This window comes from Halobacillus andaensis, from assembly GCF_014636475.1.
GTDB lineage: Bacteria > Bacillota > Bacilli > Bacillales > Halobacillaceae > Halobacillus_A > Halobacillus_A andaensis.
This window is the reverse complement of sequence record NZ_BMEL01000003.1, coordinates 1-56,661: the sequence shown is the minus strand read 5'-3', so window position 1 is coordinate 56,661 and position 56,661 is coordinate 1. Positions and strand designations below refer to the sequence as shown.

Here is a 56,661-nt window from a genome sequence, read left to right as displayed (position 1 = left end):
GTGTGTATAGGACAAACTTGGGGCAGGAAATGCTAAGCTCTAAGGAGGGATTTCTAATGATGGATACGTTTGAAGCGTTGTCGTTGATGATTAATTTTAGCATGTTAATGATTGTCCTGTTGAAATTCCATGATCGTGATGAGGAGTGACAGTTAAAACTTCACTTCCTGAAGTTTTTTAATTTGGTTTTTGTGAAAGGGAGACGATGGTTCTTCACTGACTACACTAATCGTATTACCGTCTGGATCTTTAAAATCAAATTTCTTCATAAACTCGAGATCTTCAATGTCTGTCGTTTTTACATGATTGGCTTTTAGTTTTCGGTGAGCTGCTTCTATATCGTCAGTTTTTAAATTAAAGTACACATTCTTGTAACTTCCTTCAACCGTAAATTCTGTGGTGAATTCTGTGTTTTCTACTTTAATTAGAGCTATGGTCATGCTCCCTGAAGGAAAAACGTATCCTGCACCTTTACTCCACTCATCTGCTTTAATCAATCCTAAATGTTCTTCGTACCATTTTTTTGAACGTTCTAAGTCAGTTACAGGTACAAATACTCCATGGATTTGAAACATCATATCAACTCCTTTATTTTCATAATTCACCACAGACCATTCATTTCCTTTAAAATGCAGTAAGGTTTTTCACAAAAATAAGCCTCTCTAACACAGTAGAGAGGCTTTTGTATCATTTATTCATCATCCACGATCGGATAAACGCCATTTTCATCGTGTGTTTCTGTACCTGTAATCGGTGGATTGAACACACATACCATGCGCATATCAGTATTCGCACGAAGAAGGTGCTCATCGTTTTCATCTAATGCATAGATTTCGTTCGCTTTGATCGGCCATACTTTTCCGTCTTTCACTGTTTCTACTTCACCATCACCTTCGATGCAGTACACAGCTTCAAGGTGGTTTTGATACCAGATGTGAGTTTCAGTACCTGCTTTAATCGTCGTGTCATGCACGGAATAACCCATCCCGTCTTTTTTTAGCAATAGGCGGCGGGATGTCCAGTTATCACCTTTAACTTCATTTTCTGTTCCTAGTACATCTTCTAATTTAACGACTTTCATTATATGAGCCTCCAATACCTGTTGTATAATTTGTTAGGTTGATTTATGAAGTAACTAAATCGTTTTCTTTAGCAACTGACCGAACAGCTTCTTCAATAATTTCAAATCCCTTTTGCAGAGCATCCTCATCAATATTGATTGGTGGGAATAGCTTAAATACTTCATCATCTGCACCAGCTGTTTCCATGATTAATCCTTGTTCAAAAGCAAGCGCGGCTACTTTTTCAGAGAAGCCTTCGACGTTTGAAGAGATCCCTTGCATGATGCCGCGTCCTTTACGGTACCCGTCCATTTCAGGGTATTTTTTCACTAGACCTTCAAGGAAATCTGTGATTTTTTCGGCTTTTTCTTGGATGCTCTTTTCAAAGTTAGGGTCATCCCAATAGTTAAGAGCTTCTGTAGCTGTTACGAATGCCATGTTATTTCCGCGGAATGTTCCATTGTGTTCACCTGGTGCCCAAGCGTCATGTTCAGGCTTAATTAGTGTGATGGCAAATGGCAATCCGTATCCGCCAATAGACTTAGACAGGCAGACAACATCCGGCTTAATGCCAGCAGGTTCGAAACTGAAGAACGTACCTGTACGTCCTACACCAGCCTGCACATCATCAATGATGAGGAAGATTCCCCAACGCTTACAGATCGAGTCAAGCTTCTTCAACCATTCAGGGCTTGCTGTGTTTAGTCCGCCTTCTCCTTGGACAGTTTCTAGAATAACAGCAGCCGGAATTTCTACTCCACTTCCGCCATCTTCCAGATAACGTTCAAGGTAGTCTAAAGAATCTGAAGTTTGATCAATATAATTATCATATGGCATTGTCACTGTGTTATGCAATGGAATTCCTGCACCTTTACGTTTGAAGGAGTTTCCTGTAACAGAAAGGGCTCCAATCGTCATGCCATGGAATCCATTCGTGAAACTAATAACTTCAGTGCGTCCTGTTACTTTTCGGGCAAGCTTTAACGCGCTTTCTACCGTATTAGTACCCGTAGGTCCAGGGAACATTACTTTATAATCAAGGTTTCGTGGTTTTAAAATTACATCATTTAATTTAGTTAAGAAATCTTTCTTTGCAGTAGAAGCCATGTCTAAACTGTGTGTGATTCCGTCATCCGTAATATATTCAATCAGCTTTTTCTTCATGTTTGGATCGTTGTGCCCATAGTTTAAGGCTCCAGCTCCACTGAAGAAATCAAGATATTCTTTTCCATCAACGTCCCACATTTTATGGCCTTGCGCTTTCGTGAAGATTGTAGGAAAGCTGCGGCAATAAGAGCGCACCTCTGATTCTAGTTGTTCGAATACGGTTAGATCGTTTTTCATTTTCTAAAAATCCTCCTTGAATCATTCTATTGAAAAGTTCTTGGTTCTATTTGGAAAATGGTCCGATTCTGTACGTTAGTTCTTCCTCGTGTTCGTCCCCAGGGAATAATTCCTCTGCAAAGCATTCAGAGACATCACATTTGGTGTCGTGATCTCGAGCTAAGCGTTTGAATAACGCCTGGGAAGCTTTATTGGATGGAGTAACTGTGGCTTCCACGTATCGAACGTCCTGGCAACTATCTCGTTCCAGCAGACTATTTAAGAGTCGAGAGGCTACTCCTTTCCCTCGCTGAGAAGCATCTGTACCAACTTGCCAAATAAACAAAACGTCTTCCTTTTCTGGCGGAATAAAAGCTGTCACAAAACCGACAACTTGATCATTTTGCTTGGCTACGATGCATGTTTCTGCGAAAAATTCACACATCATTATATATTTGTAAGGTGAATTTTGATCGAGGGTTGAGTTGTCGACAAGCTCCCACATTGCAGAGCCATCTTCAACTGTAGGCTTTTCAAAGGATAACTTATCTTCAGCTTTAGTGATTGTTGCGGTGTTGGGATTCATGAGTAATCACCTGTTTCATTTTCGTTAATTTTAATGACATTGGCCTCCTTTAAAAAATCTCGTGACTTAACGACAGTTGACCAGACTCATCTTGGCAGGGATTATTCCCAATTGGAGATTCCCTGGTTGGGATAAATCTGGAATTGTTAACGTTTTTATAATAGGGTGATATGCGAATATTATCAAATCGGCTTATTCCCCATAAATTGGCTTTAACCGTGATAAATAGGGGTGGCACACACTAAGTGGCTACTCCTTCTACTATGCTTATGTATAGTTAAGATTTCAGAAGATTATAAGAGATTTGGAAATTAAGTGTATTTCGAAAAGTGGCTAAACCCCATATGTATCAAAGGGTTTGGAAGAATCGCGAGGGGAGCGCATTTTCAGCACATTTAAATCAAATTTTGGCAACAATCTGATTGCCAAACATGCATTTAGATTGTATTGATAGCAACAATGTAACCGTTTTACTATTAAAGTACAAGAAAAATAAAAAATATTCGAGACGAGGAGTGGTTAACGTGTCTGAACAAAACAAATCAGGCTTTAGAGCGAAAGTTCAAAAGTTCGGAAGTTTCCTAAGTGGAATGATTATGCCAAATATTGCGGCTTTTATAGCATGGGGTATTATAACAGCTTTGTTTATCCCGGATGGGTGGCTGCCAAACGCTGATCTTGCGCAAATGGTTGAACCGATCTTATATTACTTACTTCCCATTTTAATCGCATTTACCGGCGGTCGTTTGATTTACGGACTTCGCGGTGGGGTAGTCGGTGCGATTTCAACCATGGGAGTCATTGTATTCTCTGAAGATGCTCCGATGTTCTTAGGAGCTATGGTGATGGGGCCAATTGGTGGTTATGCCATCAAACAGCTCGATAAGCTGTTTGAAGGGCGGGTCCGTCAAGGATTTGAGATGCTTGTTAATAATTTTTCAGCAGGAATTCTAGGTACGATTCTTACGATCCTGTCTTACTATGTGATGGGTCCAATCATATCAGGAATAACGAGAGCACTCGCGGTTGGAGTTGAATTTTTAGTTGATGCCGGACTTCTTCCATTAGTCAACATTTTTATAGAACCGGCAAAAGTGCTTTTCTTAAATAATGCGATTAACCACGGAATTTTAAATCCAATTGGGGCGAGCCAGCAGTCTGAACTTGGGAAGTCCATCCTATTCATGCTGGAATCAAACCCTGGACCAGGATTTGGTGTGCTGCTTGCTTTTATGATTTTTGGTAAAGGGGTTTCTAAACAAACCGCTCCCGGCGCAGCTGTTATCCAATTCTTTGGCGGGATTCATGAAATTTACTTCCCATATATTCTTTCCAAGCCTGCACTGCTGCTGGCCGTTATCGGAGGAGGGGTAAGTGGTACGGCAACATTTGCCGCTTTTGGAGTCGGATTAAGCGCAACACCTTCTCCAGGAAGTATCTTCGCTTACATGGCATTAACACCTAGAACTGATTATGTAGGAGTTATTTTAGGTGTAGTGATCGCAACTGTTGTTTCCTTCCTCATTGCTTCATTTATTCTGAAACTTAGTAAGCAGGAGGAAGATGGAGATCTTACGGAAGCTACTGCAAAAATGGAAGGCATGAAGGGCAAGAAGAGCAGTGTAACTGGCAGCTTGTCCAGTGAGGAAAAGGCTGATCAAACTGAAGCGAGCGAACACCCATCCACTGATGAAGTTCCGGCGTTAACTCGTGAAAATGTGGATAAGATCATCTTTGCTTGTGATGCTGGAATGGGCTCAAGTGCAATGGGAGCTTCTTTATTGAAAAATAAATTTAAGAAAGCATCGATCGATATTAATGTAACGAATATGGCAATTAATGATCTGCCTTCTGATGTAGACGTTGTTATTACCCATAAGGATTTAACGGAACGTGCGATTCAGAAAGTGCCTAATGCTCACCATATTTCAGTGGAAAACTTCCTGAACAGCCCGAAATATGATGAATTAGTAGAAGAATTGAAGTCGAAACAATAAAAGAGCTAAAGAGTCTGGAGCAATTCAGGCTCTTTCTTTCGATACCACTATTAAGTTTTGGCAACAATAAGCGTGAAGGAAGTTTGTTTTCTTATCATTGTTTTGAAGGGATTAAAAGGCATATGATGAAAGAGAAGAAACACTTAAAAGTTAAATGGTGTCACAAAGAGAGGAGGTGGAAGCGAAATGTATATGACAGCGAGAGAGCGTAAGATTTTACAGTTGTTATTAAACGCTCAAAGTGAAATTACCGTAAAGGCAATTGCTGATGAATTGGATGTAAGCTCCCGTACAGTGCATCGTGATTTAAAAGGTGTAGAAGATCTATTATCCTCCTATAAACTAAGACTTGAAAAGAAGTCAGGAAGCGGACTTGTCCTTCATGGTGAGGTAAAGCAGAAAGACTTGCTAAGGATGGAAATTAATCAGCTTTCCACACTAGATTACACGCCTGAGGAGCGGCACGTTATGGTGTTATCTCGTTTACTTGAAGCGAGAGAGCCGATCAAACTGCTTTCATTAGCGAATGAGCTAGGGGTTACGGTAGCAACCATTAGTAACGACCTCGATAAAATTGAAGATGATCTATACGGCTTCCATCTTACTCTAATAAGAAAACGCGGGTATGGAGTAGAAATTCAAGGGGAAGAAGCTAAAATACGCGAAGCCATTGGATTTTTGATTATGCGCCACATGGATGAGTTAGATTTATTAAACATTTTAAGAGAAAATATCGGAAACTCTTCTACCTCCACGGTCGACACGGTTTCCGATCAATTACTAGGACTTGTTGATAAAGAAAAGCTTTCAGTCATTGAACGCAGTGTTGAAGGGATTCGCTCTTCTTTAGCCTATGATCTAGCAGATAGTGCTTATTTAGGATTGGTCATTCACTTGGCTCTTGCCATCGAGCGTATTCAAAAAGGTGAGATGATCGAGATGGCTGAAGAGTATCTAGAAGAACTGCGGCAAACCCAAGAGTTTGAGATGGCCAGCCAGCTAATAAGAAAGCTTGAAGAAACATTTGAACTGAACCTGCCTGAAGCGGAAACAGGGTATATTACAATGCATCTAATGGGGGCTAAAGCTCGCTACAATCAAGATTCCTTCTTAGAAGCGACAAGTTTAAGCGTAGCTTTTAAAGCGAAACAATTAATTGAATTTGTTTCGAAGGAAGTCGGTGTGAACTTACATGACTCCCCTTATTTATTAAATGATTTAGTCGTTCACCTTAAACCCAGCGTTTACCGTCTTCAACAGAAAATGGATATTCAAAATCCTCTAAAGAAGCAAATTGAAGAGGACTATGAAGAATTATTTCAAATTGTTGAAAACGCGGTTCGTCATGTTTTTCCAGAGTTTCACTTTCCAAAGGAAGAAACGGCTTTTCTTGTGATGCATTTCGCTTCTGCTTTATTAAATGATGAGGAAGTGAAGGGTCTTCGAGCCCTTGTCGTTTGTTCAAGCGGTATAGGTACAGCTAAAATTTTAGCTGCCAAACTGAGCCAGCAGTTTAAAGAAATCGAGGAAGTCGAACATGAATCACTTTTTGAGTTAAAGAACATCGATCCTTCAGCGTTTGATCTCGTCGTTTCGACTGTAGGGTTAGTTGATTTTAAAGACTATATCCATGTGAATCCTATGCTTCCGTCCGCCGATGTTCATAAAATTGAACACGCCATACGACGGAAAAAAGTGACCAAGCAAACAAAGCAAGTGAAGAAAGAAGCGGTACAACAGGACGAAACAATGAAAAGTATTCAGAATTCCGTCTTGTCCGTACAGCGCTATGCAACAGCCGTTCATCAATTGTTAGGTTCATTATCTGTCTATCAAGTGAAAGGAGAAGAGGCTGCGGAAATTCTACAAACTGCTTGTCACGTATTAGAGGAAGCAGATGTGATTGAAAGTGCGGATGCTGTGCTGCAAGCATTGACGGATCGCGAAAAAGTCGGAGGTTTGGGGATTCCTGATACGAAGCTTGCTTTGTATCATGCACGAGCCAAGGAAGTGAAGCAGCCTTCCTTTACCGTGCATGTCATAGATGAGCCTATTTCGATCAAAGGAATGGATGGAACAGAAGTTGATGCTTCGACCATTCTTCTCATGCTGGCTCCCCAAGAGATAAACAAAGAGTCCCTCGAAGTGTTAAGTTTTCTAAGTTCCTTAATTGTAGATGATCCAAAAGGAATTGAGACGCTGCAATCTCAAGAAGAGGATAAGATCATGCACTATCTGTCAAATCAGCTTCACCAGTTTTTTAAAAAAGAATTACTTTAAAAGAGGAGAATGATGTATGTCTGAAAATATTTTAACAACCAACAATATCGAACTAAACGTAGGATTAAGCAACAAAGAGGAAGCGATTCGTTTTACTGGGAAAATCCTGCAAGACCAAGGATATGTCTCTTCTGACTATATTGATGAAATGTTAAAGCGGGAAGAATTAACATCTACGTTTATGGGTAATCAAGTTGCTATTCCTCATGGAACGGAGGATGCAAAAAAATCTGTAAAAGAAACTGGCATTTCAATTGTTACAGTACCTGATGGGGTAGATTTTGGGGACGGAAATATTGTGAAACTTTTGATCGGGATTGCTGGTAAAGGGGACGACCATTTAGAAGTACTTTCCCAAATCGCCATTGTGTGCTCCGAAGAAGAGAATATTGATAAGATTCTAGCTGCAGATACGAAAGAGGACGTTCTAGCTATTTTTAATGAGGTGAGCTAAATGAAAGCTATTCATTTTGGAGCTGGCAATATTGGACGAGGATTTATTGGGATGCTATTGGATCAATCTGGGTATGAAACAATCTTTGTTGATGTAAATGATCAAGTGATTGAAGCTTTAAATCGTGAAAAATCGTATGACGTTCGTTTAGCCGGTGCTGATCAAGTGGTAAACGTAAAAAACGTATCGGGTATAAACAGTAAGTATGATGAAGACGATATCATCAAGCTGATCACCGAAGCAGATTTAATTACAACAGCGGTTGGGGCAAATATTCTCCCCATCGTAGCCCCAGTGATCTCAAAAGGGCTGCAGAGACGTTTAGAAACGAATAAGACACCGTTAAATATAATCGCTTGTGAAAATATGATTGGCGGCAGCTCTGAACTAATGGAACATGTGTATAAACATTTACGTCAGGGAGAACAAAGGGATTGCGATCGACTATACGGCTTTCCAAATGCGGCAGTCGATCGAATCGTACCTGATCAAAAGCATGAGAATCCTTTAACCGTTGAAGTAGAGCCTTTTTATGAATGGGTTGTAGAAACAAAAGACATTAAAGGTGAGCAGCCAAATGTAACAGGAATCACTTATGTAGAAGATCTTACCCCCTATATCGAACGTAAGCTGTTCACTGTGAATACAGGGCATGCAGCAGCGGCTTATTTAGGGCGCCAGCACGGCCTGGAAACGATAAAAGAAGCGATGGACGATGAAACAGTCGTCGAGAAAGTTCGCGGCACGTTATCGGAAACGGGTGCAGTATTAATTGAAAAATATCAATTCAAACGTGAGGATCACGAGGCCTACACGAATAAAATTATTGAACGCTTTAAAAATCCAAGTATTTCAGATGAAGTCACCCGTGTTGGGAGAGGACCGAAACGTAAGCTGGGACCTAAGGATCGTTTAATTCGTCCATCTGTAGAATATGTAGACCTGATTCAAAAAGAACCTGTCTATTTGTCAGGCGTCATTGCAGCGGCTCTTCAGTTTAACGATCCAAACGATGAGGAATCACGTGAACTTCAGCAGTCTATCAAAGATAAAGGCGAAATCCCTACGCTGCTTCAAGTGTCTGAATTGCCTGAGAATCATCCCGTCGTAAAGCTTGTAGAACAACACTTTAATCATTAAATAAGGAAGCAAGGTATACATAACCAGCGTATACCTTGCTTTTTTTGTTTAGGTTTTATAGGGTGGAAAATCACCTCGGTTGTCATCTGTGAAGTCTCTTCCTATACTTGTCTCCTTCATTATTTATCGTAAACTATCAACACTGAAATTTACCAAAGGTAAAAGATTAAGAGCGAGCAGGAAAACAGCCTAACTTTAAAGAATTGTAGAGTGTAGGTAATTATTTAGGGTATTAGAATATAAATGAATGAGCAAGGTGGAATAGAGCATGACAAAAATTGCAGTAATATCTGATATTCATGGAAATAAAAGCGCATTAGACGCCGTTATAAAAGATATACATCAGAGAGGGATCAAGAGAATCTTTTGCCTGGGAGATTTGATTGGTAAAGGGCCGCAGGGATCAGAATGCATCCAGGTCATTCGTGAAAACTGTGAGAAGGTTGTACGTGGCAATTGGGATGTATTTATACAAAATCCAGCTGAAAATGACTTTATTCGATGGTTTCAAGACCGCCTCACGAAAAACGATTATGATTATTTAGAATCTCTGCCGTTTCATATTGATTTAGAATTAAACGGCCAGCTGCTCAGGTTCTTCCATGCTTCCCCTAGAAGCGAGTTTGAGAGAATTCTTCCTTTCCATTCTATAGAAAAACGCCTCACGATGTTTGAAAACAGTGACCACACGGGAGTGACCCAACCTCCTGATATTGTATTTTACGGGGATGTCCATACTACTTTTTTACATACGTATGAGTGTGGGATCTTATGTAACACAGGAAGTGTGGGCAATTCGTTAGATTTAACCTCTGCTTCTTATGCCATAATCGATGGCTCGTATAACACGAATGCGATTCAATTTATTCGAGTGGACTATGACCGTGAAGCCGAATTAGAGTTATCCCGAAAAGTAGATCTTCCTGCGTATAATAAGTATCGGGATGAACTTCTTCACGCTAAATATCGAAATGCTTAAGTCAACTCCATTTGCCACTAGGAAAGGGGAACTAGAATGAAGTTTGCTATTAATTATTCTCCTGAAGCTCAACAATTAATCGATCAATCAATGATCAATATAGACTTGTTTAAATGTCCGGATTTCGATAAAGGGTTGGTTCAGCAAGCCGAGAAAAGCAGACCCGCCTATGTCCATTTTGATTTAAATGCAGGTCAAGGTAATATGGATTCGATCGATTGGCATCAAGTGGAAGAGTTTCTTAATCAAACCCCTACACCATTTGTAAACTTGCATTTAGTCGCTTACTCTAAAGATTTCCCTTCTATTAGGAGTGACAGCCTTAAGGAAAAAGATATAGAACAAGTGAAAAATCTGGTCATAAAGGATATCCAACAGGTGGTCGAACGATTTGGGGCGGAGCGGGTTATTCTTGAAAATGTAGTCTACCGTGATAAGAACAGTGATATGCTGCAAGCGATCGTAACCCCAGAAGTGATTTGTGATATTGTCTATGAAACAAAGTGCGGGCTGTTATTAGATATTGCTCATGCGCAAATGACGTGCTATTACTCCGGGGAGGATGTGTATACCTATATCAGCCGCTTCCCTGTTGATCGGTTAAAAGAATTGCATATTACAGGCATACAGAAGAAAGATGGGAAATACAAAGATAGTATGCCGATGACTGAAGCCGATTGGAAGCTGGCTGAATGGACCTTAATGAACATAAAACAAGGGGCATGGAGCGAGCCTTGGATCGCTTCTTTTGAATACGGTGGAGTAGGCCCCATTTTCGAATGGCGGACAGATAAAGAAGTAATGAGAGTCCAGGTGCCGAGATTATACAGTTTAGTTGTTAAGTAATCTTAATTCAATGTAATGATAGTGTTACAGTATGTAATTTTTGGTTTTAACTGTAAACTACTGGGTATCTTACCTGTGAAACTACTTTTTAGGAGGATGCCTTATTAATAAGTGGTGGTTAAAAGGTGTTGCCGCGTTGTTTGCTATGACATTATTGGTCGCCTGCGGAGATGAGGAGCCTGTAGAGGAAGATGAGATGGAGGATATGGAAGAAAACGAAGACGATGGTATGGAAGATGACGGATCAGAAGAAGAGAATATGGAAGACGATGAAATGGACGAAGATGATGACATGAATGAAGATGAAGAAGATTCCGATGAAGATGGGTAATTGGAGAGTATAAGTAAAGCACGAGAAAACGATGGTGATCGTTCTCTCGTGCTATTTTTGTGCATTATTTTTGCCGGGCATCCCATTCTTCATCAGTGGGTGGAGAAGTTCTTCTTACAAATATTGATAATATTAATGCGATAAAGGTTAACGCAGTGACCACCATAAATGCAAAGTTCACCCCGAAAATTTCCGGTGTTTCGGTTGTCTGCTGCTGTTCAGCGGTCATAGCTGTTGTGGTCATCACCGTTACAAGAATCGCAGTACCGACCGATGCTGCAATCTGTCGCATCGTATTATTCATCGCTGCTCCGTGAGGGATAAGTTTAGGAGGCAGTTCATTTAGTCCAGCAGTTGTTACAGGCATCATCACCATAGAAAGTCCGAACATCCGAATGGCGTAGGCAATCATAAGGTAAGATAATGAAGTTTCTGTATCAAGCAATCCTAGAGCAAGAGACGAGCCCGTCATTATCGTAAGACCAACGATGGCAAGTGAGCGGGCACCGATCCGGTCAAAAATCCTTCCTGTAATAGGCGACATCAACCCGGAAATGAGCGCTCCCGGTAATAAGACTAAGCCCGATTCTAAGGCCGTAAAGTTTCTCATGTTTTGCATGTATAATGGAATTAATGTTTCAGCTCCGATTAATCCCATAAAGCTGACCATACCAATGATCGTTGTAATCGTAAATGTCCGTAGTTTAAATACACGAAACTCAAGCATCGGGTGGTGCATACGCAGCTGACGAAGAATAAAGATGAATAGGATGATTGTCCCTGCAGCTAAAGTGCCAATTGTAATCGGACTGTCCCAGCCATTATTTCCGGCGCTCGTAAATCCATATAACAATCCACCAAACCCAAAGGAAGATAAAATAATAGAAATAGGATCGACTTTAGGGTTTTTAAGTTCGGTAACATTTCTTAGGATTTTATACGCGATGACGATCATTATAATGGTTAGCGGGAATATGAACCAAAATAGATAGCGCCATGAGTAATTTGCGGTAACCCAGCCTGATAGTGTTGGGCCAATCGCAGGCGCAAAAGAAATGACAAGCCCAATGTAACCCATGGCGGCTCCTCTCTTTTCAACAGGGAAAATGAGAAGGAAGACGGTTTGCATTAAGGGCAGCATCACACCGGCCCCAGCCGATTGGATAATTCGTCCAGTTAATAGTACAGGGAAATTAGTGGCAAGCCCTCCGACTATTGTACCTGCAGCAAAGACTCCCATTGCCGTCATAAAGAGCTGCCTTGTCGTGAATTTTTCAATTAAGAATGCGCTGATTGGAATCATAATCCCATTAACAAGCATAAAGACAGTGGTTAACCACTGGCCTGTGTTAGCTGTTATATTCATTTCCTCCATAATAGGAGGGATTGCCGTAATCATAAGTGTCTGGTTTAAAATGGTAATAAATGAACCAGAAATTAATAAAGCAGCAATTAATACTTTGCTGTAATTTTGTGCCATAGCTAGTCCTCCTCTATGTAAAACGGAAATCTATAAGACTCTCATTATTTAGTGACCTAATGAAAAATTATACTCCTAGAATTTGTGTGTGACAAATATGATGATTATCTTTTTATAGATTAGGAAGGACTTACAGAGTCAACGTCGAATGGGGAGGAAGAAGAACAGAAGGAGGGAGTTACTTCATGGAATATAAAGGTTCATCCGTTTATGATCAGAATGAATTTTTTACTACATATTTAAAACGAAGAAACCGGAAAGAGAGTCCTAATCATTCAATAGAAGAACCCGTCTTCAATGAACTGCTTGGTAAGGTGATAGGTAAGAACATACTAGATTTGGGGTGTGGTGATGGACGATTTGGACAGGAATTAGTAAATAGAGGCTGTGCCTGGTACTTGGGGGTTGATGATTCAGCTAATATGATGAAAGTTGCCAAAGCTAATCTAGAGGGCGTTAACGGAGATGTAATACGTTCGTCTTTAGAGGATTGGGAATATCGGGAGGAAGCCTTTGATCTCGTGATCTCCCGGTTAGTTTTTCATTATATAAAAGACCTTCAAAACGTACTCCATAAAATCCAACGAACTCTTCGGGCGGGTGGAAGGCTCGTATTCTCTGTTCAACACCCTGTCCTTACATCTTCCATGAAAAGTGCGGGTAAGGAGGGGAAACGTTCCGATTGGATTGTTGACGATTATTTTAAAACGGGCAAGCGCACAGAACCTTGGATTCAGCACCACGTCGTTAAGTATCATCGCACGTTTGAGGATTATTTTTACCTTCTTCAGCAAACAGGGTTTCGTGTGACCGATGTGAGAGAGGGAAAACCAAGCAGTCACCTTTTAGAGGAAGCGGAATATGAACGACGCACGAGAATTCCTTTATTTCTAATGTTCGCATGCGAAAAGCGAGGGAGTTAAAAGGACTACAGAAGCAGCTGGTACCGTTGTGTGGGGAGTATAAAAGGAGAACGTAGGAAAAACGTAGGAGTTACCCAGAGGTAAAGAATGGAGTGAATCTATGGAAGAAACAGTTAAAAGAGAAGTGTACGAGCAAACAGGAGTGGAGTTAGGAAAGATGGATTTGTATGATATATACTCTGAGCCTGATAAGGATAAAATAGTTTCTAATGGCGATCAGGCGCTTTTGTACAAGTTCTTTTTATAAGTAAAGAGTTCAGAGGTGAAGTAGTAGAGTGTAAGGATGAATCAATTGCGACACAATTTTTTTAAAACCCATCTTTCCAATCATATTTTCCATGAACTAAAAATGATAGGCGACTTCCTTTCCAACCGTGGATTTCCCATTATAGGTTAACGAGCGGCTAATAGTTTAGGCTGTTGACTAATCTTTCGTAAGATGTACAGTTGTTCCTGCTTCGATAACATCCTCCAGTTGCTTACTTTAATTTTCACTTAAATCTCCTCCATGGATAGATTTAATTGCTATATATTAGCTTATACCGTCTTTTCACACTTTTTAAACAACAAAAATTTCTACAATGTTCGCATGAGAATAGGAATACCACATCATTCATCACTTCGCAGCGAAACTAAGAACACGATATCCAGGTGCGCCAATCTAGAACCATTAATAGAAGTAGAAGAGGTAAATGATAATAATGAAGAGAGCTTTAAAAGCTGAACGCCTCGCAAGAGAAAAACTCCTTGCATACTTTCAAGGGAGTCAGCATGAGAAAGGATGAGCAGCTATTTCAAAATTATTAATAATCAATGGCCATGAATATTATGATCATTCCAGAGGTGAACTCAATCACACGTTATTTCATTTTCTATGTGAACATTTTAAACGTCGCCACGAGGTTAAAAAAACGATTATCCAAAATGGATATGAAAAGAAAGAAGAGCAAGAGAAGGTGAAGTGGGCAGACATCGTGATCTATCAAACGCCAATCTACTGTTATAGTGTGCCTGCTTTATTTAAGAAGTACTTTGATGAAGTCCATGAATATGGTGTATTTTTTGAAGGCAACAAAGCGCAGTATGGAACAGGTGGTTTGCTTCATGGGAAAAAGTATATGTTTTCTACAACGTGGAATGCTCCAGCTGAAGCGTTTGAGGATCGGACGCAATTTTTTGAAGGTAGAAGTGTAGAGGACACGTTATTTCCATTGCATCTTGTCCATAAATACGTGGGAATGAAACCGATTAAAACATTCGCTTGCTTTAACGTGAAAAAAGAACCTTCGATCCATAGGTATCTAGACGATTTAGAAAAACATTTGGAAGATTATATTGAAAATGCATAATATCTGCACATTTACTGGGGAAGCATAAAGTAGGGTTTAACCTATCCCGAAGTCGGAAAATAGGTTTATACAACTACTTTTATTTAGGAGGATGATTATGTCTCACTTAAAGTATCAATCGGCTATTGAAAAATTACATGAATGTATGGAAGCGTGTAACCATTGCTATGACGCTTGTTTACAAGAAGATGATGTGAAGATGATGGCTGAATGTATCCGTACAGATCGCGAATGTGCCGATATCTGCAGTTTTCTAGAACAAGCGTTAACGAGAGGAACTCCTTTTGTGTCTGAATTAGCTGAAGCATGTGCAAAGATTTGTGAAGCGTGCGGAAATGAATGTAAGAAGCATGATCATGATCATTGCCAGAAGTGTGCGGAAGCTTGCTACGCATGTGCAGAAGAATGCAAGAAGCTCGTCGCATAAAATACAGGTATTTAAAAAGAAGCGAATTCAATTCGCTTCTTTTTTATTTTGCTTAATTTAGGAAGGGAACACTTACTCGTGCACCACTCAAGGAACCAAAACTCTTATAAAAAAATTCTAAGTAAACCGTTGACTTCTAAAAATATCTATGTATAATTATAAACAATTAGTAATAAACATACAGAAACGAACACGAAAAAAAGATTCTATGATGAAGAGAGTAAATGTATAAAGAATGACAGCGAATCAGGGGTGGTGGAAGCCTGATATTCGAAATACGTTGAAACGCACTTCTGAGAAGTTCTGGTGAATGAGTAGTAGTCAGAGCCGGGAGCACCCGTTATCAGCATACGAGTTGGTCTATTTTTCATAGACAATTAGAGTGGTACCGCGGATGTTACGAAGTCCGTCTCTTATGCAAGAAGAGGCGGACTTTTTTGATGGAAAATATACGGAAATATATAAGGAGGCATTTACTATGGCAAAACCAAAAGTAGTATTAGCATATTCAGGCGGATTGGACACATCGATTTCAGTGAAGTGGATTCAAGAGAAATACGGGTACGATGTTATTGCTCTTGGACTTGATGTGGGCGAAGGGAAGGATCTTGAAGCCATTCGTCAAAAAGCGCTTGATGTTGGGGCTATTAAGGCGATCATGGTAGATGCAAAGGAAATGTTGGCCAATGACTATCTGATGCCAGCCCTTAAAGCAAACGCGCTTTATGAAGGGAAATATCCATTATCTTCAGCGCTGTCTCGTCCTTTAATTTCTAAACTTCTAGTTGATGTGGCAGAGCAAGAAGGTGCAGTAGCTGTAGCTCATGGCTGTACAGGTAAAGGGAATGATCAGGTAAGATTCGAAGTATCCATTCAAGCGTTAAATCCTGACTTGGAAGTGATTGCTCCGGTAAGAGAATGGGGTATGACACGTGATGAGCAAATTAAGTATGCAGAAGAAAAAGGGATTCCGATTCCTGTTAATCTAGAAAATCCATTCTCTATTGATGCGAACATCTGGGGACGTGCCTGCGAAGCAGGTGTGCTTGAAGATCCTTGGATGGAAGCACCTGAAGCAGCATACGCTTGGACGAATCCAATTGAGAAAACACCTGATACTCCAGATACGATTGAAATCGAGTTCGATCAAGGCATTCCTGTCGCGCTGGATGGGCAGCCGATGGATCTTGTACCGCTTATTGAGAAGCTAAACGACTTAGGCGGTATGCATGGAGTTGGACGTATCGATCATACAGAAAACCGTCTCGTTGGAATTAAATCCAGAGAAGTTTATGAAAATCCAGCAGCCATGATTTTAATCAATGCGCATAAAGAGCTTGAGTTTATTACGTTAACAAGAGAAGTTTCTCAATATAAAGTAAACGTTGAACAGCAGATGTCCAAAATGATTTACGACGGTCTATGGTATTCCCCACTTCAGCCGGCGCTTCAAGCGTTTGTAGAAGAAACACAGCAAGTAGTTACAGGAACGGTTAAAGTGAAGCTATTTAAAGGCCATTACAATGTAGTTGGTAAGAAATCTCCAGTTAGTCTTTATAACGAAGAGCTTTCCACTTATTCAAAAGATGATGCATTTGATCACGATGCAGCTGTTGGATTCATTAAACTATGGGGACTGCCGACAAAAGTGAATGCAGATGTGCATAAAGCAAAAGAAATTAAAGCAAAGAAAGTGCCGGTGAGTGTGAATGAGTAAGCTTTGGGGCGGAAGATTTACGAAACCGACGGATAAGCTGGTCGAAGAGTATACCTCTTCGATCGGCTTTGACGTTAAACTAGCATTACAAGATATTCAAGGCAGCAAAGCGCACGTAGAAATGCTGGGAAAGTGCAGCATCATTTCTGAGGATGAAGCGGCTCAGATAAAAGAAGGGCTGCAGACGATTGAGAAAAAAATCGAGAATGATGATGTGGAATTTTCTGTAGAAGATGAAGACATTCACATGAATATTGAAAAACTGCTTATTGAGGAGATTGGCCCTGTGGGAGGTAAGCTCCATACAGGAAGAAGCCGTAATGATCAAGTAGCTACAGATATGCACTTATATTTAAAAGAGAAAACGAAGCAGCTTATCGGATTAGTGGAAGCTGTTCAGAAATCGTTGGCCGATCAAGCAGAACAGCACGTCGATACCATTATTCCTGGGTATACGCACTTGCAGCGTGCCCAGCCTGTTTCATTTGCTCATCACTTGTTAGCGTATTTCTGGATGTTTGAGCGTGACAAAGAACGTCTTCAAGATAGCATGAAACGAATTGATTGGTCTCCACTTGGGGCTGCAGCGCTTGCGGGGACGCCTTACCCGGTCGATCGAAAGATGACAGCTGAGGCGCTCGGATTTGAGAACGTTTATCCAAACTCTTTAGACGCCGTCAGCGATCGTGATTTTATTCTCGAATTCTTGTCGATCTCATCCATTTTAATCACCCATATTTCCAGACTTTCTGAGGAGTTAATTCTTTGGAGCAGCCAGGAGTTTAATTTTGTTGAATTAGATGATGCATTTTGTACAGGATCCAGCATCATGCCTCAAAAGAAAAACCCTGATGTGCCGGAACTTCTTCGTGGGAAGACAGGTCGGATTTATGGCAATTTAATGGGATTACTTACGTTGCTTAAAGGTCTTCCGCTTGCCTATAACAAGGATATGCAGGAGGACAAGGAAGGCATGTTTGACACGGTAGAAACCTTAGATGGGGCGCTTTCTTTATTGGCTCCTATGCTGGCTTCTATGGAAGTAAAGGGAGCGAATATGCGTCAGGCGGTCAATGAGGATTACTCTAACGCTACAGACATCGCTGATTATTTAGCGGTTAAAGGGCTGCCGTTCCGTGAAGCTCATTCAGTCATCGGTCAGGTTGTACTGTATGCAATTGAGCAAGGCAAGTATTTACTTGATTTAAAGCTTGAAGAATATCAGCAGTTCTCCGAGTTGTTTGAAAAAGACATTTATGAAAAATTAGCGCCGGATCATGTCGTAGCTGCTCGTGCAAGTGAGGGCGGAACTGGGTTTGAACAGGTGAAGGAACAACTTGCACTTGCTAAGAAGCATATCAATTAATTGGAAAACCTCTTTCGTTTGAAAGAGGTTTTCAGGCTTTTGAAAAAGCTTAGACGGTTTAATCTCAGTTTATAGGATGGTTCCTTCCTATTGGTATAGAGAAAAGGAACAGGAAAAAGCGCCGCTTTCCGAGGAAGCTGAGGCCGTGCCCACGGAAAGCGGAGCATTTTGACGGAGCGAAGGTAAAAAAACTTTCCCTAACATAAATAATCCGAACTGATTTTAATAGAATCATTCGGGTTATTTTATGCTTTATTCAATTTTGTCCCGGTCTCTTTTTCGTCTAATCAGATAGTTAGCTTTTCTAAAGTTATAGTTCATGTTATTTGGGGAATAGTGTAAGTAATGAATCGAATCTCATGGATAAAGGAGAGGATTAGACCGATGACAAAGCATATTGAGGCTTTTTTCAAAACGGAAAATGATGCAGAAAGTGCAAAGGCTGAACTGCAGAAGCTTTCTATATCGAATCAATTTGTGGAGCCGATCCCGGAGGAATCTCGTTTAACAGGAATTGTTCCGGTGCTAAACCAAGGTACAACAGCCGGAGTAGCTGGTTTTAGAGATTTTATTAAACCTAACAAAAGCACGTCTGAAGATGATACGCCGCCGGATACAGGTCATTTGACGCATTTGCTTCATTTTGATGTAGATAAAGATGATTATAATGATGCGCTGGCTATTTTAAAAACGCATGACGGCCATATGGATAAGGATAAAATATAAGATGAGAAAAGCGATGCTCACAAATGAAATGGTGTGCATCGCTTTATTTGTTGATATAGTAAAGTTCTCCCTCAAACTGAGAGGATCGCCCCTTCCGATCCTACATATACATACTCGCTAAAAAGATCCCGAGCGTTTTTTGATAAATCTCATCAAACTGAGTAATCGGCAAAGGGTTGATTCCCTGGCCAAGCTCCACCGTGAACCCCGGCTCTCGAAAGTCTTGTATAAACCAGTCTTTATAGCCAGCGAAGCTATCGACATAACGAATAGGTTCGTAGCCGCTTACTCTTGAAAACTCATTCACAATTTCACGGGCTCTTGGTGGTTCAAGGTTTTCAAATCCCCAGTAAATGACTTCTCCTTGAGTGTGGAAGGCGAGCATCTTTTCAAAATTTAATTCTCCAGCTAATTCGGCCATGGCGACGCTTTCTGGTTCCGTTAGGGGTGCATATCCTGGAAAATCTCTAGGAGCTGGTTGTTTAGGTTTACGCTCTGCTTCAATTTCCCACTTGGCTGGGAATTGGTTGTTTAAGTCTACACCGCGTATGTTCGCTTTCCATCCGCTAAAATCAGTACTTCCTCCATTGATTTTCAAAGCTTCTTCCCCGAAGGAGCCGTCTGGTGGTCCGTTTAAGACAAGGTCCACACCGTCAGGGTCCACCATTGGCACGATCGATAAAGTGACTTGATCGTAGAAAGGGAACATGATTCGTCCGCGTATCGTCTCATTATTCGTAAGTGCTAATAAATAGGTGTTTATGAATTCCATGATCACTGATGTAGTAATCCATTCATAGGCATGAAAGGCACCGTTCCAATGTACGACTTTTTCCCCATTGCCAATTTGAACTTCAATTAATTCTTTGCCCATCACGCTGTTTCCAATCGTTCGCCTTCTCATAAATGGGTAAAGCTGTCCTAATGCTTCTAAATCACCAGCCAGTATTTGAGAATCATAGTTTTGACGGGGGTTGATTATGGCAGTGGTGACGCGTTTAGGAATATTAACCGTCTGCCCAATTTGCAAAGCGTTTGGGTTTACGCCGGGATTAACTAAAAATAAACCATCAATGGAGATGCGGTTTCTTGTTGCAATTTTATAAAAAGAATCTCCTTGCAAAATGGTGTAACGCTGCAGTCGATAGCCGGGAATTTGAATGGTTTGTCCGATGGATAACATCGATGGATTAATGGTTGGGTTGGAATTAATAATAAGAGGCAGAGGGACATTAAAGGTGTTGGAATAAGACCATAAGGAGTCGCCTCCCCTTACTTGTACGTCCATTGACGACCAACCTCCTCATCATAGGGTTTATCTATACTATATGGGCTTTTGAAAATAAAAATGTTCATTAATTGGTGATTCGCGGTACAATAAGAGGATGGATGTATATTAGGAAAGTAGTGAATAAAATGAAAAACTTTAAAGATATAGGAATAGAAGAGCAGTTACGAGTGAAGTTGAAACACCAGGGGCTGACAGTTCCTACTCCGGTTCAGGAGCAGGCTGTTCCTCTTTTACTTGATGGAAAAGATGTAGTCGCTAAAGCACAAACAGGGACGGGGAAAACACTTGCTTTTCTTTTGCCTCTTTTACAAAAAATAGATCCAAGTATTCCAGAGGTGCAGGGGTTAATCGTCACACCAACACGTGAGTTAGCTTTGCAAATTACGAATGAAGTTGAAAAGCTTCGCCCAGAAGAAGCGGGTGTGCTGGCTGTATATGGTGGACAGGATGTGGCTAAGCAAGCGAAGAGATTAAAAGGACGTACTCATATCGTAGTGGCAACTCCTGGAAGGTTGCTGGATCATTTACGGAGAGAGACGATTTCACTTGCAGCCGTCGAATATGTCGTTTTGGATGAAGCCGATCAAATGCTTGAAGCTGGGTTTCTGCCTGATGTGACGGAAATCTTTGCTGAAACACCTCCAAAAAGACAGACGAGTGCATTTTCTGCAACGATTTCATCTCAAGTAAAAAGCTTAGCGAATAAGTTTATGAAGAACCCGGAGAAGATTTCGGTTCAAGCTGAAAAAGTAACGCTAGATGAAATCAAGCAGCTTGTCTATGAGACGACAGACCGCGCCAAGCAGGATACTTTAATTCAAATTATGAACGAGCATCGACCGTTTTTAGCCGTGATCTTCTGCCGGACCAAACGAAGAGCGATCAAACTGCACGGAGCATTGAAATCTCACGGTTTTGAAGTGGATGAACTGCACGGGGATTTATCGCAGGCAAAACGTGAAAAAGTCATGCAGTCATTTCGTGATGCAAAGATTCAATATTTGGTAGCTACGGATGTAGCGGCTCGCGGTTTAGATGTTGAAGGTGTCACCCACGTGTTTAACTATGACATTCCTCAGGACGCAGAAAGTTATATCCATCGAATTGGCCGTACGGGACGCGCGGGTGGAAAAGGTCTCGCCATTACGTTTGCTGCTCCAAAGGATAAGCAAGCACTGCGATCGATTGAAAAAGGAATTGGAGAGAAACTGCATCGCCGTACGTTGGCTGGTCTTGCTCCTCGTAAAAAGGAAAAGGACAAAGAAGATGAGCAGCGAAAAAGAAGACGTAGAAAGTAAAAGGCAGAAGCGATATGCTCGCTTCTTTTTTTTGCATTAGAAATGATGAACATTGAGCAGAGAAGTGAAATATGATAAATTAAAGATATAATTCCGAGTTTAATTATAGGAATTATAAGCAATAGGGGATGAGTAGAATGGGTGTTGAGTTTGTCGACCTTTTTAACCAATGGGCGAGCTCTTATGATGAGACAGTTTCTGGCAGTGATCCAGAATACAAGGAAGTTTTTGAAGGTTACGATACGATGCTGCAAGAATTAGCCGATCTTTCTATTTCTCCTGTTCTTGAATTTGGAGTAGGAACTGCTAATTTAACACAGAAAATGATTGCGCAACATAAAGTTGTGGTAGGGATAGAGCCTTCAGAGGAGATGAGAAGAATTGCGAATGTGAAATGTCCGGAAGCTGCCGTATATGCAGGCGATTTTATTCATTTTCCGACATTACAGATGCCTATTCGTTCAATTGTAAGTTCCTTTGCTTTTCATCATCTAAACGAACAAGAGAAAAGGTTAGCCTTAAAAGAATATTATGATAAACTTGAATCAAATGGAGAAGTCATTTTTATAGATACGCTGTTTAAGAATGAAGATTACAAACAGCAATTAATTAACGAAGCGGAACAAAAGGGTTTTATGAACTTAGCTCAAGACTTGAGAGAGGAGTATTATCCGTACTTGGATGACCTTGAACAAATGTTTTTGCAGCTAGGGTTTGAAGTATCTTTTAAACCATTAAACAAATTTGCTTGGTTGATCCAGGCGAGAAAAGGAGAATGATGTATGCCACAAATGAACGTTGAAAGCTTTAACTTGGACCATACGAAAGTAAAAGCACCTTATGTCCGATTAGTAGGGGTGACAGAAGGCGAGCACGGAGACAAAATTTATAAATATGATATCCGAGTAAAGCAGCCGAATAAGGAGCATATGGAAATGCCATCTCTTCACTCGCTTGAGCACCTAATGGCGGAAAAGAGTCGTAATCACCATGACCGCATTATCGATATTGGACCAATGGGTTGTCAAACCGGCTTTTACTTGGCTATTTTAAATGATGACAGCTATGAGAATGTTTTAGAAGTTCTAGAAAACACACTTCAGGACGTACTAGAGGCGGACGAAGTTCCAGCTTGCAACGAAGTTCAATGCGGTTTTGCTGCCAGCCATAGTTTAGAAGGGGCAAAAGAGCTTGCGCGAGAATTGCTTAAGAAGCGTGATGAATGGACGGAAGTCTTTTAACTTTAGAAGGTGAGGAAAACCGATGGGTTACGTTACGAACGTGCAATCACTTGTCGGCCATACGCCGATGATTGAGTTGACTCATTCTGCGATTCCAAATCAGGCGAGAATATTTGCGAAGCTCGAATTTATGAACCCAGGCGGCAGTGTGAAAGACCGTCTGGGTTTAAAACTGATTGAAGACGCTTTGAATCGCGGTCATTTAAAGCCAGGAAGTACGATTGTTGAACCGACCGCAGGCAATACAGGGATAGGTCTTGCTCTTGCGGCGATCGGAAAAGGGTTTAAAGTGGTGTTCGTTATTCCGAAAAAATTCAGTAAAGAGAAGCAAACATTGATGAAAGCTCTCGGAGCACGTATCGTTCATACACCTACAGCTGAAGGAATGCTTGGAGCTATTAAAAAAGCCAAGGAGCTATGTGATGAAATTCCTGATGCTTTCAGTCCTCAGCAGTTTCATAATATGGCGAATCCAAATACGTATTACGAAACGCTTGCCCCTGAAATCTACCGTGACTTAGACGGTGAAATCGATATATTCGTCGCCGGGGCAGGAACCGGCGGCACATTTATGGGCACGGCGCGCTATTTAAAAGAACAGGATGCCTCGATTAAGACGGTGATCGTTGAACCTGAAGGATCGATTTTAAATGGAGGAGAGTCTGGTCCTCATCGAACCGAAGGGATTGGTATGGAATTTCTACCTCCCTATATGGAAAAAAGTTTTTTTGACGGTATTCATACGGTTACGGATGAAAGAGCCTTTCAACGGGTAAAGGAGCTCGCTTTAAACGAAGGCCTGCTCGTAGCCAGTTCATCCGGTGCAGCGTTTGAAGCCTCATTACGAGAAGCGGAAAAGGCTGAGCCGGGGGCGCGAATTGTAACTATCTTTCCAGATAGCAGTGAACGTTATTTAAGCCAAGGGATTTATGAGGAGTGAAAGCAATGAGGAAAAAAACACAATTGATTCATGGCGGGATCACAGGTGATGAGAAGACAGGAGCTGTTTCGGTACCCATTTATCAAGTGAGTACGTATAAGCAAGATGGAGTGGGTCAGCACAAAGGCTATGAATATTCCCGTACAGGAAACCCTACACGTTTTGCGCTTGAGCAGTTGATTAAAGATCTTGAAGGAGGGCATGCAGGCTTTGCCTTTGGTTCAGGGATGGCCGCAATTACGGCAGTTCTAATGACATTCAATCAAGGGGATCACATTATTTTTACAGATGATGTCTACGGCGGGACCTACCGGCTAGTTTCAAAAGTGGTTCATCGTTTTGGATTAGAAGCTAGCTTCGTCGACACCAGTGAGGTTGAAAACATTGAAGCTGCATTAACAGAGAAGACAAAGGCCATCTATGTGGAAACACCGACTAATCCGCTTTTGAAAATAACCGATATGAAAAAAGTATCGGACTTGGCGAAGGACAAAGGTGTAACGTTTATTGTGGATAATACGTTCAGTACCCCATATTGGCAAAACCCAATAGACTTTGGGGCCGATATCGTTCTTCACAGTGCCACCAAATATTTAGGTGGTCATAGTGACGTCGTGGCCGGGCTTGTCGTTGTAAATTCAGAAGCATTAGCAGAAGAAGTTCATTTCGTGTTGAACTCGTCAGGCGGCATTCTCGGTCCACATGATTCTTGGCTATTAATGCGAGGCATTAAGACGTTAGGAGTCCGTATGGAAGAGATCGAGAATAATACCCGTGAATTTGTTGAATTTCTACAATCCCTTCCTGAAATCACAAACATCTACTATCCTGGCTTACAAGATCATAAAGGGCGTGAGGTTCACGAGCGTCAAGCGAGCGGCAGCGGAGGAATGATTTCATTTGATGTGGGAAGCGGGGAAAGAGCCGACCAAGTGCTGCGAAACGTGAAGTATTTTACGTTAGCTGAAAGCTTAGGTGCAGTGGAAAGTTTGATTTCTGTCCCAGCTATGATGACACACGCGTCAATTCCTGCAGATCGTCGTGCGGAGCTTGGCATTACGGATGGACTGGTTCGAGTCTCGATCGGTCTAGAAGATATTGAAGATTTAAAAGAAGATTTCCTGCAAGCGTTAAGAAAATAGAGATGCAAAAAACGGTCTTAAGTGAGGCCACTGAAAAACTGAAGGTCCATGGAAGGTAGAATGTAAAAAAGCGGCCTGTGTGGAAATTAAATTTCACACAGGCCGCTTTTCTTCTAGCTTTTTAGAGATTTTGCGTCTTTTATTCCTTCATTTCAATCTTATATCGTTCTTTAGCCTTTTACTTTGGAACGGGTATACATCACTTCTTGACCTGACCCCGTTTTACGACAGACACAACGTATAGATGGTTTTTAAGAGGAGATATTTGCACATACGAATGGGTTTTTTAGATGGATCTCTGTTGATGCCACGATGAGCGTTCAGTGGTGACGCCTGGTCGATTAAAACCGGTCACGTCCTGTAGCCAACGTCGACACTAACACGTCCGGTGCGTCGCGGGAACAGCGCGAGCCGAAGATCCACTTGGTCAAGTGAACTTCTCGACAAAGTTAGCTGAGGCCGTGCCCGTGGCAAGCATCCACCGACAAGCGATTCGTGAGGCTCTTTAAGATTAGATAGACTCTTTCAGTGGTCTTTCATAAGTGACCGTCATTTATTTGGAAGACGATTCCTGCTGACATGAGGAAAGCGTGGGTCGTTCGATCGTTGACATCTATTCATGAATACAACGATTCACCTTAGCCACACTATAGGTAAGTTGGTTAACAGGAGGAATGACAATGGATTACGCTCATTTTAAAGCTCAACTAGAGGAAAGAAAACGAGAAATTGAGCAAAAAATGATGGATAACAACCATTACGGATTAGATCGAGGATTTGCGAGTGACATGGCATCTGGAGAGTTATCTCAATATGATAACCACCCTGCTGATTCAGGGACAGAGCTTTATGAAAGAGAAAAAGACATGGCGTTAATGGACCATGCAGAGCAGGAGCTTGAGGAGATTAATGCAGCTTTAAAAAGAATAGAACAGGGAACGTATGGAGTTTGTGAAGTATCAGGTGAAAGAATTCCAGAGGAAAGACTCGAAGCTTTACCTACAGCAAAAACGAAAAAAGAGTATGCTTCTCCTCAAAACGTACCTGATGACCGAAGTATAGAAGAAGAAGTTTTGCGGGAGATTGATCAAGAGGATAACCGAGATCCAAATGCGTATCAGCAAGTAGCTTCTTTTAATGAAAATAGTATGACGTACGAGGACTCTTCTGTTCAAGAGGAAGATGAAGGTTCAGGGTACACGGAGGAGTTCGAACCGTTTGTTTCTACAGATATTCATGGATATACAGGGGAAGAGAATGTCCATTTTGAGAGAAATGTTCATTACGAAAAATATAAAGACGAACATGATGAATGGGAAGAATAAGGAAAGTCTGTTGGGGATTCCAACAGACTTTTTTTAATAACCTACTTCAACAGAGGCGTTCACAATATACATTTGATCATTTGAATCGTTCTTTTCTTCTAAAACGATGCCGCTAGTCGTCATCATTCCGCCTTCGAGTTTTTCTACGGTTACTTCACCATAAGGGATAGCTTGTTTTACTTCTTCCTCATCCAGTTTATCAAGATCGGCAGGAAGAGCGAGTTTTACTTTTACTTTCATGTTATTTAAATCTTGATCGGGAAGGGCTTCGCGTATGCCCGGCATCGAGTTAGAATTAATTGCATTTTGGACGGCACGCAGGGAAGCGTGTGTAACATTCTGGCCATGTACATCAATTCCCATTCCTGTTTGTATGAACATTAACTTTTCCATAAATGTAAAGACCTCCTATAGGGTGTTTGTAAAACCATACCCGTATGATCGAAATGTTAAAAGTCATGTTGGTTGTATTTATCTTGGTGAAGAAATATAGTTAACTTACAAAAAGTAAGTTGTAGGAGATGAGTTTATTTGAATTACTCTACTTTAGAATCACCTTTTATTAAACAGGTGATTATCCGAGTGACGCAGTTGGCTGTTGCTAAACACTTTTATACAGAGGTTCTTGGGCTAGAGTTGATCACCGAATCGAAAGCTGAACTTCAGTTAGGAGTCGATGATAATGTTCTTTTGATCGTACGGTCAGGTGCTGATTTTAAAAAACAGCGTGGAAAAGCCGGACTTTATCATTTTGCTTTATTAGTTCCGACAAGAGAAGACTTGGGCGGCGTTCTCCAGCATTTATTAAAAATGAAAGCCCCTATTCAAGGAGCGGCTGACCACATTTTTAGTGAAGCCATTTACTTACAAGACCCTGATGGCAATGGGGTTGAGATCTATTGTGATCGGCCGAAAGATCAGTGGAAAGTCAAAGAGGATGGATCGTTGCCGCTTGCTTCAGATCCTTTAGATGCGGAAGGTTTATTGCAGGTGGCGAATCAATGGGAGGGGATGCCCATACAGACCGTGATGGGCCACATTCATTTGCATGTGGCGAGCATTCGAGACTCTCTGCATTTTTATCATAAGCTATTGGGATTTCAAATTAAGATACAAATGAGAGAGCAAGCCTTGTTTTTAGCTTCCAATGAATATCATCACCATATTGGGTTAAATACGTGGGCAGGTGAGGGAGTTCCTCCGAATCCGGAGAATGCGGCAGGTCTTGTCTCGTTTGTTCTTCAAGTTGAAGAGGAGCGGGAATTGAGTTGTATTGAAAAGCAGCTGCAAGCAGATGACTATCAATACGAGAGGTCTAATCGACAATTATTCGTAAAAGACCCATCTGGAAATCTAATTTTTATAAATGCGTAAAAAGCGATCTCTATGAAGAGACCGCTTTTTCTTATAATGAAGCAGGTTGTTCCACTGGTTCAAAAATATGCATCATCCACTTACCGATGTCTTCAAAACCGAGGCGTTTATAAATGGAACCAGCATCTGGGTTATCGTAAAAAAGACAAAGCATTTTTCCTTCATCTAAAAGATCCTGACAAAGCTTCTTCATACAGGCGCTGGCATAGCCTTTTCGCTTGAAATTAGGATGTGTACAAACTCCTACGACCATGGCAGACATGGAATTTTCAGCTGTAGTGGACGCACTGGATACCATGTGCTGCTCTTCTTCGATGTAATAAATTCGAGCTGACTTCCCTTCGATCCCTTTAATTATACTGCTTTCACGGCTATTGTCTTGTTCGAATTCAGGAATTTGATCCTGAAGTTCAATGATTCGTGGGACATCATCCACTGTAGCTAGATGAACATTTGAGGTATTTAGGTTCAACTCAAGCTTTTCTTTGTGATCACATTTTGCGTAGAAAAGGGAGCGTGTTTTCTTCGGTGTATGTTCGATGTAAGGAAGAATTTGTGCCGTAATGGATTGAAGGCCTGATAATTGCATAAATTCAGGGTCCTTATTAATGATGGCCGCAAATCCTTTAGCGTTAAAAGGCTGGCTGGCATATGCGATGTAGTTATTATGATATTTCAGTAAAATAGCGTGAAGCTGCTGATGTTTGTTAAATTCTCCCCATAGCATTTGAAAATCTTGTTCATAACCAAAATTTTCGATGTCGCCAATAATAAATAAATTTTCAGCTGGCTTTTCAGCTAGTAATTGCTGACAGGCTGAATCATCTTTCTCTGTAAGTTTTCGAATCATACCCTTTCCCCCTTTTGTTAGAAATTGTATTAAGTTTACCAAAAAGAATGAAGATTTCAATAACTTTTAGAAATTTTTTCAAGGTCGATAAGTTTTTATAAAAGTGGTCACACTAAAAAGAAGTGAACAAAAAGGGGGATTATGATGAGAAAGCTGCTGCTATTACTAATGGCTATGATGGTTTTTGCCTTACCAGTTAAGGCAGAAAGTGTCTATAGCATTCAGCATAAAGATCATATCAGGCAGGATTATGAAATCCATATCGATTTTCCAAACTTTGATGGGCTCGTAAATAAAAAGCTGGAAGAGGAAGTAAACAAAGGAATTAAAGAAGAAATAGATGCAACGATGAAGCAAGTTAAAAGGGCAGGTGAGAATTCTACAGGATTTCCAGTTTTGTATTATGGAGAGTCCTCAGTAATTGAGGAAAAAGAGATGATTTCTGTAATTTTAACGTCAAACATTACGAGAGGGGATTATTACGAATCATCGGTAAGTTCCATTAATTTTGAAAATGAAAAAGACGGAATATTTTTGAAACTGGAGGATGTGGCTCATATCGATAAGCTGAACCAAGAAGTTCAAAAGAAATTTTCGAGTGATCCAGAAACGTTTAATATTCAATCCTTTCAAGGAGTAAGAAAAGACACAGCCTACTATATTAAAGATGAAAAATTAACATTAGTTTTTAATAAACACGAAGTCGCTGCTGGTGTCTTTGGAACACCGGAAATCAGCATTCCATATCACTTAGTCAAGAAAGAGAAACCGCAGCATAAAAAGAGTGTTCCTGTCCCTAAGACAGTGTGAAAAAAGGAAGCATAGATTCTATGCTTCCAACACTTCTTCCTCTGAAGTTTGTTCTCCATAATAATGAAACATATATTGTTCTTTCGAAATCATATAAAGATCGTATACTTCCTCGTGGCGATTAATCCACTGAAACACATCTGGGTAAAGCTCATTGGCATTCACAACGTAAGGAATTTTCAAAGCTGCTTTTAAAGACCTGACGTTGGCGCGTCGTATTTTCATGAAAATTCCTTCGATATCTAATTGAAAAAACAGTTCCTTAAAAAAAGCCTCTTTCGCTATTTGATTGTATCCTTTACCGAAATAAGGTTTTCCTATCCATGTGGCAAGAAACCCTCTATTTTCCTGAATATCAAATAAGTTGATGGTGCCGATTGGCTGTCCCCACTCATCAAGGATCGTCCGGGATATTAACTCACCGCGTTCTTCAGCTTCGATCGTCTGTTTGGTGATGAAATAATATTCATCGCTCGTATCCGCTTTATGGCGCACGTACGGGAAAACTTCAGGGTCAATCATCAAATCAAACAGAGCTGGCACGTCGTGTAAGTCACGCTTTTTCAGCATAAAAAATCCCTCCTTATGGGTAGAGGAGGGTAGTCTGAACGCAGGGAAAATACAGTTCAGCCGGTTCAAACCACCCTCGAATTTTTATCAATTGCTCACAAAAATTCGGGGTGGGAATCGAACCCACTAGAACCAGCACATGCTGGTGGCGCACCATTTGCCTTCCCTTTGTCTTCGTTCATTACTATATATTATAGTAAGAATATTTTAATCGATTTTTCTGTAAAAAGGAATAGGCGCTGCGCAAATTTTTTTTGTTAAATTTTACTGTAATTATGCATCTTTTTGATCCACTACTTCTGTATATACAACCAATCTTTCTTGATGGGTTTCAGCTTCACGATCATACAAACCTGTACAAGTAATTAAGTTCAGAGAAGGAGCATCAGATGAACCAAAAATTTGATTAATCGGTGCTTCATCTGTTGGGTAAGCGACCACTTCTTTTACTTCAAACGTAAGAGTGGAATCTTCTCCATGAATCAGTATTTCATCTCCGGCTTTTAATTGATCTAAATCAAAAAAGACGGCCGGCCCTTTATAACTATCAACGTGCCCAGCAAGTACAGCGTTTCCTTTATCCCCCGGCTTTGTTCCAGGTTCAAACCAGCCTACGTCTTTGTCATTATCAGGCACTTCCATTCCTCCGTTTTCCGTTAACCCCTCTTTTGTAATAGGTGCAGAAACTTGAATCGATGGAATCTCTATTTTGGAAGGTGTAATTCCATTATAGGGAGGCTTCCTTTCGGTTTGAGAAATGGAAGTGGTTTCTATCGTATCCTGACCAGGTTCATCTTCCGCTTTCGTTTGAGATGATTCTGAAGTAGAGAGAACCCTGGTCCCCTCGGAAGGTTCTTCATGCATAAATTGAAAGCTGATGAAGAAGACGAGAAGACCCAAGGTAAGTGATCCTATGAGTTGTTTCATTTTTATGCTTCTTGACGTTTACGGAATAAGATGAAACCTGCACCCATAGCAATAGCTCCTAAGATACTTGCATAAAGTACTGCATTTGTAGCAGATTCAGAAGCTCCCCCAAATCCAGTAGCTGGCATTTCACTAGGCATTTCTTGATTATCCTGCAATAGAAGAATTTCTGGAGAATCAGCAGTACCTACAGCAAATGCGCTATAAACGTTTCCTTCTTCAACTTCAGTACCAGAAAGGTCAATTAATTGATCTCCCTCTTGCGTACGTACTTCTAAATCGTATGTTCCTGCTTCTACATCTTCATAATCAGTAGCAGATGGAAATTCTGCACCAGAGAAAATGGCATCTCCTTCAATTTCACCTACATCTACAGCTGGACCATCAGGGATAAGGTGGCCGACACGAAGTTTTGCCATACCTTCTTCAGCCTCCATTGTATCTTCGAATGCTTCTAATTGGAGACTGTCTACCGTATTAACAGCTGCTACTGTGTAAGCTTGTCCACCTTCCACGCTCACGTCAGTTGATAGAACAGGATCTTCCTCTTCCATGGTTCCTTCAGCATAAATGTCAACTGTATGGTCACCAGCTGGCAATTCCAAATAGTCTGTGGCATCTTTGAATGCAGCACCTTCAACAACAGCTTCATCATTTACATAAACATCAACTGCAGGAGCATCAGGTGAAGCGTGCAGCACACGAACCTTTGCCATATCAACGTGATTATCCGCCAAAGCAACTGGAGCAAACATTCCTAAAACGAGAGCAACTACACCTAACATTGAAAATAATTTCGCCATGTCTCCACTCCTTTAAAATTTTTAATGTATTTATATAAATTGCTGAAGAAGATCTTCAAGCAATAAATATCGTTATACAAGTTGTTTAAATATTGTGTAAGTTTTGTATAACTATAATATACACGAATTTTAAAAAGAGGAAACCTTTTTAGCACATTGAATGTGCTGGTATTATTTTCAAGCAAAATAAAATGAGGGTTCGACGATTGTCAAAGCCTCATTTAAGTTACTGTGTATATACAATTTCTCCATCAATCATCGTCCATAGCGGGGTAGACATGAATTCAAAGGGATGCCCGTTCCATAAAACAAGATCGGCATCTTTACCTTTCTCAATAGAGCCAACTCTGTCATCAACCCCTAAATTTTTAGCCGGGGTGATGGTGATCCCTCGTAAAGCATCTTCTATAGGGAACCCTTCACGAGTCGCAAGCGCTGCACAAATGTTTAAGTATTGTATAGGTGTGTAAGGGTGATCGGTCATGACGGAAACTTGGACACCGTGCTCATGCAAAACTTTATAAGTCTGCCACGTTTTATTCCGAAGTTCAATCTTAGACATGCGGGTTAAGGTAGGACCAACTGAAACTTGCAGCCCGCGGCCCGCAAGCTTGTCGGCAATCAAGTGGCCTTCTGTACAATGCTCAATTCTTAAATCTAAGTCAAATTCCTCTGAGAAACGTAAGGCCGTTACGATATCATCCGCACGATGCGCATGAATACGTACGGGGATTTCTTTATTTAAAGCTTTCAATATAGGCTGAATGCGCAGCTCTGTTGGATCACATTTTGGAGCTTGATAAAATGTTTCTCTTAACGTTCCCATAATCCCAAGCCTGGTAATGGATGCATTTTTGGAGGGAGAGTGAACGCGTTTTGGGTTTTCGCCAAGGGCCATTTTCAACCCTGCCGTCTCTTTAATCACCATATCGTTAATCGAATGACCAATCGTTTTTAACACAGCCGTCGTTCCCCCGATGATATTTGCGCTCCCTGGCATGATATGTGCTGTAGTCACCCCTGCTTTTCTTGCATGGAAAAAGGCCGGGTCAAAAGGGTGAGCTCCATCAATAGCTCTTAGGTGAGGGGTAGTCGCTTCAATGGTTTCGTTGGCATCACTTCCAGCCCAACCGGTTCCTTCGTCATATAACCCTAAATGCGTATGGACGTCGATAAAGCCAGGGTAGAGGTGATATCCTTTCCCGTCGATCACTTCAGCTTCCTCAGGGATAGGCAGATCTTGACCAAAATCTTGAATCTTCCCGTCCATAATGTGTACGCACCCATGGTTTAAAGATGGAGCAGTGATAGGGTGGATATTGACGTTTTTAATGAAAGTCTGCATCGGCAGTCCCCCTCTAATCTTCTTTTCTTTATTATACTTCGAAAAACGAAAACTAGAGCATAAAAAGAACGGAAGATACTTCTTCCGTCCGCTCAAAGAGAAATAGCTACTTTTTCAAGGTCACTGAAAAAATCCTTTGTTGAATCTCACGAATCGCTTTTCGGTGGATGATTGCCGTGGGCCCGGGCTCAGCTAACTTGGTCAAGAAGTTCACTTGACCAAGTGGATCTTCGGCTCGCGCTTCCCGCGACGCACCGGACGTGTTAGTGTCGGTGTTGGCCACAAGACGTGGCCGGTTTTAATCGACCAGGCGTCACCACCGATCGCTCAACGTGTCATCAACAGAGATCAATCTGCAATCCCAAACGAATGTTCAAATATCTTCTCCTTAAAACCATCTATACGTTGTCCATCGTGGGTCTCACGCCCGAGGTTAAACCCACGCTTGGCGATCTCGGCTCACTCGTTCTTCCGCAGGAGTGAAAGGGTCTTCGCTCCTTGTAAGTCCTTTAAGTCAGAAAAATCCATTCATCGGCGAATGGGATGCCTTTTTCTAGGATCATACCTTATTCGTATCTCCCACGGGAGTCTCGTCGTTTACTAAAACCCTTTTACAAAAAAGAACACTTGAAAAAATTACGGACAATTCAAAATACGATGATTTCGAAAGCCTATTCATTATAAAAAGGAACTGAAAAGCGACTCTTTCCAGTTCCTTTTACCTGTCAATAAAGATGGAGAGTGTACTCCCGTATTTACATCTGTTCAAGCTTTTTCGACCGTCTGAAAGTAGAAGGATCTTCGGTTCTAATTAATCGACTAGTATAGAATGTAAAGCAGGTTTAAGCTCAGGGTACTTAAACGCATATCCGTGCTCGGTGGCTTTTTTAGGGACTACAGATTGGCCGTCTAAGAGCAGCGTACTCATGTCTCCGAGCGCCGCTTTTAATGCAAACGCTGGCGCTGGAATCCAATGAGGTCGATTGAGCACGTCACCTAGAGTTTGTCCAAAATCTTTATTACGCATAGGATGAGGAGCGGTACCATTAATTGGTCCGCTAATCTCTTTTTCGTGAATAGCAAACGTAATTAGTCCAACAACATCATCCACATGAATCCAGGACATCCACTGTTCTCCTGAACCCAAGTTACCGCCGATCATTAATCGATAAGGAATAATCATTTTAGGCAAGGCTCCTTCTTCACCTAAAATGATACCAAAGCGGACATAAGCAGTGCGGACTCCAAGCTCAGCAGCTTTGGCGGCGCGTTTCTCCCATTCCACAACAACATTGGCTAAGAAGTCATTCCCAGGCTGCGTGGTTTCTTCAGTAAACGTTTTGGTTTTCGATCTTCCGTAAAACCCTACCGCAGAGGCATTTACAAGAACCTGCGGTTTTGTTTCAGCTTTTTCGATGATCTCAAGTACGCCTTCAGTGGCATCGATTCGACTGTTCATAATGGAACGTTTCTTGTCCTCGGTCCAGCGTCCGCTGTTTAGTGACTCGCCTGCAAGATTAACGATAGCATCAATAGCAGGGAGTTCTTTCCAAGGGGTGTACTCATCCTTTAGCCATCCTACATATGTGATTTGATTGGTGTCATGATGTTTATCGGGGTTTCTCGTTAATATGTAGACGTCGTGACCTTCTTTAATAAGCGCGTTTGTCAGCTTCTGGCCAACAAAGCCAGTACCTCCGGTAACAACGATATTCATGAAAGATGCCTCCTTCGCAAATGATACGATTCTTAGACGTGACCGAATGATAGCAAGCCGTGCTACAATAGTGGAAAAGGGGTGTTAATATGGCGAAAATCACTCGGATCACGACTCAGAAAAAGAGTAAGAATCGGTACAACATCTATCTGGATCGAGGTCAAGGGGAGGCCTACGGTTTCAGCGTAGATGAAGACATCTTAATTAAGTACAGGCTCCAGAAGTCTATGGAGCTTGAAGAGTCTACCATCGAAGCTTTAATCCAGAAAGATACCATACATAAGGTATATACCCAAACCATTAACTATTTAAGCTATAGAATGCGCTCAGAAAAAGAAATTCGTGATTATTTAGTAAAAAAAGAAGTAGACGAAGAGCATATTAATGAAATCATTCGACGCCTTTATCAAGAAAAGCTGTTAGATGATCTAGAATTTGCCAAAGCTTTGGTAAGAACTCGGATTACCACTTCTAGTAAGGGACCAATAATGTTGAAAAAAGAGTTAATTGAAAAAGGGGTGGATGCCTCATTAGCCGATGAGGCAGTACAGGAGTTTCCTTTTGACCGGCAAGTGGAGAAGGCTGTGAAACTGGCAGAAAAGAAATTAAAAAGTGATCGAAAAAAATCTCAGCGTCAACAAATTCAAAATGTGCAGCAGCATCTCATGCAAAAAGGGTTTACTAGCGATGTCGTTAAAGAATCGTTAACGCGGCTGCCGGAAGAAGAGGAAGAGCAGGAATGGGAAGCTGTTGTTTTCCAGGGGGAAAAATTGCTTCGTAAATACGAGCGAAAATCTGAAGGGTATGAATTAAAGCAAAAAATAAAGTCAGGTCTCTATCGAAAAGGTTTTTCTTTTGAATTAATTGACCGCTTTATTGATGAAAATGTCATAGAAAAGTAAATGTTCATAAAACAGCTGAGATGTTCGTATTTTGTCTGAAATGTTCATAAAATACTCATAATGTTCATATTCTTGCCGGAATGTGCATAAGTTTGCCAAAATGTTCATAAAAGCAAAAGAGTGCCTCTACAACCATAGGGGCACTCTTTCTTAATATAATTCTTTCGTTTTTAAATCTTCAATGGCTTCGTAGACATGATCAACTACGTACTCGGCCTTTTTCTGCACATCAGGGTGGGCGTTAGACATCGCATAACTATGAGGGGTAACCTCAAACATTGGCAAGTCGTTAAAAGAATCGCCGATGCATGCTATTTCGTTTGGGTTTATACCAATCGTATCAAGAAGCGCCTTAATCCCGTTTCCTTTATTAATCATTTGGGGCATAATATCTACACAAGACTCATGTGAAATAAAACTATCTAATTCTGTACCGAATTGATCACGCACACGACTTGAAGCTAAAATAACGTCATCTTCTTTACCGTGCAGAGTAATTTTAGCAGGGGAGATATGCTCTCCAAAGTGACTAATTAAATTTGGCTCAATGATCACATCTTGAAAAAGCTGCTCTGAAATCAAATCCACCCATTTATTATGCTCTGACGTATAGATTTTATCTTTAGTAGAGACAGTTTTCACCATCGGCTCATTTTTAATAAAATTCATGACTTCTTTCGCTTTATCAATATCAAATGATTTAGAATAGATAGGCTCACTATTCGAATCATAAACAAAAGCACCATTCTGGCTGATTCGGTGGCCTGTTACTCCAACTTTAGTAAGAACTTGGGCGATGTCGTGATCCATTCGACCAGAGGCTACAGCGAGATCAACGCCCGTTTCGGTTAACTTTTTTAATGCTTCTATATCTTGAGGCTTAATATAGTGATTCATTCCTAGCAATGTTCCATCCAGGTCACTAATAAATAATTTAATCATTTGACATGCTCCTTTCGGCTCTTTCCATTCACAGTCACGCTAATGATTTTACACGGAACGTCAAACATAGACAAAAGAAATACTTTAATTTTCCTAAGACGAAGGTTGTCAAATTTGAAAGTGGATTATACGATAGAATATACTGAGACATTGAAAACGTTTTTTTGTCAGATAATGTGGGGGAGCAAATATGGACGAACAAATTACCATCGATAAAGTGCTAAATAATAATGTGGTCATCGCTAAGCATCCGTCCTATCAAGAAGTTGTACTTATTGGTAAAGGTATAGGATTTAGCAAAAAAAGAGGGGACTTCATTTCGTTTAATAAAGCGGATAAAACATTTTTATTAAAAAATGAAAATGAAAAACAGCAATATGTAAATTTGATCCCTCATATTGAAGAAGGATTTATCGACTTCATGAATGACCTTTTGTTCCATATTGAAAATCGAATGGGACAGGAATTAAATGAACATATTCACGTGGCATTAACCGATCACCTTGCATTCGCTCTTAAGAGAACACAAAAAAATTTGCAGTTTACCAATCCTTTTTTACCAGAGATTGAATCCCTCTATCCAAAAGAGTATCAAATTGCACTGGAAGTCGTGACGATGGTTTATGACAAATTAGGCGTGCAATTTCCTGAAGGAGAAGTAGGTTTTATTGCGCTGCATATTCATAGTGCAGTAACAGATAAAACGCTTCGGGAAATAAACAGACATAACCAGCTCATTACGAACCTCGTGGAAATTGTAGAGGAGACGATGCACGTTACAATTGATAAGCACAGCGTCGATTATCATCGTCTTGTTCAGCATTTGCACCGGGCGATTGATCGAGTGTACCAGGATGAAAGCATTGGAGATGAAATTCGTCTCGCTAATATGTTGAAAGATGAATATCCAGTGTGCTATAATTTAGCTTGGAAGTTAATTAAAGTGATGCAAAAACAGCTAAATAAACCAGTTGATGAATCTGAAGCGATCTATCTGACGATTCACTTACAGCGGCTAACCAAAAAATCTTAACGTTACGTGTTACTGATACGATCAGGCATGAGTATCGAAGGATCAAATGGTTACGATATAAGGGAGAAGTGTACCCTTTTCGTAATGATTGAACCTTTGTACTCATGCCTTTTTTGTTGTCAGAATCATGACGATGAGCCGGTTATTTCGTTAGTCCACCACCTTCGAGGGGCAGCTTTTCGTGACATGTGCTGATCCACCTGTATATGTTAACCAGCCCCTCTGCACTTTTCGTAATCATGAAACCGTTTTATTTTTCTGACAATTGCTGTTTTTGTACTCACACCACTAAAAAATAGGGAGGAAATACTTATGTTTAAAAATGCTTTTGGTACTTTGCAAAAAGTTGGTAAAGCATTAATGACACCTGTTGCTTTGCTTCCGGCTGCTGGTATTTTGCTTGCATTTGGTACTAGCTTTGCACAGGAAGATTTCACAGACAAAGTGCCATTCTTCACAACGCCATGGGTTCAAACATTACTTGAAGTTATGGCCGAAGCGGGGGGAGTTGTCTTTGATAACTTGCCGCTGCTCTTTGCGGTAGGTGTTGCGATTGGGCTAGCAAAAGGTGACGGGGTTGCCGGACTAGCTGCGATTATTGGTTACTTAATTATGAATGTGGTTATGGGGGTACTTGGAAATGTCGATAGTGACATGACCTCAGACCCTGCCTATGCTGAAGTATTAGGGATACCCACCCTTCAAACCGGGGTATTTGGCGGGATTATCGTCGGTATAATGGCAGCCGCCTTGTATAATCGATACTTTAATATAGAATTACCTCAGTTCTTAGGATTCTTTGCGGGTAAACGTTTTGTCCCGATTATTACAGCATTTTCTGCGATTTTCTTAGGTATGATTATGCTTGTTGTTTGGCCATTTGCACAAAATGGTTTAAATGCTCTATCTCACTTAATGCTTGAGGGGAACCAAACGATTTCAGCGTTCTTCTTTGGAGTTATTGAACGTTCATTGATTCCATTTGGACTTCACCATATTTTCTATTCTCCGTTCTGGTTTGAGTTTGGGTCTTACGAAAATGAGGCAGGCCAACTCATCCGTGGAGACCAAACGATTTTCTTTGAACAGCTAAGAGATGGTGTTGAGTTTACGGCCGGAACATTTATGGTTGGTAAATTCCCATTCATGATGTTTGGCTTGCCAGCTGCAGCTTTAGCAATTTATCATACAGCTAAACCTGAACGTAAAAAAGTAGTAGGGGGGATTATGGCTTCTGCAGCCTTAACTTCATTCCTTACTGGTATTACAGAGCCAATCGAATTCTCATTCTTATTCGTGGCGCCATTACTATTTGGTATTCACGCGATTTTCGCTGGTTTCTCATTTATGATTATGGAAATTTTGAATGTGAAAATAGGGCAAACCTTCTCAGGTGGTCTAATTGACTTTATTCTCTTTGGTATTATGCCGAACCGTACCGACTGGTGGTGGGTCATCATCATAGGTCTCATCTTCTCTGTCATTTACTACTTTGGTTTCCGTTGGGCGATCCTTAAGTTCAACCTTGCTACACCAGGGCGTGAAGATGAAGGAGCAGACGTGGATGGAGAGACTGGAGAAGCTGATGATTTACCGTTTGAAATTCTAGAAGCAATGGGCGGAGAGAAGAATATTAGCTATCTTGACGCTTGTATTACTCGTCTAAGAGTTTCTGTGCACGATAAAGAAAACGTGAACAAGAACCGTCTGAAACAACTTGGGGCTTCTGGAGTTATGGAAGTAGGAAATAACATTCAAGCTATTTATGGTCCAGTTTCAGATACGCTTCGCGGACAAATGCAAGACATTATCGATGGTAAAACTCCTCGTAAACGAAAAGAAGATGTTAAAGAAAGTTCAAAAGAAGCAGGTGCTGTTGCGCCCGTTTCAGATGCAGACTTAGAATTTGTAAGCCCGATAAAGGGTAAAGTATTACCAATTACAGAAGTACCTGACCAAGTGTTTTCTGGTAAAATGATGGGGGATGGCTTTGCAATTGAACCGATTGATGGTAAAATTGTCTCGCCTATTAATGGTAAAGTACTCAATGTGTTCCCTACCAAGCATGCGATTGGCCTGCAAGCCGAAAATGGTATGGAAATTCTGATTCACATCGGAATCGATACTGTGAAGCTTAAAGGTGAAGGGTTTACTTCTAAAGTGGAAGAAGGAGCAGAAGTGAAGCAAGGACAAACTTTAATGGAAGTTGACCTTGATTATGTAAGTAAAAATGCTACTTCTATCATTACTCCAATCGTCTTTACAAACCTTGAAGAAGGTCAGCAAGTCGAAGTAACGGCAGCTGGAGAAGTGGATCATAATACAGAGTATATTATTACCATCACAAAATAAAAGGAGAGATTTATCATGGCAGAACAAACGATGACAATCACAGCGGCAGACGGTGTACACGCACGTCCAGCCACAGCACTAGTACAAGTAGCAGGACAATATGAGTCTGACGTAAACATCGAGTATAAAGGCAAATCTGTAAACATGAAATCCATCATGGGCGTTATGTCACTAGGCATTCCTAATGGTGCTGAAATCAAATTTACGGCTGAAGGTTCTGATGAAGATCAAGCAGTTGAAGCACTTGTTCAGAAAACAAAAGAAGAAGGATTAGGCGAATAATTCTTCCAAAGCAAAAAGGAGCAGACCACATGTGGTCTGCTCCTTTATTTAGGTTGCCCATAAATAGTGTGAGACCAAGGACTTTAGCGATCTACAAAGATTTCAGGGCGCCCATCATCTTCATCACATATCTTCTTCGCAACTCCTTCAGGGCCTTTTAGGTTTTCCGGCTGGCTCACATGATCACTCTCGTCCCAGAAAGGGGTGTTCATTCCTCCCATATAAACCGCAGTTGCTTTCATTGGCTCACTTTCCCATTCTTTGTGCAGGCTTTCTGTAAAGCCGCGAACAGCAAATTTTGAAGCACAATAAACGGTTTCGTTCGTTTTTCCGCGTAGTCCTGCTGTTGAAATTATATTTAACACGCGCCCATTTGAGCGTTTAAGAAATGGCATGGCCGCTTGCGTCATTAGAATGGTTCCTTTGACGTTGGTGTTCATCATCTGATCGATGTCTTCAGAATTGTAGGAAGACAAATTGCCAAAAATACCTAAGCCTGCATTATTGATTAATACATCGATGTGATCCAGCTGCTTAAACGCTTCTTGAACTGAAGACGGCTCTGTAACGTCACAGATAAGAACTTCAGCCTCTCCACCACGTTCTTTTATTTCCTTTTGGACGAGCAGGAGCTTCCTTTCTGTTCTTCCTGTTAAAACAACGTTGTAATCGTTTTGAGCGTATTGTAATGCTAAAGCTCGCCCTAATCCAGTACCTGCTCCACTAATTAATGCTTTTCTCATGTGATATCCTCCCCATTGGTAGTATTTATATTGTGACAAAAGACTGCTAAAATGAAAACAGGAACGACATGAATCGGTAACAAAAAGGGGATAAGAAAATGGAAAAAAGATATAGCGAATATAGTTATGAAGAATTAAGAAATGAAGTAGCTCAGTTAACCGAGAAGGCTAGGAAAGCAGAGCAGATGGGGATTGTTAATGAATACGCGGTTTATGAACGAAAAATTATTATGGCGAAAGCCTATATGATGGATCCAAGTGAATTCGAACGTAACACCTCTTACCAAATTGAAGGGGATCCGGCTCACACGTTTCACATTGACTACATGAACGGTGTCTTCGCTTGGGGACACCGCATCAATTTAACTGGAAGCATAGCAAGTGACAAAGAAGAAGCTTTGCCAATTTCCATGCTTGGCAAGAAGGTCCGTAATTAAAAAGCGCAGTCAATGAAGTGACTGCGCAAAAAGATTATGATCTTTTTCTTGCCTGAGTTTCTGTTATTTGATCCGATTGAGTTTGTTCGGTTTCACCGTTTACGCGGTGGTTTAAATGCTTCGCTCCTCGATGAAGGGACTTTTGGGTTTTATTTCTCTTTCCCATTTTAGTATTTACCTCCTTGATTCACGTCGCGTTCTCTTGAGTGCATGGCACGTTCTTGGGGTTTAGAATTAATCGTGCCATTTGGACGTAATGCTAAATACTCGCTTTGATCGTCGGGGGAGTGTGTCATTTTTCTGTTAGGAAAGTCTTTTGCTTTATTTCGCATCAGTCATCCTCCTAGACGCCACTGTGATGTGGCTCTACTAGTTTGTGCAGAAAAGATGCGTTTATGTGATAAAATGGTGTGTAAACTTTTCCATGAAAGGAGGCAGCATAATGGAAGAGGTTCACCAGCAATTAGCTGAACGGCTTTATGAAAAGAATGGTCGTTTAACAATAGATGAAGCACGTACGTGGGTAGAATTGCTGTGGGAAGATTTTGAATCTACACGGGCAAAAGCCGGTTACGATTATAAAGGAAAACAGGTGACAGAACAGATTGTCATTCAATGGATTGAAAATTACGGTCCAAAGCTCCACGATTTTATCGCGACCAATCCCAAATATAAAGAAATGCTAAAAAAGAAGGGGTATGAACATTAAATGAATCCAGGCTGCCAAAGCCTGGATTCATTTATTTTGTTTCTGTAGCTACTGTTAATTTGTCCTGGAGTTTTTCTTCTGTAAAGACCCAGCCGGTATAAGAGTTTAAAATCTTTAAGTTGTCGCCATGCTCGTCATCAATTTGAACGAGTGCCACAAATGGATATCGTCCCTTTGAGCGATATCTTAAATCGATAAAACGGACTTCCGTATATTCATCGTAATAACGTATATCGTAACGGTATACGGGTGAAAAAGATAAAAAAGCTTTGATGTTAGGATCTGTTAAAGCTTTTTGAACGATAGGATCTTCATAATCGATTTCCTTGTAAACAAACTCATCATAAATGGTAATATGCCCATCCTCAGCATGACCTACATAGTAATTTGTCTTTGTCTCAATGGCAATCCGCCATACGCTTTGACGAATCGTAGGCGAAGTGGCAATTTGCACAATGTCGTCAAAATGGTCGTAAACGAGTTTAACGAGTTCACGTTTGTCGAAATATCGTTTAACATAATATAAGGCAATGACAAAGTAAATAATGAGCCACATATAAGCAGGGTCTGCTCCTAAATTCCAAGCGACAATTCCCGCTAAATGCATGGTGAAAATGTAAGGGTCAAATGTATTAATGAATCCATAAGCTACCCACCTTTTAGTGAATGGCCTGTAAGCTTGAGTTCCATAGGCATTAAATACATCAACAAAAACATGTAAAATAACGGCTAGAAAGGTCCAAAGCCAAAGGTGTAAAAAGTTCACTTCTGGAGTGAATAAATAGATGAGGGAAGCAAGTCCAATTCCCCATAGGATAACGGCAGGAATGGAATGCGTAATTCCTCGATGGTGGCGGATGTACACGGCATTGTTTTTAAGTTTTAAAATGGTATCCGAATCGGGTGCTTGTGAGCCGATCAAAGTTCCGACAATCACTGCGTTTGCCAGTGTGGGGTCGGATTGAACGACTGGGTCAAGCGTAGCTAATCCGCCAAGAGCTACACCCATGACCACATGAGTGCCAGTATCCATGAATGCTTCCTCCTTTGGCCGACAACAATAAACATAGTGCGAAATAAAGGATGATAAACGAATGAAACAGCAAGAAAGAGTATCTTATATTTTAGAAAAATTTAATGCAGAAGCCTTTCGTGCTCATTTAATTGATTGGTTTAAAAAAGAACAGCGAATCTTGCCTTGGAGAGAAAACCAAGACCCTTATCGCGTATGGGTATCAGAAATTATGCTCCAACAAACACGTGTTGATACAGTAATCCCTTATTTTAATCATTTTATGGAACAGTTTCCAACCCCTGAAGCTTTAGCAAGTGCACCGGAGCAAGACGTACTAAAAGCATGGGAGGGCTTAGGTTACTATTCCCGAGCGCGTAACTTACAAAACGCTGTTCGGGAGGTTGTTGAGCATTATGAAGGAAAGGTTCCTGATAATAAAGAACAACTGGGAGATTTAAAAGGTGTGGGTCCTTATACGAAGGGAGCTATCTTAAGTATTGCCTATGATCAGGCTGAACCGGCTGTAGATGGAAATGTGATGAGAGTATTATCACGTATCTTGTTAGTTGAAGAAGATATCGCAAAAGCAAGCACAAAAACGTTGTTTGAGTCTCTCGTTCGTGAATTAATTTCTAAAGAAGATCCCTCTGCCTTTAACCAAGGGTTAATGGAACTTGGTGCGATTATTTGCACACCGAAATCTCCATCGTGTATGTTATGTCCTGTCCAAGATGAATGTCGAGCTTTCAGCGAAGGTAAAGAAGGAGAACTTCCCATAAAATCGAAAAAAAAGAAACAGAAGAAACAACCTTTTGTGGCGTTATTTATTGAAAATGAGAAAGGGGAAGTGCTCGTTGAACAACGTCCATCAAATGGATTATTAGCTTCTCTATGGCAATATCCAATGGTCCCTATTTCTGAAATTGCCGAAAGTGACATACCAGATTGGTTTCGGGGAGAGTATGGAATAACGATTGATATCGACTCCACAATCGATCATGTCCATCATGTATTTTCTCATTTGATCTGGGATATGAGCGTAAAGAGAGCCCAGGTAAGGAAGGGTACATTAGATCGGGAAAATGCTCGATTTGTTAGTAAAGAACAGATTCAAAAGTACCCGTTTCCCGTATCTCACCAAAAGATTCACAAGCATTTATCATTCAATTAATCAAAAGTAGGCTTAGAGCTGCTTTCCCACGAAGCTTCGCGTTGTTTCAAACCTCCGCGGAGCTTAATTTCTTCGTTAATTTCTCGTAATAAAGTGACACCCTCTTGATTTAAGTAAGGAGCAGTTTGTGATAGAGCATAATGAAAATAGCCAAGCTCCCGGTCCTGCCAATTTTTTTTGGATTCCATACTAAGTTCCGACATATCTCGACCTACATACATCATAATCTCTCCTTTCCCTTAGTATTATAGGGTTTGTGAAGATTTTTATGCATGAAAAAAGCCTCGAATTTTAAGAAATATAACACTTGTAACGGAACTGTAACGGAACTGTAACGAAACATGCTGAACCTTGTCACATCAACAGTTTTCATAGATTAATAGGCGTTTTCCAATGTTTAACTGTGTAGACAAGACATAGAAAAATATGAATAATAGGTAACAGAGCAAAACAAGCAATACAGAACGTAGCCTATTCGAACTACTCAAACTATTAAACTTTGAATTTAAATAAAATTAATTATATAAAAGAGAGGGTAAATACGATGAACAAAAAACGTCTTGCAACAACTGTTTTTGGAACGATTGTCGGTGCGTCGCTTTTTGGTGGCACAGTAATGGCGGATGAATCACACGAGGTAAAATCTGGAGATTCTTTGTGGAAATTAAGTAACAAATATAACACGAGTGTTTCAGACCTGAAATCTTGGAACAACTTAAACGGTGATCTCATCCGTGTTGGTCAAAGTTTAGTCGTTGATAAGGATAGCTCTTCAAATAGTTCTTCCAATAGTTCAAGTGAAAGCAGTACATACAAAATCAAGAGTGGAGATACTCTTTCTAAGATTGCTTCTAAGCATGGTGTGTCTGTCAGCAACCTAATGGATTGGAACAACTTAAGCTCATCTTTAATCTATTCAGGTAAAGAGTTGAAAATTAATGGATCAAGTGCTTCAAGCTCAAGCTCTAGTTCTTCCAGCAGCTCAAGCTCTTCCAGCTCCAGTGCGACAACTTATACGGTGAAATCTGGAGATACGTTGTCTAAAATCGGGAGCAAGCACGGAGTGAGCGTATCTAACCTGCAAAGCTGGAACGATATTTCTGGCCACCTTATCTATGTAGGTCAAAAGCTTGATCTTAAGAAGACATCAGACAGCTCCAGTTCTTCAAGCTCATCTAGCTCAAGCTCTTCCAGCAGCTCTGAGAAAGAAGAAGTTAAAGGAACTTCTACAACTTCAAACACTGGATTAGTAAGTGAAGCTAAGAAGCATATTGGTACTCCTTACACTTGGGGTGGAACTTCCCCGTCTGGATTTGACTGCAGTGGTTTCTTACAATACGTTTTCAGTAAAACAGGTAAAGACCTTCCTCGTACAGTTGCTTCCATGTATGCAGACAGCCGTATGACTTCAGTAAGCAAGTCTAACCTTCAGGTAGGCGACCTTGTCTTCTTTGAAACATACAAGCCTGGCGCTTCTCATGCTGGTATCTATGTAGGGGACAACCAGTTTATCCACTCTGGATCTTCTCGTGGGGTAGAAATTAGTTCGCTATCTAATTCTTACTGGAACCCACGCTACATTGGCGCAAAACGCCTACAATAGTAAAGTAATTAAAAACAAGGCGCTCTCTTTACGGGGAGCGTCTTTTATATATACTATTCACGCATTTTCCTTCATTTAAACCGGAAATTTGCCCATATATTCAAAAAGTTTCTTTTGAAAAAATAATGAATTTAGATGAATGTTTTTTGAAAACCTGCGCAGAATAATTTTGCGGAGGTGATACTGATGGCTAAGCAACCGAAACAAGGTAAAACTGCAGCTGGTACAGATATGAACAAAGTAAGACAACAAAACCAACAAGCTGCTCAGCAAAACGCTCAGCAAAACGCTCAACAAGCTGCTAAAGGTCAGAACCAATATGGTACTGAATTTGGCGCAGAACAAACTGACGCACAGCAAGTACGTCAACAAAACCAAAAGTCTCAAGCTAAGAAAAAGTAACGCTTGATACTTGTCTGTACAGGCTCGCAATTTAGCCTGAATCAAACTCCCAGAGGCCGTCCAAATTTGGACGGCTTCTTACATATATAAATACTATTGTTTTCATTCGGAGACATAACTCGTTATAATGGGTAAAGGTGACTAGCGGGATAATTGAGGGAAGGGGAGATGATTATGCCCGGCCCGGACTCTGGAGTTCAAACGGAAATACAAAGTTATAAACATAATGGTAAACTGCACCGCGTATGGGAGAGTACAACGGTACTTAAAGGAACAAAAAATGTAATTATTGGTGCGAATGATCGTACACGTGTTCAAGAAAGTGACGGGCGAACGTGGATCACTCGTGAACCGGCTATTTGTTACTTCCATTCGAAACACTGGTTTAATGTGATTGGAATGCTTCGAACAGATGGCGTATATTATTATTGTAATATTAGCTCTCCGTTTATTTATGAAGATGGAATTATTAAATACATTGATTATGATCTTGATATTAAAGTGTTTCCTGACATGACATTTAAATTGTTGGACGAAGATGAATACGAATTGCACAAAAGACAGATGAATTATCCACACGTTTTAGATCGTATCCTATACAACAATATAGATGTGCTTATTCGCTGGATCCGGCAGCGTAAGGGACCTTTTTCTCCAGAATTTATTGATCAATGGTATGAACGATACTTAACGTATCGGTGAATAGTGATGCGCACTGTCTAAGCGGTGCGCTTGCTTATGTTTATAGTGAAAGGCAGGTGGTATGATTGGGAAGCATTAAGCGTTATTTATCATTTGTTAAACCGTACAAAGGGAAAATCATTCTTACTGTTTTAATTGGCGTATTGAAATTTTCTATTCCTTTATTAATGCCCTTAATTATTAAATATGTTATTGACGATATCATTAATTCAGAGTCTTTAGCTCAATCAGAAAAAATTGATCAGCTGCTTCTCTTAATGGGAGGCGCCTTTTTTGTTTTTATGATCATGCGGCCTCCCGTTGAATATGCGAGGCAATACCTGGCTCAATGGATTGGAAGTAAAGTGTTATATGATATTCGTGACAAGTTGTTTGATCATATTCAAAGGCTGAGTCTCGGTTTTTATTCTCGTACGAAAACAGGCGAAATCATTTCAAGAGTGATCCATGACGTAGAGCAGACGAAAACGTTTGTCATTACAGGATTGATGAACATTTGGCTCGATATGTTTACGATTGTTATTGCCATTATAATTATGCTGACCATGGATCCATGGCTTACACTCGTAGCAGTGGCTCTGTTTCCGTTTTATGGGTTTGCTGTGAAGTACTTCTACGCTCGTCTTAGAAAATTAACTCGAGATCGTTCTCAAGCCCTGGCGGAAGTACAAGGGCATTTGCATGAACGTGTGCAAGGTGTACCTGTAACACGCAGTTTCGCTCTTGAAAATTATGAGCAAAACCAGTTTGATACAAGAAACTCTAACTTCTTAAATAAAGCATTGAAGCACACAAACTGGAATGCGTATACGTATTCCATTACGAACACGATCACTGATTTGGCTCCTTTGCTTGTCATTGCGTTTGCCGGCTATCAAGTCATTAATGGTTCGATGACCGTAGGTACGATGGTTGCCTTTACTGGTTATATGGATCGGGTTTACAACCCGCTTCGCCGCTTAGTGAACTCATCTACCGTGCTGACACAGTCCATCGCATCAATGGATCGTGTGTTTGAATTTATGGATGAACGCTATGACATTGTTGATCGAAAGAATGCTAAACCCCTTGAAAACGTACATGGTGATGTATCGTTAAAAAATGTTTCTTTTAGCTATGGAGAAAACGACCCTACTGTATTAAAGAATGTAAACCTGGAAGTAGAAAAAGGAGAAACCATTGCTTTTGTTGGAATGAGCGGGGGAGGAAAATCTACCTTAATAAGTTTAATTCCTCGTTTTTACGATGTGACAAGTGGTCAGATATTAATTGATGGTAAAGACATTCGTGATGTCCAAGCTCGAACGTTGCGCGATAAGATTGGAATGGTTCTTCAAGATAATATCTTATTTAGTGACTCGATTAAAATGAACATCCAAATGGGGAACCCGGATGCTACAGATGAACAAGTTATAGAAGCGGCAAAGGCTGCGAATGCACATGGCTTCATTATGGAGCTTCCAGACGGTTACGACACCTTAGTTGGAGAAAGAGGTGTCAAACTGTCAGGAGGCCAGAAGCAGCGCGTGGCTATTGCGCGAGTATTTTTGAAAAATCCTCCATTGCTCATATTAGATGAAGCAACGTCCGCATTGGATTTAGAAAGTGAAAACTTAATTCAAAATGCTCTGGAGCGATTAGCTTCCGATCGGACAACGTTCATTGTAGCTCACCGTTTGGCTACGATTACGCACGCGAGTCGTATTGTTCATATTGAAAATGGAGAAATTGTGGAGGTTGGTTCCCACGAAGAATTAATCAGACGTAAAGGACATTATTATGACCTTTACCAGGTGCAGCAGCTAGATGACAATCAAACAGAATATATGGGAACGTAAAAAAAGGAGACCACATCGGGTCTCCTCAGCTTATGGAAAACTCTGGTTTTCCATAAGCTTTTTTTCTTGCTGTCAGGAGCGAAGGACGCTTCCCTTTCCGCGCACGAGCGCCCAAGCTTCCTCGTAAAACCCACACTCGGCGATCTCGGCTCACTCGTTCTTCCGCAGGAGTGGAAGGGTCCTAAGGGTACCAGGTACCGAAAAGCTGTAAAAGAGCGAAGTGCCAAGTGTGAATTTCGGTACCTGGTACCCGGTGCCCCGGAAAGCGAAGTATTTTGACGGAGCGATGGTGTAATTTCGATTTAATATAAATAATCCGAACTGATTTCAATAGAATCGTTCGGATTATTTTAAGCTTTATTCAGTTTTGTCCCAGCCTCGTCTAAAGGATATCTCACCGGGTCTCCTTTTTATTTATCAGTCGTTTGAAGGTAATTATTTGGATTATACTTTTGATAACTCTTCAACAGTCGCTTAAGTTTTTCGAGCTGGTAGTAGTATTCCATCAGCTGAGAAGCGAGTGGAAGAAAGACAAGCTTATCCGGATGATGGTTGCTATCTTCATATTCTTTCATCAAACGTTCCACAAGCATCGGAATGTTTGGTTCTTCTATTTGACGCAGCGATTTTCTATGCGTTTCTCGTATGCGACCTTTTAAACTTAGAAGCAGCTTTTCGTGGGCATTAATTAATTTATCCAATTCTCCGACGAGGGCATCTTGGAATTCATCAGGAATTTGTTCAATCTTACTATCTAATCGATAAAAGGCTTTTAATACATCAAATGATTTTTTCGTCGTGGTGATGAGCTGCCTGAACAAGACAAGCTTTCGCCCTTTTGAAAAACGTGAGCCTTTAAAATACGTACGTTCTTCCGAATAGAGAAGGTAAGTATGGTCAGTCCAGCGAATATTGTCTTGAATCCGTGTAATCTCATATTTTAAAGCTGGCTCATCAGATAGTTGGCGTGTCATGACGCGCAGCCACTGTAAAATTTCATTCGTTGCCGTATCAATTTTTGTAAAGAGCCTCGTTTCGTACTTCGGAGGCACAAAGATTAAATTAACAAGAAAAGCTGCTAATATCCCTAAGATCAGAGACGCAAAACGTGAGGCTGCGAAATAAATGAAGGTTTGGTCTGTTGAATCCATAAGGGCGATAACAGCTACTGCTGCTAAAGAAATCGTATTTTCATTCATTTTCAAGTTCATCGTTAATCCAATGACGACGATAATCGCGAAGGCAACGATGAAAGGATCGTTTCCTAGAGTGAAAACCGCAATAATCGCTACGACTGCACCTATTATATTGGCTTGAATTTGTTCAACGATCGATTGGTATGACCTGTAAATCGATGGCTGAATAGAGAAGATCGCTGCAATAGCGGCGAGTAACGGGCTGATAAATCCTAACAGGCTGGCTATATATAAAGCGACAGCAACAGCGAGTCCTGTTTTCATCATGCGAGCTCCAAGCTTCATGTTATTCATCCTTATCTGTAAAATTATTACTCATTCATTATATCCGATAGGTACTGCTGAAATATAGAATGTTATGTGAACACTACCCTTATCATAACGGCTCTAACCAGATTAGAAAAGCGCACACCCTTAATAGGATGTACGCTTATTGTAAGCTGAAATTAGAGATGTTCAGCCATTTTTTTAAATGTTCGATCGACCGCTTCTATGGTTTGTTGAATATCTTCTTCTTTATGGGCGGTCGTTAAAAACCATGCTTCATATTTTGACGGTGCTAAATTAATGCCTTCCTCAAGCATTAATTTAAAAAATTGAGCGAATTGCTCTCCGTTTGTATTTTCTGCTTGTTCGTAGTTTTCTACTTTTTCATTAGTGAAATAGACAGTGAGCGCCCCTTTTAATCGGTTCACCGTTAGTTCGATGTCATGAGTTTCTGCTTTTTCTAAAATGCCCTGTTCAAGCATAGCTCCTAAACGATCCATTTCTTCATAAACTCCATCTTGTTTTAGCACCTCTAGACAAGCAATGCCTGCTGACATCGAAGCGGGATTGCCAGCCATCGTTCCTGCTTGGTAAGCAGGACCCAGCGGAGCCACTTGTTCCATAATATCAGCACGACCACCATAGGCTCCAATCGGAAGACCGCCGCCAATGATTTTACCCAGCGCTGTCATGTCAGGTTCAATGTCTAACAACTGTTGAGCACTTCCGTACGTAAAGCGAAAAGCTGTAATGACTTCATCATATATAACAAGAGCTCCAGCGTCGTGTGTTAGATCATTAACTTGCTGAAGAAATCCTGGTTTAGGCTCTACAATGCCGAAATTCCCAACGATCGGTTCAACAAGAACTCCGGCTATTTCGTCCCCGAACTTTTCAAGAGCTTGCTTAAACGGTTCAATATCGTTAAAAGGGACGGTAATCACGTCTTGTGCAATAGAAGCAGGTACGCCTGCAGAGTCAGGTGTTCCTAAGGTAGAAGGTCCTGAACCGGCTGCGACGAGCACAAGGTCAGAGTGGCCATGGTAACATCCAGCAAATTTTATAATTTTATTTCTCCCTGTATAAGCGCGTGCGACTCGAATCGTCGTCATTACTGCTTCTGTCCCTGAATTGACGAATCGTACCTTATCAAGAGAAGGGATCACATCTTTCAGCATTTTAGCAAAACGATTTTCTAGAGAAGTTGGTGTTCCGTACAGTACCCCGTTTTGAGCAGCTTCAATAATGGCGTGCGTAATATGTGGGTGGGCGTGACCTGTGATAATTGGACCATATGCTCCTAAGTAATCAATGTATTTCTGTCCATCTACATCATAGAAATAAGCGCCTTCCCCGCGGTCCATGTATACCGGAGTTCCGCCGCCTACCCCTTTGTAGGCACGTGAAGGAGAATTGACGCCTCCGACGATGTGTTTCTGTGCTTCTTCATATAATAATTCAGATTGTGTAAAGTTCATTTATATCCCTCCAAAAAACATTCATCCTATATTCTAACACGATTTGTTTAAGCAGAAGACCAGCGAGCATTCATAATAAAGAAAGGACTCGCATATCTAGTGAGTAAGCCTGTCTACTTTTAAAAAGGATCGTGGCCTTATGATGACGATATTTATTGCAATGGTATGCTTTTTGCTCATAATAGGGAGCATCAGGCAATTGTTTACTTCATTAGAAATTGAACATCATATGTTTTCCTTTCATATTTTTATTACCCTTGTTCTTTTATACACCGTAATTATGATTGGCTTTGGGTTGATTTATGCTTCCTTATCCGTACAAGGGGTAGAGGTATTTATGAGAACAGTGCACCATGATCCACCATCGTGGGGGCATGAAATTTCAAGAGGTATTTATTTTAGCGGGGTCACTTTATTTACAGTGGGGTATGGTGATTTAATGCCTATTGGTGTTGGTCGCTGGATCGCCCTTATAGAAGCCATGATTGGTTATACTATTCCTGCAGCTTTAGTCGCAAAAGTCTGGCAAACCTCAAAAAGAGATAGCTGAGATTGGAAGTTTATCTGCAGATACGATACTCTTAAAGGAGAAATGATTTAGGAGGGATTTAAGTATGACAGTAGAAGTAGGACAACAAGCGCCAGATTTTGAACTAACGGCCCACACAGGTGAAAAGGTTAAATTATCCGATTATAAAGGTCAAAACGTAGTTCTATACTTTTATCCGAAAGACATGACCCCTGGATGTACAACAGAAGCGTGTGATTTCCGCGATCACCATGAAAGCTTTGCTGACTTAGATGCCGTTGTACTTGGCGTAAGTCCAGATCCAATTGAAAGCCATAAGAAGTTTATTGATAAGCACGATCTTCCGTTCTTGTTATTAGCTGATGAAGATCACAAAGTGGCTGAAGAGTATGGTGTGTGGAAGCTGAAGAAAAACTTTGGCAAAGAATATTACGGCATTGAACGATCTACGTTTATAATCGATAAAGAAGGAAAGCTTGCCGAAGATTATCGTAAAGTAAAAGTAGATGGACACGTTGAATCAGCGTTACAATTTATCCGCGAAAAACTAGCGTAATTTTAAAACCGTGATAGGCAGACTATCACGGTTTCATTTTTATTATAAAGGGTAATGAAGTTTAACTCCTTTACCTATAAGTTGCGATGATCTATATTTACATATAAGAATAGAAGAAAATAGGATAGGAGGGGTACAATGCTTATATTGTCAGCCATCAAACGTGTACCTGATGATATTAGAGAACACTTTGAACAAACATTCGGTGAAGTAGAATTTCTTTTCTGTCATGGAATTGAAGAGGCGGAAGAACATTTACCTAAAGCGGATGTATTTGTTACATACGGGGAAGATTTAAACAAGGAGAGAATCCGAGCCGCAAAGCAGTTGAAGTGGATCATGGTCCTATCTGCAGGGATGGATCGCATGCCTTTTAATGAAATTGATAAGCAAGATATTCTTGTGACAAATGTAAGAGGCATTCATGCTAAACCTATGGCTGAGTATGCTTTATCAATGATACTTCAAGTCGCCCGTAACGCTAAAATGCTCACTCAAAGGGAACGGGATCACAAGTGGGATCGCCGTGTTCCGATGAAAGAAATTAATAATCGTACAATGGTGTTGCTGGGAACAGGGGCTATTGCTCAAGAAACAGCGAGACTTGCCCGAGCTTTTCAAATGAAGACGATCGGTGTTTCACGGTCTGGAAAATCAACGGAGTGTTTTGACGAAACGTACAAAGTAGAGGAAATGGATCAAGCGCTTGAAGCGGCTGATTATCTCGTTGCCGTCTTACCTAGTACGTCAGGGACACGGTACTTGTTGAAAAGAGAACACTTTACGAAAATGCCTTCTCATTCCGTTTTTCTTAATATGGGAAGAGGAGACCTTGTGAAAAGTGAGGATATCCTTGATGCAGTGCGCTCAGGAGATGTGGCCCACGCGGTCTTGGATGTGTTTGAAGAGGAGCCGCTGCCAGAAGATCATGTGTTTTGGGATGAAGAAAACATTACAATCACACCGCATCTTTCCGGAATATCACCACATTACGTTCCGAGAGGATTTGATTTATTTGAACGTAATTTAAAAGCATACTTAAAGGACGATAAGCTGGAAAACGTAATCGATCCTAAACGGGGGTATTAATCATGCGTATCTATACAAGATCAGGTGATAAAGGGGAAACATCGCTAATTTACGGTACACGAGTAGCCAAAAATGACTTGCGTGTAGAAGCTTATGGTACTTGTGATGAAGCAAACTCTTCTATAGGGGTGGCATTAAGTCACTTAAGTAGAGAAGATTGGGATGGGAAAGAATCATTTATAGCGGCCATGCATAAAATTCAAACGATCCTTTTTCATGTCGGGGCTGAATTAGCCACGCCGAAAGGGAAGGAAGTAAAATGGAAGTTGAAAAACGAACATATAGAAGAACTAGAAAAGCAAATTGATCAATGGGATGAAGAATTAGCCCCATTGAAGAACTTTATTCTGCCTTCAGGGCATGAGTCTTCTGCAGCTTTTCATATGGCGCGAACAATTGTGAGAAGAGCTGAGCGAACGGCGGTTGGACTAGAAGAAGAAGTAAACAATCCACTTGTCATCACCTATTTAAACCGTTTATCTGATTTATTGTTTGTAGCGGCACGATACGTAAACCATCGTTTAGGCGGGAAGGAAGTCCCTTTACACCCTGATGTTTGATGGATCATAGAATAGCTATTAACTTAGTTTGACAATAGATTAACAAGCAGGTTAAACTAATTATAAGGATTCTAATTTAATAATATTCTAAATCAAGAATCAGTTTATGAAAGCGAGGTGCATGACGGTGTCAGATCATCGACTTCAAGAAGCCATAGATACGTTAAAAGATTCTGGGGTACGAATAACACCACAACGTCATGCGGTGCTTGAATACCTACTGAATTCTATGACTCACCCTACAGCTGATGAAATATACAAAGCATTAGAGAGCAAATTTCCTAACATGAGCGTAGCCACGGTTTATAACAACCTTCGCGTGTTTAGAGAAATCGGCCTCGTCAGAGAACTAACTTATGGAGATTCATCTAGCCGTTTCGATTGCAATACTTCTGATCATTATCACGCAATTTGTGAATCATGCGGCAAGATCGTTGATTTTCACTATCCTAGTTTAAATGAAGTGGAATCATTAGCTGAACAGGTGACTGGATTTACTGTAAGTCATCATCGCATGGAAGTGTATGGAACTTGTTCGGAATGCAAAGCTAAAGCTGCCCATTAAATGATGGGGATGGAATAAACAAAGTAAAAGGACCTGCTGATCCCAGCAGGTCCTTTTTTTATTATGTCCGTTGATCGGCTTCTTGCTTTTGGTAGCGTTTTGAATTATATTTCTCATCAAACTCTTTACCTTCTAATGACTTATCCATTGTTAAGGGCTGTTTACAATGCATGCACGCATCGACACGACCGAGCATTTTTGTCGGTTTTTCACAGCTAGGACACACAATTTGGATGGTTTTTGTAGAAAGCATTCCGATCCAAAAATAAACAACGGTACTTAATCCAATAAAGCCCATTCCCATAATCATGAATATAGCCATCGCCCAGGCCGTTTCTTTAAAAAGAAGACCTATGTACATGACGCCAAACCCAATAAAAATCAGCCAAAAAGCAAACGAACGAATTTTGTTAATTTTACTCGTATATTTTAACGCCAACTGATTTCCCTCCTAGTAAGCTTACAACCGTAGTATAGCATTTTTTATGAGAAAAATATATTTATGGACAGGAATTTGCTATTCTATATCGAATAACATAATGTACCGAATTACGATATGGGGGAACTTTAATGGAAGATCTATTACGGCCCATTTACCAAGAAAGAGCCAGCCAAGTGAATACTCTTGGCATTTTAATTTTAGAAAAGAAAAAACCGATCAGCCCAGTCACTGATAATTTTGATGTCATTTTGTTTATCATTGTGCGAGAAGCAAAGGAACCTTGGTATGTGAAGCATTATGATTTTGAGGGAAAAACAGCAGCAATGCATATTGTAGATGAACAATTATTGCAGCACTGGATCGACACCAGTTCTTATCGACGTTCAGTGGAATGGGTGATTAATGGATCCATAATATTTGAAAGAAATGATTACATTAGCGAACTTAAAGAAAAGCTTCGCTCATTTCCATCAGGTACGAGGGACTTGAAAAAGGCTATTGAATTTGCGAAATTGATTCGCAGTTACAGTGAATCAAAAGATTTATATGAAAATGGCCATCATCTAGATGCTTATAGTCGGATGGTTCATTCCTTACATTACTTAGCAAGACTTGCGATTATTGAAAAAGGTTTTCACCCTGAAGTCACTGTATGGAATCAAGTAAAGAAAATTGAACCAGAAATCTATAAGTATTATGAAGAATTGATCATGAGTAAAGAATCAACTGAAAAGAGGGTGCAGCTCATGACCTTAGCGGTAGAGCATGCCGTTAGTATACGAGCAAAAACAAGTGCCAAGCATCTCCTGGATTTAATGAACCAAAGGGAAGAACCCTGGTCATTTGGAGAATTAAAAGTGCATCCGGAAATTAAAGAATATGCGCTGGACCTTTCTTCTATGATCGAGTATTTAGTAGAAAAAGAACTAGTAGAGATTGTGTTGCAGGATACGAAGGGAATAAACATCTATCACCGAATGTATAAAGCTTCTAGAAATGAGGAAAACTAATCTATTAAATGAAGGCCCTTTCTTTGTTATGATAAAAGAAAGGGTTTTTTATTAAAAAACATATTGACGCTGTCTTTAAAAGCGTGGTATATTATTAAACGTCGCAACAAGAGGTCGCGACATCGCAAGAAAACAAATTAAATATCATGAAAAAGTTATTGACTTCAACTTAAACACATGATATATTGATTAAGTCGCTGTTTTGAGGCGGCGAACGAAT

At 40.6% G+C, this 56,661-nt stretch carries 62 protein-coding genes and 1 other annotated feature; of the genes, 40 read left to right on the top strand and 22 right to left on the bottom strand.

Annotated features, from left to right (window positions below; genetic code table 11):
• Positions 1-56 precede the first annotated feature (56 nt).
• Complete coding sequence (locus IEV27_RS19870; RefSeq protein WP_229735233.1) at positions 57-149, top strand: putative holin-like toxin; 93 nt, start codon at positions 57-59, stop codon at positions 147-149.
• Between the two features lie 3 nt (positions 150-152).
• Here IEV27_RS19870 and IEV27_RS11575 read toward each other — a convergent pair whose 3' ends face one another.
• The 4 genes from IEV27_RS11575 to ectA form a co-directional block, all read right to left on the bottom strand.
• A complete protein-coding gene (locus IEV27_RS11575) occupies positions 153-575 on the bottom strand; it encodes a VOC family protein (protein ID WP_188377660.1) in 423 nt (140 codons plus the stop codon).
• A gap of 116 nt (positions 576-691) precedes the next feature.
• Positions 692-1,081: an ectoine synthase gene (locus tag IEV27_RS11570; protein WP_188377659.1), complete on the bottom strand. Its 390-nt coding sequence runs from the start codon at positions 1,079-1,081 to the stop codon at positions 692-694.
• A 43-nt stretch (positions 1,082-1,124) separates the two neighbouring features.
• Positions 1,125-2,405, bottom strand: coding sequence for a diaminobutyrate--2-oxoglutarate transaminase (gene ectB / locus IEV27_RS11565; RefSeq protein WP_188377658.1), 1,281 nt, complete (start codon positions 2,403-2,405; stop codon positions 1,125-1,127).
• Positions 2,406-2,451: 46 nt separating this feature from the next.
• Positions 2,452-2,970: a diaminobutyrate acetyltransferase gene (gene ectA / locus IEV27_RS11560; protein ID WP_188377657.1), complete on the bottom strand. Its 519-nt coding sequence runs from the start codon at positions 2,968-2,970 to the stop codon at positions 2,452-2,454.
• Positions 2,971-3,560: 590 nt separating this feature from the next.
• On the opposite strand from ectA, the gene IEV27_RS11555 reads away from it, so the two are divergent.
• The 7 genes from IEV27_RS11555 to IEV27_RS11525 all read left to right on the top strand — a co-directional run bounded on the left by IEV27_RS11555 (position 3,561) and on the right by IEV27_RS11525 (position 10,997).
• The gene (locus tag IEV27_RS11555; RefSeq protein WP_229735363.1) at positions 3,561-4,967 is read left to right on the top strand and encodes a PTS mannitol transporter subunit IIBC; all 1,407 of its coding nucleotides are present in this window, start codon (positions 3,561-3,563) and stop codon (positions 4,965-4,967) included.
• A 186-nt stretch (positions 4,968-5,153) separates the two neighbouring features.
• Positions 5,154-7,247, top strand: a complete 2,094-nt coding sequence (locus tag IEV27_RS11550; protein ID WP_188377655.1) for a BglG family transcription antiterminator — start codon at positions 5,154-5,156, stop codon at positions 7,245-7,247.
• Positions 7,248-7,263: 16 nt separating this feature from the next.
• On the top strand, positions 7,264-7,701 hold the full coding sequence (locus IEV27_RS11545; protein WP_188377654.1) for a PTS mannitol transporter subunit IIA: 438 nt from the start codon (positions 7,264-7,266) through the stop codon (positions 7,699-7,701).
• On the top strand, positions 7,702-8,841 hold the full coding sequence (locus IEV27_RS11540; protein ID WP_188377653.1) for a mannitol-1-phosphate 5-dehydrogenase: 1,140 nt from the start codon (positions 7,702-7,704) through the stop codon (positions 8,839-8,841).
• 268 nt (positions 8,842-9,109) lie between these two features.
• Positions 9,110-9,820 (top strand): metallophosphoesterase family protein, encoded by a 711-nt coding sequence (locus IEV27_RS11535; protein ID WP_188377652.1) that lies wholly within the window; start codon positions 9,110-9,112, stop codon positions 9,818-9,820.
• A gap of 36 nt (positions 9,821-9,856) precedes the next feature.
• Positions 9,857-10,666, top strand: a complete 810-nt coding sequence (locus tag IEV27_RS11530; protein WP_188377651.1) for a multinuclear nonheme iron-dependent oxidase — start codon at positions 9,857-9,859, stop codon at positions 10,664-10,666.
• A 136-nt stretch (positions 10,667-10,802) separates the two neighbouring features.
• Positions 10,803-10,997: a hypothetical protein gene (locus IEV27_RS11525; protein ID WP_188377650.1), complete on the top strand. Its 195-nt coding sequence runs from the start codon at positions 10,803-10,805 to the stop codon at positions 10,995-10,997.
• Positions 10,998-11,061: 64 nt separating this feature from the next.
• Here the strand turns inward: IEV27_RS11525 and IEV27_RS11520 are convergent, their stop codons facing one another.
• Positions 11,062-12,477, bottom strand: coding sequence for an MDR family MFS transporter (locus IEV27_RS11520; RefSeq protein WP_188377649.1), 1,416 nt, complete (start codon positions 12,475-12,477; stop codon positions 11,062-11,064).
• A gap of 185 nt (positions 12,478-12,662) precedes the next feature.
• Here IEV27_RS11520 and IEV27_RS11515 point away from each other — a divergent pair, with 185 nt between their 5' ends.
• From IEV27_RS11515 to IEV27_RS11485, 7 genes are all read left to right on the top strand, one after another.
• Entirely contained in the window at positions 12,663-13,400 is a 738-nt protein-coding gene (locus tag IEV27_RS11515) for a class I SAM-dependent methyltransferase (RefSeq protein WP_188377648.1), read from the top strand.
• 100 nt (positions 13,401-13,500) lie between these two features.
• Positions 13,501-13,647 carry an NUDIX hydrolase gene (locus IEV27_RS11510; protein WP_188377647.1) on the top strand — a complete coding sequence of 49 codons (147 nt, stop codon included), beginning with the start codon at positions 13,501-13,503 and terminating at the stop codon, positions 13,645-13,647.
• Between the two features lie 544 nt (positions 13,648-14,191).
• Complete coding sequence (locus IEV27_RS11505; protein ID WP_188378242.1) at positions 14,192-14,749, top strand: NAD(P)H-dependent oxidoreductase; 558 nt, start codon at positions 14,192-14,194, stop codon at positions 14,747-14,749.
• A gap of 97 nt (positions 14,750-14,846) precedes the next feature.
• A complete protein-coding gene (locus IEV27_RS11500) occupies positions 14,847-15,176 on the top strand; it encodes a four-helix bundle copper-binding protein (RefSeq protein ID WP_188377646.1) in 330 nt (109 codons plus the stop codon).
• A gap of 199 nt (positions 15,177-15,375) precedes the next feature.
• Positions 15,376-15,593 (top strand) — a binding site (T-box leader).
• A 61-nt stretch (positions 15,594-15,654) separates the two neighbouring features.
• Positions 15,655-16,893 (top strand): argininosuccinate synthase, encoded by a 1,239-nt coding sequence (locus tag IEV27_RS11495; protein WP_188377645.1) that lies wholly within the window; start codon positions 15,655-15,657, stop codon positions 16,891-16,893.
• Positions 16,886-18,259 carry an argininosuccinate lyase gene (gene argH, locus IEV27_RS11490; protein WP_188377644.1) on the top strand — a complete coding sequence of 458 codons (1,374 nt, stop codon included), beginning with the start codon at positions 16,886-16,888 and terminating at the stop codon, positions 18,257-18,259. Before IEV27_RS11495 ends, argH begins: the two co-directional genes overlap by 8 nt.
• A 384-nt stretch (positions 18,260-18,643) precedes the next feature.
• Positions 18,644-18,985: a hypothetical protein gene (locus IEV27_RS11485; RefSeq protein WP_188377643.1), complete on the top strand. Its 342-nt coding sequence runs from the start codon at positions 18,644-18,646 to the stop codon at positions 18,983-18,985.
• A 100-nt stretch (positions 18,986-19,085) separates the two neighbouring features.
• Here IEV27_RS11485 and IEV27_RS11480 read toward each other — a convergent pair whose 3' ends face one another.
• Positions 19,086-20,273, bottom strand: a complete 1,188-nt coding sequence (locus IEV27_RS11480) for a M14 family metallopeptidase (RefSeq protein ID WP_188377642.1) — start codon at positions 20,271-20,273, stop codon at positions 19,086-19,088.
• A 128-nt stretch (positions 20,274-20,401) separates the two neighbouring features.
• Between IEV27_RS11480 and IEV27_RS11475 the strand changes: the two genes are divergently transcribed.
• The 6 genes from IEV27_RS11475 to IEV27_RS11450 all read left to right on the top strand — a co-directional run bounded on the left by IEV27_RS11475 (position 20,402) and on the right by IEV27_RS11450 (position 26,222).
• Positions 20,402-21,574, top strand: a complete 1,173-nt coding sequence (locus IEV27_RS11475) for a DEAD/DEAH box helicase (RefSeq protein WP_188377641.1) — start codon at positions 20,402-20,404, stop codon at positions 21,572-21,574.
• 137 nt (positions 21,575-21,711) lie between these two features.
• Entirely contained in the window at positions 21,712-22,353 is a 642-nt protein-coding gene (locus tag IEV27_RS11470) for a class I SAM-dependent DNA methyltransferase (RefSeq protein WP_188377640.1), read from the top strand.
• 3 nt (positions 22,354-22,356) lie between these two features.
• The gene (locus IEV27_RS11465) at positions 22,357-22,815 is read left to right on the top strand and encodes an S-ribosylhomocysteine lyase (protein WP_188377639.1); all 459 of its coding nucleotides are present in this window, start codon (positions 22,357-22,359) and stop codon (positions 22,813-22,815) included.
• Between the two features lie 22 nt (positions 22,816-22,837).
• Entirely contained in the window at positions 22,838-23,755 is a 918-nt protein-coding gene (locus tag IEV27_RS11460) for a PLP-dependent cysteine synthase family protein (RefSeq protein WP_188377638.1), read from the top strand.
• A 5-nt stretch (positions 23,756-23,760) separates the two neighbouring features.
• On the top strand, positions 23,761-24,897 hold the full coding sequence (locus tag IEV27_RS11455; RefSeq protein WP_188377637.1) for a bifunctional cystathionine gamma-lyase/homocysteine desulfhydrase: 1,137 nt from the start codon (positions 23,761-23,763) through the stop codon (positions 24,895-24,897).
• Positions 24,898-25,577: 680 nt separating this feature from the next.
• Positions 25,578-26,222: a TraR/DksA C4-type zinc finger protein gene (locus IEV27_RS11450; RefSeq protein ID WP_188377636.1), complete on the top strand. Its 645-nt coding sequence runs from the start codon at positions 25,578-25,580 to the stop codon at positions 26,220-26,222.
• 33 nt (positions 26,223-26,255) lie between these two features.
• Here IEV27_RS11450 and IEV27_RS11445 read toward each other — a convergent pair whose 3' ends face one another.
• Positions 26,256-26,615 carry a Lin0512 family protein gene (locus tag IEV27_RS11445; RefSeq protein ID WP_188377635.1) on the bottom strand — a complete coding sequence of 120 codons (360 nt, stop codon included), beginning with the start codon at positions 26,613-26,615 and terminating at the stop codon, positions 26,256-26,258.
• Between the two features lie 138 nt (positions 26,616-26,753).
• Between IEV27_RS11445 and IEV27_RS11440 the strand changes: the two genes are divergently transcribed.
• Positions 26,754-27,596 carry a VOC family protein gene (locus IEV27_RS11440; protein WP_188377634.1) on the top strand — a complete coding sequence of 281 codons (843 nt, stop codon included), beginning with the start codon at positions 26,754-26,756 and terminating at the stop codon, positions 27,594-27,596.
• Between the two features lie 31 nt (positions 27,597-27,627).
• Here IEV27_RS11440 and IEV27_RS11435 read toward each other — a convergent pair whose 3' ends face one another.
• Positions 27,628-28,446, bottom strand: a complete 819-nt coding sequence (locus tag IEV27_RS11435) for a GNAT family N-acetyltransferase (RefSeq protein WP_188377633.1) — start codon at positions 28,444-28,446, stop codon at positions 27,628-27,630.
• Positions 28,447-28,590: 144 nt separating this feature from the next.
• Between IEV27_RS11435 and IEV27_RS11430 the strand changes: the two genes are divergently transcribed.
• Entirely contained in the window at positions 28,591-29,256 is a 666-nt protein-coding gene (locus IEV27_RS11430; protein ID WP_188377632.1) for a DUF3298 and DUF4163 domain-containing protein, read from the top strand.
• 18 nt (positions 29,257-29,274) lie between these two features.
• Here the strand turns inward: IEV27_RS11430 and IEV27_RS11425 are convergent, their stop codons facing one another.
• From IEV27_RS11425 to IEV27_RS11405, 5 genes are all read right to left on the bottom strand, one after another.
• Complete coding sequence (locus tag IEV27_RS11425; protein WP_188377631.1) at positions 29,275-29,826, bottom strand: GNAT family N-acetyltransferase; 552 nt, start codon at positions 29,824-29,826, stop codon at positions 29,275-29,277.
• A 273-nt stretch (positions 29,827-30,099) separates the two neighbouring features.
• Positions 30,100-30,753 carry a class F sortase gene (locus tag IEV27_RS11420; protein ID WP_188377630.1) on the bottom strand — a complete coding sequence of 218 codons (654 nt, stop codon included), beginning with the start codon at positions 30,751-30,753 and terminating at the stop codon, positions 30,100-30,102.
• Positions 30,754-30,755: 2 nt separating this feature from the next.
• Positions 30,756-31,556 carry a DUF4397 domain-containing protein gene (locus IEV27_RS11415; protein ID WP_188377629.1) on the bottom strand — a complete coding sequence of 267 codons (801 nt, stop codon included), beginning with the start codon at positions 31,554-31,556 and terminating at the stop codon, positions 30,756-30,758.
• A gap of 226 nt (positions 31,557-31,782) precedes the next feature.
• Positions 31,783-32,901 carry an amidohydrolase gene (locus IEV27_RS11410; protein WP_188377628.1) on the bottom strand — a complete coding sequence of 373 codons (1,119 nt, stop codon included), beginning with the start codon at positions 32,899-32,901 and terminating at the stop codon, positions 31,783-31,785.
• An 811-nt stretch (positions 32,902-33,712) separates the two neighbouring features.
• A complete protein-coding gene (locus IEV27_RS11405; RefSeq protein ID WP_188377627.1) occupies positions 33,713-34,618 on the bottom strand; it encodes a TIGR01777 family oxidoreductase in 906 nt (301 codons plus the stop codon).
• Positions 34,619-34,707: 89 nt separating this feature from the next.
• Between IEV27_RS11405 and recX the strand changes: the two genes are divergently transcribed.
• A complete protein-coding gene (gene recX / locus IEV27_RS11400) occupies positions 34,708-35,520 on the top strand; it encodes a recombination regulator RecX (protein WP_188377626.1) in 813 nt (270 codons plus the stop codon).
• Positions 35,521-35,670: 150 nt separating this feature from the next.
• Here the strand turns inward: recX and IEV27_RS11395 are convergent, their stop codons facing one another.
• Entirely contained in the window at positions 35,671-36,462 is a 792-nt protein-coding gene (locus tag IEV27_RS11395; protein ID WP_188377625.1) for an HAD family hydrolase, read from the bottom strand.
• Between the two features lie 190 nt (positions 36,463-36,652).
• Between IEV27_RS11395 and glcT the strand changes: the two genes are divergently transcribed.
• The 3 genes from glcT (at position 36,653) to IEV27_RS11380 (ending at position 40,129) form a co-directional block, all read left to right on the top strand.
• On the top strand, positions 36,653-37,495 hold the full coding sequence (glcT, locus tag IEV27_RS11390; protein ID WP_188377624.1) for a glucose PTS transporter transcription antiterminator GlcT: 843 nt from the start codon (positions 36,653-36,655) through the stop codon (positions 37,493-37,495).
• Between the two features lie 312 nt (positions 37,496-37,807).
• Entirely contained in the window at positions 37,808-39,847 is a 2,040-nt protein-coding gene (gene ptsG, locus IEV27_RS11385) for a glucose-specific PTS transporter subunit IIBC (protein ID WP_188377623.1), read from the top strand.
• Between the two features lie 15 nt (positions 39,848-39,862).
• A complete protein-coding gene (locus IEV27_RS11380; RefSeq protein WP_188377622.1) occupies positions 39,863-40,129 on the top strand; it encodes a phosphocarrier protein HPr in 267 nt (88 codons plus the stop codon).
• Between the two features lie 83 nt (positions 40,130-40,212).
• Here IEV27_RS11380 and IEV27_RS11375 read toward each other — a convergent pair whose 3' ends face one another.
• Entirely contained in the window at positions 40,213-40,872 is a 660-nt protein-coding gene (locus IEV27_RS11375; protein WP_188377621.1) for an SDR family NAD(P)-dependent oxidoreductase, read from the bottom strand.
• Between the two features lie 98 nt (positions 40,873-40,970).
• Here IEV27_RS11375 and IEV27_RS11370 point away from each other — a divergent pair, with 98 nt between their 5' ends.
• Entirely contained in the window at positions 40,971-41,309 is a 339-nt protein-coding gene (locus IEV27_RS11370; protein ID WP_188377620.1) for a YfhH family protein, read from the top strand.
• A 34-nt stretch (positions 41,310-41,343) separates the two neighbouring features.
• Here IEV27_RS11370 and IEV27_RS11365 read toward each other — a convergent pair whose 3' ends face one another.
• Positions 41,344-41,475 carry a YpzG family protein gene (locus IEV27_RS11365; RefSeq protein ID WP_188377619.1) on the bottom strand — a complete coding sequence of 44 codons (132 nt, stop codon included), beginning with the start codon at positions 41,473-41,475 and terminating at the stop codon, positions 41,344-41,346.
• Position 41,476: 1 nt separating this feature from the next.
• On the bottom strand, positions 41,477-41,641 hold the full coding sequence (sspK, locus tag IEV27_RS11360) for a small acid-soluble spore protein K (protein ID WP_188377618.1): 165 nt from the start codon (positions 41,639-41,641) through the stop codon (positions 41,477-41,479).
• Between the two features lie 110 nt (positions 41,642-41,751).
• On the opposite strand from sspK, the gene IEV27_RS11355 reads away from it, so the two are divergent.
• The gene (locus tag IEV27_RS11355) at positions 41,752-42,018 is read left to right on the top strand and encodes a YfhJ family protein (RefSeq protein WP_188377617.1); all 267 of its coding nucleotides are present in this window, start codon (positions 41,752-41,754) and stop codon (positions 42,016-42,018) included.
• A gap of 31 nt (positions 42,019-42,049) precedes the next feature.
• Here the strand turns inward: IEV27_RS11355 and IEV27_RS11350 are convergent, their stop codons facing one another.
• A complete protein-coding gene (locus tag IEV27_RS11350) occupies positions 42,050-43,051 on the bottom strand; it encodes a metal-dependent hydrolase (protein WP_188377616.1) in 1,002 nt (333 codons plus the stop codon).
• 61 nt (positions 43,052-43,112) lie between these two features.
• On the opposite strand from IEV27_RS11350, the gene mutY reads away from it, so the two are divergent.
• Positions 43,113-44,204: an A/G-specific adenine glycosylase gene (mutY, locus tag IEV27_RS11345; RefSeq protein WP_188377615.1), complete on the top strand. Its 1,092-nt coding sequence runs from the start codon at positions 43,113-43,115 to the stop codon at positions 44,202-44,204.
• Here mutY and yfhS read toward each other — a convergent pair.
• Positions 44,201-44,425, bottom strand: a complete 225-nt coding sequence (yfhS, locus tag IEV27_RS11340) for a mother cell protein YfhS (protein ID WP_188377614.1) — start codon at positions 44,423-44,425, stop codon at positions 44,201-44,203. The two genes, mutY and yfhS, sit on opposite strands and share 4 nt — an antisense overlap.
• A gap of 323 nt (positions 44,426-44,748) precedes the next feature.
• Between yfhS and IEV27_RS11335 the strand changes: the two genes are divergently transcribed.
• The 4 genes from IEV27_RS11335 to IEV27_RS11320 all read left to right on the top strand — a co-directional run bounded on the left by IEV27_RS11335 (position 44,749) and on the right by IEV27_RS11320 (position 48,749).
• Positions 44,749-45,807: a C40 family peptidase gene (locus IEV27_RS11335; protein ID WP_188377613.1), complete on the top strand. Its 1,059-nt coding sequence runs from the start codon at positions 44,749-44,751 to the stop codon at positions 45,805-45,807.
• 186 nt (positions 45,808-45,993) lie between these two features.
• Positions 45,994-46,209, top strand: coding sequence for a gamma-type small acid-soluble spore protein (locus tag IEV27_RS11330; protein ID WP_188377612.1), 216 nt, complete (start codon positions 45,994-45,996; stop codon positions 46,207-46,209).
• Between the two features lie 174 nt (positions 46,210-46,383).
• Complete coding sequence (ntdP, locus tag IEV27_RS11325) at positions 46,384-46,911, top strand: nucleoside tri-diphosphate phosphatase (RefSeq protein WP_188377611.1); 528 nt, start codon at positions 46,384-46,386, stop codon at positions 46,909-46,911.
• Between the two features lie 65 nt (positions 46,912-46,976).
• The gene (locus IEV27_RS11320) at positions 46,977-48,749 is read left to right on the top strand and encodes an ABC transporter ATP-binding protein (RefSeq protein WP_188377610.1); all 1,773 of its coding nucleotides are present in this window, start codon (positions 46,977-46,979) and stop codon (positions 48,747-48,749) included.
• Between the two features lie 410 nt (positions 48,750-49,159).
• Here IEV27_RS11320 and IEV27_RS11315 read toward each other — a convergent pair whose 3' ends face one another.
• Complete coding sequence (locus IEV27_RS11315; protein WP_188377609.1) at positions 49,160-50,230, bottom strand: FUSC family protein; 1,071 nt, start codon at positions 50,228-50,230, stop codon at positions 49,160-49,162.
• A 161-nt stretch (positions 50,231-50,391) separates the two neighbouring features.
• Positions 50,392-51,690, bottom strand: coding sequence for a glutamate-1-semialdehyde 2,1-aminomutase (locus IEV27_RS11310; RefSeq protein ID WP_188377608.1), 1,299 nt, complete (start codon positions 51,688-51,690; stop codon positions 50,392-50,394).
• 139 nt (positions 51,691-51,829) lie between these two features.
• Here IEV27_RS11310 and IEV27_RS11305 point away from each other — a divergent pair, with 139 nt between their 5' ends.
• From IEV27_RS11305 to perR, 5 genes are all read left to right on the top strand, one after another.
• On the top strand, positions 51,830-52,240 hold the full coding sequence (locus IEV27_RS11305; protein WP_188377607.1) for an ion channel: 411 nt from the start codon (positions 51,830-51,832) through the stop codon (positions 52,238-52,240).
• Between the two features lie 64 nt (positions 52,241-52,304).
• Entirely contained in the window at positions 52,305-52,775 is a 471-nt protein-coding gene (gene bcp / locus IEV27_RS11300; RefSeq protein ID WP_188377606.1) for a thioredoxin-dependent thiol peroxidase, read from the top strand.
• Positions 52,776-52,913: 138 nt separating this feature from the next.
• On the top strand, positions 52,914-53,864 hold the full coding sequence (locus tag IEV27_RS11295; protein WP_188377605.1) for a D-2-hydroxyacid dehydrogenase: 951 nt from the start codon (positions 52,914-52,916) through the stop codon (positions 53,862-53,864).
• A 2-nt stretch (positions 53,865-53,866) separates the two neighbouring features.
• Positions 53,867-54,424, top strand: a complete 558-nt coding sequence (locus IEV27_RS11290) for a cob(I)yrinic acid a,c-diamide adenosyltransferase (RefSeq protein WP_188377604.1) — start codon at positions 53,867-53,869, stop codon at positions 54,422-54,424.
• A gap of 121 nt (positions 54,425-54,545) precedes the next feature.
• On the top strand, positions 54,546-54,989 hold the full coding sequence (gene perR / locus IEV27_RS11285) for a peroxide-responsive transcriptional repressor PerR (RefSeq protein WP_188378241.1): 444 nt from the start codon (positions 54,546-54,548) through the stop codon (positions 54,987-54,989).
• A gap of 61 nt (positions 54,990-55,050) precedes the next feature.
• Here the strand turns inward: perR and IEV27_RS11280 are convergent, their stop codons facing one another.
• A complete protein-coding gene (locus IEV27_RS11280) occupies positions 55,051-55,428 on the bottom strand; it encodes a YgzB family protein (RefSeq protein ID WP_188377603.1) in 378 nt (125 codons plus the stop codon).
• A gap of 131 nt (positions 55,429-55,559) precedes the next feature.
• On the opposite strand from IEV27_RS11280, the gene IEV27_RS11275 reads away from it, so the two are divergent.
• Positions 55,560-56,441: a nucleotidyltransferase-like protein gene (locus IEV27_RS11275; RefSeq protein WP_188377602.1), complete on the top strand. Its 882-nt coding sequence runs from the start codon at positions 55,560-55,562 to the stop codon at positions 56,439-56,441.
• Positions 56,442-56,661: the final 220 nt, after the last annotated feature.

Bases quoted from the DNA above. Each gene is read 5' to 3' on its own strand.
- IEV27_RS19870 (WP_229735233.1), top strand. From the start codon at position 57: ATGATGGATACGTTTGAAGCGTTGTCGTTGATGATTAATTTTAGCATG.
- IEV27_RS11575 (WP_188377660.1), bottom strand. From the start codon at position 575: ATGTTTCAAATCCATGGAGTATTTGTACCTGTAACTGACTTAGAACGT.
- IEV27_RS11570 (WP_188377659.1), bottom strand. From the start codon at position 1,081: ATGAAAGTCGTTAAATTAGAAGATGTACTAGGAACAGAAAATGAAGTT.
- ectB (WP_188377658.1), bottom strand. From the start codon at position 2,405: ATGAAAAACGATCTAACCGTATTCGAACAACTAGAATCAGAGGTGCGC.
- ectA (WP_188377657.1), bottom strand. From the start codon at position 2,970: ATGAATCCCAACACCGCAACAATCACTAAAGCTGAAGATAAGTTATCC.
- IEV27_RS11555 (WP_229735363.1), top strand. From the start codon at position 3,561: ATGATTATGCCAAATATTGCGGCTTTTATAGCATGGGGTATTATAACA.
- IEV27_RS11550 (WP_188377655.1), top strand. From the start codon at position 5,154: ATGTATATGACAGCGAGAGAGCGTAAGATTTTACAGTTGTTATTAAAC.
- IEV27_RS11545 (WP_188377654.1), top strand. From the start codon at position 7,264: ATGTCTGAAAATATTTTAACAACCAACAATATCGAACTAAACGTAGGA.
- IEV27_RS11540 (WP_188377653.1), top strand. From the start codon at position 7,702: ATGAAAGCTATTCATTTTGGAGCTGGCAATATTGGACGAGGATTTATT.
- IEV27_RS11535 (WP_188377652.1), top strand. From the start codon at position 9,110: ATGACAAAAATTGCAGTAATATCTGATATTCATGGAAATAAAAGCGCA.
- IEV27_RS11530 (WP_188377651.1), top strand. From the start codon at position 9,857: ATGAAGTTTGCTATTAATTATTCTCCTGAAGCTCAACAATTAATCGAT.
- IEV27_RS11520 (WP_188377649.1), bottom strand. From the start codon at position 12,477: ATGGCACAAAATTACAGCAAAGTATTAATTGCTGCTTTATTAATTTCT.
- IEV27_RS11515 (WP_188377648.1), top strand. From the start codon at position 12,663: ATGGAATATAAAGGTTCATCCGTTTATGATCAGAATGAATTTTTTACT.
- IEV27_RS11510 (WP_188377647.1), top strand. From the start codon at position 13,501: ATGGAAGAAACAGTTAAAAGAGAAGTGTACGAGCAAACAGGAGTGGAG.
- IEV27_RS11500 (WP_188377646.1), top strand. From the start codon at position 14,847: ATGTCTCACTTAAAGTATCAATCGGCTATTGAAAAATTACATGAATGT.
- IEV27_RS11495 (WP_188377645.1), top strand. From the start codon at position 15,655: ATGGCAAAACCAAAAGTAGTATTAGCATATTCAGGCGGATTGGACACA.
- argH (WP_188377644.1), top strand. From the start codon at position 16,886: ATGAGTAAGCTTTGGGGCGGAAGATTTACGAAACCGACGGATAAGCTG.
- IEV27_RS11485 (WP_188377643.1), top strand. From the start codon at position 18,644: ATGACAAAGCATATTGAGGCTTTTTTCAAAACGGAAAATGATGCAGAA.
- IEV27_RS11480 (WP_188377642.1), bottom strand. From the start codon at position 20,273: ATGGACGTACAAGTAAGGGGAGGCGACTCCTTATGGTCTTATTCCAAC.
- IEV27_RS11475 (WP_188377641.1), top strand. From the start codon at position 20,402: ATGAAAAACTTTAAAGATATAGGAATAGAAGAGCAGTTACGAGTGAAG.
- IEV27_RS11470 (WP_188377640.1), top strand. From the start codon at position 21,712: ATGGGTGTTGAGTTTGTCGACCTTTTTAACCAATGGGCGAGCTCTTAT.
- IEV27_RS11465 (WP_188377639.1), top strand. From the start codon at position 22,357: ATGCCACAAATGAACGTTGAAAGCTTTAACTTGGACCATACGAAAGTA.
- IEV27_RS11460 (WP_188377638.1), top strand. From the start codon at position 22,838: ATGGGTTACGTTACGAACGTGCAATCACTTGTCGGCCATACGCCGATG.
- IEV27_RS11455 (WP_188377637.1), top strand. From the start codon at position 23,761: ATGAGGAAAAAAACACAATTGATTCATGGCGGGATCACAGGTGATGAG.
- IEV27_RS11450 (WP_188377636.1), top strand. From the start codon at position 25,578: ATGGATTACGCTCATTTTAAAGCTCAACTAGAGGAAAGAAAACGAGAA.
- IEV27_RS11445 (WP_188377635.1), bottom strand. From the start codon at position 26,615: ATGGAAAAGTTAATGTTCATACAAACAGGAATGGGAATTGATGTACAT.
- IEV27_RS11435 (WP_188377633.1), bottom strand. From the start codon at position 28,446: ATGATTCGAAAACTTACAGAGAAAGATGATTCAGCCTGTCAGCAATTA.
- IEV27_RS11430 (WP_188377632.1), top strand. From the start codon at position 28,591: ATGAGAAAGCTGCTGCTATTACTAATGGCTATGATGGTTTTTGCCTTA.
- IEV27_RS11425 (WP_188377631.1), bottom strand. From the start codon at position 29,826: ATGCTGAAAAAGCGTGACTTACACGACGTGCCAGCTCTGTTTGATTTG.
- IEV27_RS11420 (WP_188377630.1), bottom strand. From the start codon at position 30,753: ATGAAACAACTCATAGGATCACTTACCTTGGGTCTTCTCGTCTTCTTC.
- IEV27_RS11415 (WP_188377629.1), bottom strand. From the start codon at position 31,556: ATGGCGAAATTATTTTCAATGTTAGGTGTAGTTGCTCTCGTTTTAGGA.
- IEV27_RS11410 (WP_188377628.1), bottom strand. From the start codon at position 32,901: ATGCAGACTTTCATTAAAAACGTCAATATCCACCCTATCACTGCTCCA.
- IEV27_RS11405 (WP_188377627.1), bottom strand. From the start codon at position 34,618: ATGAATATCGTTGTTACCGGAGGTACTGGCTTTGTTGGCCAGAAGCTG.
- recX (WP_188377626.1), top strand. From the start codon at position 34,708: ATGGCGAAAATCACTCGGATCACGACTCAGAAAAAGAGTAAGAATCGG.
- IEV27_RS11395 (WP_188377625.1), bottom strand. From the start codon at position 36,462: ATGATTAAATTATTTATTAGTGACCTGGATGGAACATTGCTAGGAATG.
- glcT (WP_188377624.1), top strand. From the start codon at position 36,653: ATGGACGAACAAATTACCATCGATAAAGTGCTAAATAATAATGTGGTC.
- ptsG (WP_188377623.1), top strand. From the start codon at position 37,808: ATGTTTAAAAATGCTTTTGGTACTTTGCAAAAAGTTGGTAAAGCATTA.
- IEV27_RS11380 (WP_188377622.1), top strand. From the start codon at position 39,863: ATGGCAGAACAAACGATGACAATCACAGCGGCAGACGGTGTACACGCA.
- IEV27_RS11375 (WP_188377621.1), bottom strand. From the start codon at position 40,872: ATGAGAAAAGCATTAATTAGTGGAGCAGGTACTGGATTAGGGCGAGCT.
- IEV27_RS11370 (WP_188377620.1), top strand. From the start codon at position 40,971: ATGGAAAAAAGATATAGCGAATATAGTTATGAAGAATTAAGAAATGAA.
- IEV27_RS11365 (WP_188377619.1), bottom strand. From the start codon at position 41,475: ATGGGAAAGAGAAATAAAACCCAAAAGTCCCTTCATCGAGGAGCGAAG.
- sspK (WP_188377618.1), bottom strand. From the start codon at position 41,641: ATGCGAAATAAAGCAAAAGACTTTCCTAACAGAAAAATGACACACTCC.
- IEV27_RS11355 (WP_188377617.1), top strand. From the start codon at position 41,752: ATGGAAGAGGTTCACCAGCAATTAGCTGAACGGCTTTATGAAAAGAAT.
- IEV27_RS11350 (WP_188377616.1), bottom strand. From the start codon at position 43,051: ATGGATACTGGCACTCATGTGGTCATGGGTGTAGCTCTTGGCGGATTA.
- mutY (WP_188377615.1), top strand. From the start codon at position 43,113: ATGAAACAGCAAGAAAGAGTATCTTATATTTTAGAAAAATTTAATGCA.
- yfhS (WP_188377614.1), bottom strand. From the start codon at position 44,425: ATGTATGTAGGTCGAGATATGTCGGAACTTAGTATGGAATCCAAAAAA.
- IEV27_RS11335 (WP_188377613.1), top strand. From the start codon at position 44,749: ATGAACAAAAAACGTCTTGCAACAACTGTTTTTGGAACGATTGTCGGT.
- IEV27_RS11330 (WP_188377612.1), top strand. From the start codon at position 45,994: ATGGCTAAGCAACCGAAACAAGGTAAAACTGCAGCTGGTACAGATATG.
- ntdP (WP_188377611.1), top strand. From the start codon at position 46,384: ATGCCCGGCCCGGACTCTGGAGTTCAAACGGAAATACAAAGTTATAAA.
- IEV27_RS11315 (WP_188377609.1), bottom strand. From the start codon at position 50,230: ATGAAGCTTGGAGCTCGCATGATGAAAACAGGACTCGCTGTTGCTGTC.
- IEV27_RS11310 (WP_188377608.1), bottom strand. From the start codon at position 51,690: ATGAACTTTACACAATCTGAATTATTATATGAAGAAGCACAGAAACAC.
- IEV27_RS11305 (WP_188377607.1), top strand. From the start codon at position 51,830: ATGATGACGATATTTATTGCAATGGTATGCTTTTTGCTCATAATAGGG.
- bcp (WP_188377606.1), top strand. From the start codon at position 52,305: ATGACAGTAGAAGTAGGACAACAAGCGCCAGATTTTGAACTAACGGCC.
- IEV27_RS11295 (WP_188377605.1), top strand. From the start codon at position 52,914: ATGCTTATATTGTCAGCCATCAAACGTGTACCTGATGATATTAGAGAA.
- IEV27_RS11290 (WP_188377604.1), top strand. From the start codon at position 53,867: ATGCGTATCTATACAAGATCAGGTGATAAAGGGGAAACATCGCTAATT.
- perR (WP_188378241.1), top strand. From the start codon at position 54,546: ATGACGGTGTCAGATCATCGACTTCAAGAAGCCATAGATACGTTAAAA.
- IEV27_RS11275 (WP_188377602.1), top strand. From the start codon at position 55,560: ATGGAAGATCTATTACGGCCCATTTACCAAGAAAGAGCCAGCCAAGTG.